The organism is Chryseobacterium sp. GTID13, from assembly GCF_056172655.1.
Map to the genome: position 1 here is coordinate 634,387 of NZ_JAOCMB010000002.1, position 57,671 is coordinate 692,057.

Here is a 57,671-nt window from a genome sequence, read left to right on the forward strand (position 1 = left end):
GATGTGACCATTAAAATCAATAAAGATTATATAATCGGAGCCGGAGGAATCCTTGAAAACCCTGCAGAAGTAAAAGGGTATGATTCCTCAGCTAATATTAAAGTGGATAAAAGTAAAAAAGCAATCTGGAAATGGACTGCTAAAAATATACTGGATTTTGCATGGAGTGCAGACAGGGATTATGTCGTAAAAAGTTTTGATGTTCCGGAAGGCCCGAAAGTATTCTTTGTTTACCAGAATAATGACAAAACAAAAGTTTGGGAAGAAGCCCAGCCTTACGTTACCAAATATTTCCAGATCATGAACAGCCATTTCGGAAAATATGTATATCCGACCTATGCATTCATCCAGGGTGGTGATGGCGGTATGGAATACGGAATGTGTACCATGATCCTCGGTGAAGCCAAAGATATAAAAGGTTTGATGGGTCTAATGGCCCACGAAGGTGCCCACTCCTGGTATCAGCAGATGCTGGCAACCAATGAATCGGTGCGCCCATGGATGGACGAAGGGTTTACCAGCTATGCAGAAGGATATGTAATGTACCAGCTGTTTCCTGAAGAGCTTCCGAATCCTTTTGCCAATACGGTGAACGCTTACAGGAATTTTGTTAAAAAGGAATTGAAGAACCAGCCGTTTGGCTAGGTGACCACCACGATAACGGCACTTCTTATACTTATGCTTCTTATGTAAAAGGAGAATTATACCTTGTACAGCTGGGTTATATTATGGGTGAGCAGAATCTTTCAGAAACCTTGAAACAATATTATGACCAGTGGCATATGAAGCACCCATCGGACAGGGATTTCCTTCACATTGCTCAGAAAGTTTCAGGGATGGATCTGAAATGGTTCCAGAATTACTGGATCAACACTACAAAAACTATTGATTACGGAATCAAAGATGTGAAGTATGAGGCCAAATCTACAACCATCACTCTGGTCAATAAAGGACAGGTTCCGATGCCGATCGATTTCAATGTAATGACAGCAGATAAAAAGATAGTAACTTATCAGATTCCTTTGAATATGACTCACACGTGGAAGGAAAAAGATATCTACGGAGATTTTAAGACGATACCTTACTGGCCATGGACCCAAAAGGAATATACACTTACAATTCCTTACACCAAAGCTCAGCTGTCTGTTTTAGGAATAGATTTCAGCCAGAGAATGGCCGATGTCAATATTGAGGATAATGTTGTGGAAGTAAAATAACACAACCATACGATAAATAATTAATCCCACAGAAAAGCTCTGTGGGATTATTATTGCTATTTATTGGAAGAATTTACTTGCGAAGCAAATTCACTATTCACCATTGATTATTTAATTCCAAACTGCTGCACCATCCAGTGGTTAGGATGATTCTTTACAAGATCATTTCTTAAAACCTCATCTTTTGTGTTGAGGTAGCGGTATACTTTTAAAGGAACAGAGTCGGGATATTCTTTCAGCCCCTGATCTAAAACAGTTCTGGCTTCATCCTTTTTTTCGCTCCGTCCAGGGCTTCTGCTTTATAAACGTAAATAATAGCTGGAACCTTTCCGTAAATTTCGCGGCTTTCATTCTCCAGAAGGGTCATAGCTTCAGTTTGAAACTCTGTATCCGGTGCTTTACCCACCATGGAAGTCCGGCTGATATGCTGCTGATACATCAGGAAAAGCAATAAGATATGGAGATTCTTCGTTTCAGGATTAGATGCCAGTTTCTCTATTCTCTGAATGGTTTCAGGAGTCATTTCATCATTTTCAGCCTGAAGGTTTTTATTGTAAAATTCATCCATGATGTCGTAAACGGCTGTATCGTTCCGGTCAATCTTTGCGTCTTTTTTTATTTTCAGGAACAGTTCTTTTACCTGATTTCCGGTTTGTGCAGAAGTATTCAGGCCAATACAGAAGAGTACTATGAAGATCAATTTTCTCATGGAAACAGGATAAAAATATTTTAGATTTAAAGATAATTAAATGTTTCCAATTTTTTAAATACTGTTCGGTTATTTCCTTGTATAACTCTGAGAAAAGCTAATATTCTTTTGTATAATTTTTTTCTCTTCTATGTATTCGGTTTTGCTTCCATTCCCTGTTTTGAAAAGAGTCTTAATGGTGTTCTTTTGTTTTGGGCTTGTAAAGTCCGGTAGATAGCAGACAAAATGCAGATGAGGTCCGTTTGTCCAGCCTGTATTGCCACTTAATGCAATCACATCACCTTTTTTGATGATGTCTCCGATATTTACCTTAACTCCATTTTGTTTTAAATGATAATATTGGGCAATAGACCCATCAGAATGTAAAATAGAAACATAATTAGCTAAGTTAGCACAATCAATAGTAGGACAGCCTTTGTTATTAGTCTGAACAGCTTCGATCACTTTGCCATCCCTTGCAGCGGTAATTTCAGTTCCTTCAGGCATTACGAAATCTAATGAGTTTTCGTTTTGATGGGAAAAAGTTCCGTTATAACCCTGATAGACCTTAAAAGATTTTCCTTTTTGAAAAGGAAGGTCATATATATAATCCGAATCATAGGTTTTCAAAGTGGCATCTCCAATCAATGTATAATAGTTCGGTATTTTGCCGATTTTCCAACCTTTTTTCTTGTTATCAATTACAAAATAAGCAATTCTGTGCTTTTTGGATTGAGGGGGTATTACCTGAATAAGTTTAAACTTTTCAGGAATTTTCATATTGACAACTTCAGGCTGTTGCGGGAATGAGAGCGAAATGGGATAAATGTCTTCATTATCTACATAATAGGACACTACATCCTTCTTTTGTTCCAAATATATTTTTGCCGGCTTCTGTGCAAAAATCAATGTAAATTGTACAAATAGTATAAGGTTGATCGTTCTTTTCATTCAATGTGATTTTAAATTGATTTTGCAATGATAAAGTTATTTTATAAAAACAACAAAAATATACTTTGAGCTAAATCATATAGATATTGTTTATTTTTAAGGATAAAGCCTTATTTTTACAACTGTTTTTTAACCCAGATTAGCTTAAAAAATAAATGAATTCAATTGTAATCAACGTAGGGAACAGCAATATCAGATTCGGACTTTTTAACGGAGACAACTGTGATATTTCATGGGTCATCAATACAAAACCATACAGAACGGTAGATGAGCTGTATGTGCAGATTCTCATGCTTTACCAGACCTACAAAGTAGAGCCGGAAGATATCAGTAAAGTAATTATAGGATCGGTAGTGCCTCAGCTTACTAAAGTCATCAGTTCAGCGATCAAAAAATCCACGGTATCCAGCCGGTAATTGTAGACAGATCTACACCTTCTGGGGTCCAGGCAAAATCCAAACAGATGGGGACCGATATTTATGCCAATCTGGTTGCGGCGCACAATCTTTACCCAAACAGGAAAAAGATCGTCATCGATTTTGGGACAGCCCTTACAGCAAGCTGTGTAACGGAATCCGGAGAAACATTAGGAGTAATTATCGCTCCCGGAATTGTAACCTCTTTAAATTCACTGATCAGCCAGACAGCCCAGCTTCCTGATATTGAACTGAAAAAACCAAAATCCGTACTGGGTCTGGATACGGTAACCTGCATGCAAAGTGGTATGGTGTATGGATTTCTGGGAATGGTGGAAGGGTTTATAGACCGCATCAACGATGAGGTGAATGATGAATGTTTTGTAGTGGCTACTGGTGGCGTTTCCCATGTTTATAAGCCCCTTACGGAAAAAATTCATGTGATGGACAGGCTGCATACCCTTAAAGGACTTTATTTCTTAGGGAAAGATTTATAAAACTATATCATGAGAGCATTAAAAGAATTTCCGGTAATTGAAACAGAAAGACTGATTCTCTCGCAGCTGCAGGAAGAAGATATTCCTTTTGTAACCGAATATCTGCAGGATAAAGTTTTCTCTGATCTTACCTCCAATATTCCTTACCCTTATACCCGGGAGCATGCCGAATTCTGGCTTGAAATGTCACGGAAATCTTTTGAGGATAATACCGGATATACCTTTGCAGTCCGTGATAAGGAAGGCAGAATTTTAGGCGCTATAGGCCTTCACGACAGGGAAGATGACAAAGCTGAGCTGGGTTACTGGATGGGAAAGCCTTTCTGGAACAAAGGATATGTTACAGAAGCCGCCACAGCACTGATCGGTTTTGGGTTTCAGGAGTTGCAGCTCAATAAAATTTATGCTACCTATTTCCTTCAGAATCCCGCATCCGGAAGAATTATGGAAAAAATAGGGATGGAGCGGGAAGCCCTTTTAAAGCAGCATGTCAAAAAGGGGGAGGAATATTTTGATGTAATGATGTATTCTGTTTTAAAAAAGAAGAAATGATTTAACTATCTCTTACTTTTAAAGAATTCTTTCACGATGGATGAGCACTCGTTTTCCATTACTCCTGTTACCAGTTCGGTTTTCGGATGTAAAGAAAGATGCTTGTTAATAAATCCTCTCTGCTCATCTCTGGCGCCAATCACCACTTTAGAGATTTGTGACCAGGAAAGAGCTCCCGAGCACATTACACAAGGTTCCATGGTTACATAAAGGGTGCAGTTGATGAGGTATTTTCCTCCAAGGAAATTAGCTGCGGAAGTAATAGCCTGCATTTCTGCATGGGCCGTCACATCATTCAAGGTTTCTGTGAGATTATGGGCTCTGGCAATAATCCGGTTATTGGAAACCACTACACATCCGATTGGGACCTCATCTTTTTCCAGGGCGGCTTCTGCTTCCTGGAGTGCCATTTTCATATAGTATTCGTCAGTAAACATTTTAGTCTTCAATAGTTAAAGTTAAAGGAAGTCTCAGGTAATATCTTACGGGATATCCTTTAACAACGGCCGGAGAAAATTTTTCTGAAACTGAATACAGGGCAATCTCTGCCTGCCTGTTGAATGTAAAGTTGTCTCCCTGCGCGTGTACATTACTGATGCTGCCGTCTTTTTCAACAATGAAAACGACATTGGTTTTTACCGTTTTTGCTTCAGTATTAACGCCTCCGGTATAAAAAAGATTGGCAACTTCCTGTCTTAATGTATTGAATCCGCCGGGATAATCTGCAGATTTATCAAAAACGGCCTCTTTTTCAGTATTGCTTTCTGATTTGCCTTTGCTGCTCTTCAAGGACTGCAGGTCTTCAAGGTTTCTCACTTTTAGTAAGGTACCTATCATGGCTACATTTTCAATGCTGTCCATCTTCCTCATGAAGAGCATGAAATCGAGTTTTATACTGGCTTTTTTAAAGGAATCGGGCTCTGCATCAAATTTCTTTTTAAACTCCGTATTCAGCATACTCCTGTGCTGGTTATAGTAAGCCTTAACCTGCCGGAACTCTTCCTTCTGCTGTGAGAAGCAAAACGAAAAAGTGAGACAGAACAGGCTAAAGAATAAAGTTTTCAAAGGGGTATATTTATGTAAATATAATCAAAAAACATCAGCTTTGTATCAATTGATATCAGCTTTCCAAATAGCGGTTCAGAGATTCCTGAAGATGGGTGCGGATATCATCAACTAAACATTTCGGTTCTAAGACGGTCACTTCTTTTCCGTAAGATAGAATTTCCTGCATAAAATCGTAAGTAGGATGGAGGAAGAACTCGAAATAGATTTCTTCCGGTGTTTCTTTGGTTTCTTTCTGAGACTGGTGTAATGGAAAGCTTCTGATGTATTCTCCCTGGTGTCTGCTGCACTTCATAATGATCTTCTGAGGATTTTGCTCTGCAAGATTCATCACTCCAAAAGCATTTTTGAAATGCTCCCTGAAGTTATAATTGTATTTTTCACGGAATTTGCTGTTGCTTACATCCAGATAATTGACCCTATCTAAACCAAATGACTTTAAGGTCTTATCCTTGGTATCTATGGCAATCAGGTACCATCTGTCCTTAGATTCTTTTAAAGCCAGCGGATGCACTTTTCGTGAGGTCATCACTTTATTTTTGTAGTTGTAGTGTTCAAAACTTACGACTCTCTTGTTACGGATGGCAAAGAAAAGATCATAAAAATGTTCTATGCCGGTAGGTTTCCTGCTTTCAAAAAATATAAAATCTGAAAAGTCAGGATGAAGATTCAGTGCGTTGCTTACCTGGAAAGATTCCAGCAGTTTCTGGTTGTATTCATCCACTTCCATGATGGGGCGGCTTTCAATATAATATCGGTTATCTCCCTTTTTCTTGTTGTGAATAGAAAGGTTAAAAAGATCGGAAATCTCGCGGATATCCCTCTGCAAGGTACGAATAGAGTAGCTCTTGATCCCGGCATCCTGGAATTCGAAAGAGTTTAAAAGATAGTCCTCCAGCTGGGAATAGGTAGCCGGAGAACTTTCTAATCTTTTGATAATTAAGGCATACCTTGTCAAATAAAAATCTTTTTTCATTCGTCTGTATTTTTATGCAGCTTTTCACTGCGTTCATGGTAAAATTTTATATGACAAATATATAGGCTTAATGCGACAAAACGTGTCGTGTTTTATTTTTTTCTATTTAATTTTTGTAAGAAAAAACAGTAAGCCGTAGTATTCTACGACTTACTGATTAGTTAAAATGTTCTTTATCAAAAAATGTAATAAACTTTTTGGATGTGCTATTTTTTTTAAGCAACAAATAAACAGAAATACTGCTTATAAGAAGAGCCGGTACAATTGCGTACAGTAAATTAACTTCCAGAGATTCTTCTTTTTGATTTGATCGCAATACTATATTGAAAGGAAAACCTCTATTAAAATATATAAAGTATTTAACGGGAATATATGAGAAAAAAACAGCAATAATATATGAATAAAATGTATTTGATTTTTCAAATGTTTCTATTACTAAAAAAATAACTACAGATAAAATAAAATACATCGGGAATCCATCAATCCACCCCAGAATACCACCCAAAGGGCTTAAAATTATTTTACCTATAAACTCCCAATCTACAGGCCATTCTCTATACCACTGTTCCAGGGATTCTAAAATGAATCCAAAAATTAAATAGTAAGCAATAATATGAAGGGTCCAAATTTTTAAATATAATGTAAATCTGTTTTTTTTCATATTGCTAACTTATACCATTTTAAGTAATTACAAAAGGTTTTATAATTTTTTTGATTTCTGCATTTACAGTTCCGTCAGAATTCAAATTTTGCTTAAAACCACTCCATTTTGGCTTATGTTTATCCAAATAAAGCATCAGTAAAGGGAGGTCGATTCTAAATTGATCGTCTGTTACTTTTGCTTTTGGGGTAAAGTCATCAAACGCAGGAGTAACTTTGTTTAATTTCCAGGATCCGGCTCCCTGCATACTAATTCCATTACTGCTGTCTAAACCATCTTTGTCAGACATCATCTGGAATATCCGTATCGTTTCAGGATTTGTTTTTTTATAGATTGGGGGGCTACAGTTCCTTGCTCGTAAGTAATAAATTCTACATCCCAATTGTATGCATTATCATTTTTTAATGGGGTTTTAGCATACTTTCCATATATGAGTTCATGAAATTTCCCAATTGCATAATCACAAATACCCAGATTTAATTCATTTAAGATAGTTTCAATCCCATTATCAATTACATTAGAACCTCCTTCAAGACCTCCAACATATATGTTACTTGATGCTAAAGCAGCAACGAGTTTTTTCGCTCCTTTGCACCATTTTACTTCATGTTTGTAAACATTTGTAATATACCAGTCAACACAATCATAGAATTTATAAATCTGAGCGAATGGAGCTAGTCTCCCTTTAATTTTATGTTCAATAATGTAAGAATATCCACGTCTCCATTCTTCACTATTATTATCCCGATGTTTAGTAAGCCAGCAACCATCCTGTCCTTTCCAGTTTTTTATATCAATTGCCTGTTCACGCAATGCTAGTTTATAAGTAGAATAATCAGGAAATTCTCCTCCAATGGTATGCTTGGTTTTCATTCCGTTAGTTAAAAAATCTAGCATAAGTTCAGGGAAGTTGATACCTGAATAAGAAATAGGCAGCAGAATCATCAGATTATCGTTGTCTACACTAATATATTGTTTATTATGAATTTTAGAATCAAATATAGGATCATTACTTTTCCAGTTCCTCAACGTAATATTCGAGGCATTATATAAATTCGTTGTTTCTTTAAATATTAAATTGATAACAGGAAAAATTTTTCCTGCGATAAAAACCCTTTCCTTTGGGAAAATATTAATCTGATAATTATTTGTAATTTTTTTCTTGTAAAAATTCGCATTCCTGATTTGGTATAATGTTTTTACGGTATTTAATTCTGTTGGGTTAATAAAGAGTTCATCATCAAAAAAACTTTTGCTTTTTCTATCTTCTCTTTTTTCATCCGCAAAAGATTTCGCGGCATAGACCCCTATTGGTGTATAATTATACATGATTTTTAATTTAATTGGTTAAAAAAATGGCGGTCTTTTACAACCGCCAATTTTGAATTATTTAAAAATTGTGGTCAGTTCCTTAGGTAAAGTTGAGGTGTCTCCCCCATGCTGAAGCTGTGTGTTAGCGAGCTTGAAAGCACTTACATTTTCCAGTTCTCTTGGGTTTTCACAGTTTTTCGGATCATCTTCCTTGAAAATAGGAAGGGCATCTTCTACTTCCAGACCTACAGACTGCGCCTGCAGAATTGTTAAGGTAGTAGGAATTCTTGTGATCCAGTATTTACCCTGAGGTTCACCGGTTGGTTGTCTCAATTCATCTACAATAGACATGTATAAAGGATCTCCGATAACCGGTACTTCACCTCCGTTCCAGATTTTTCCTGTGCTCATGAAGAACTGTACAGCGTCTTCAAAACCGGGCTTCACTGTCACGATTACTCTTGCCATACCGGCCTGAAGGAAGTTTCTGAATAATGGGTCTGTACTTTGTGTAAGGTACATCTCCTGCCATCTTTTTCTGTCTGCCCAGTAGTACGGGTAGAAAGTATAATCCATGATGCTCCATTCGAATGCCTGTTCCATGAATTTTGCCAATGCAGTATATTGTTCAAGGTTTTCACTTAGAATTACTTTAAAGTCGCTCATCTGGCTTCCTGAAGTAAAAGATTGTCCAAGCGTTGTAAGATAATCCTGAAGCAGATAGGCAATACAATTGTGCTTTAGAATTACAGCTTCCATTTCACGGTAGAAGTTGCCCAGTTTATCTTTGTTTGCTTCTTCCTCTGCTTTCGCTTTATCTTCCAGCTCCTTCTGTTTTTCCATAAAGATGGCATAAGCGTCTTCATAAGCTTTAATGATCGCTGTAAAGTTTTCCTGGATCCAGGATTTCATATATGCCTGTGAAAGTGTACAGGTAATCTCAAATGCAATATTTACAGAATCAATATTGAAACATTTGTAAACGAAATCATAAGATCCTGTTACGTTCTGAGGAGTGAAATAAGCGGTAGCATCAATTGAAGTTCCACCATTTGAGAAAGGAACCATTCCTCCGGCAAAGTTGCTGGTGTATAAAGTACTTGTTCCTCTTCTGTCTCTTTCGAAGCCATAGAACATTTTTACACTGCTTGCTTCGTAGTTGACAGGAATATCAATGGTTCTGTGTCTGTATTCTTCGTTACCGTCCACTTTTTCCCATTGTTTACCAAGGATAAGATTGATAGGGGATTTTGCAAGTTCGGTAAGTTTCACATTATAAATGTTTGCCCAATATTCAATCTGGTCTTTGGAAGCTACCTGAGCGCTGGCCATATTCCATGGCTTTTCTGCTTTTCTAGGATCAATAGGAGCGGTCAGCGTATCCGTTCTGGAAACTGCAGTTGCAAGGGTATGAAGTCTTGCCGGTTCCGGGATCATGAATTCAAACATAGTACGCTTACCGTAGTTGTAGATCTGGTTTTTCATTTTCTTATCTACCCATCTGTATACTCCGGTGATGTGCTGAGGATTTTCCTGGCTGGCCTGGCCTCTGTTGTCGAATTCATGAACGTTGGTTTCCGTAAATTCCTTAATGATCTTCTGTACACGTTCTTTATTGATCTTGGTAAGAACACGCTCCATAGCACGTTCGGTGATCTCCTGAGATTTGGTTACAGCCTGTTTTGTACTGTCGTGCTGGGAAGTATTGTTGGCGTAGCTTCCTCCGATCTCAAATTTGTATACTTTAGTGTCATAAGTGAATTTGGTGTTGGCAGTGATGTTCTGTTCTCTTTCCAATTCCTTGGCAACTTCACTCTGCATTTCATTTCTTTCAGTTTTTGTAGTATCTGAAATTTTTTCTGTTTCAACAGATTCTGAAGTAGTGTCTATAACTTCAGAATAATCCCTTGCTACGGAAGACTTATGACGAAGTTCGCTGGCCATTACGTTTTCAATATTGGAGACTTCTCCGGGAACGTAGGCGTGAACACTTTGTTCTACTTTAAGATAATCTGCAATACCTAATCTTTTTACACCGAAATGTTTGGGTATAAATGTTCCGGGTTGAGGATTTTCTCCGCCGGAGCCTGTTTCATCCTTGATATCTTCCACATACAGAATATCAGTATATGCACTGTTCGGTTCTATTCCGGAAAGATCCAGTGAGGCCTCTTTACCGTTATTGAAATAAATTTTAATTTTAACATTACGGATGTATTTGCTGAATTTGCCTACCATTACGGAAGCTAATGTCACTTTGTTATCTACCGGCTCAATATTCGTAAAGCTTTCTTCAAAATTTCCTACGTCTGAAATAATGGAGAGTTTAGCAGAAGCCATACCCCAGGCCGAACTTTCTGCCTGATAGTAGAATGTAAGATAAGCGGCACTACCTGAATAAATACTTCCCTGCGGAGTTGCCTTTAAATAATATGATCTTGGAGTTACCTTGGAGGCATATTGAGTGAAAGAATCTGTTACCGGAACCAAAATTCCTCCTAAACTTGCAAATTTCTGTTCCTGAACCGGAGTCTTCTGGAACAATGCCTGAGCTTTGGCGGAATGTTCTTCTTCAATTTTTTCAAATACTTCAGGATAAGTGTCATATTCATCAGTGATGTATACAATAGCTTCTCCTAATTGTAATTCCTTGTCGGAAATAACTTTAATGCTGCTGAAATCAAAGCCGTCCTCTGGTTTTACGCCATTGCTTGCAGTAAATTTGTCAACGAAGATTTTCAGTGAATCTAATGAAAGCAGTGATGTGAAATCCCCGAAATTGATCTCATTTTTGTAGGTGAAAACAAAAGGTGGGATATTGGGCTCTTCAAGACCTGCATACAGGGCATTGATTTCCGCTTCTGTCATTCCTTCTGTGATCTGGGATTCGATTTCTTTCAAACGCTCTCTGTATCTGTCAAGCTCAGGTCCGTTGGCTGCAAGATATTCCTTGTAGGCTGCATCATAAGCCTTACTTCTGGCTTTCTGATAGATTTTCTGCAATTTTTCAAGCTCAACCTTAAGCGTGTTTAAGCTGTCTTTTTCAAAATTAAGATTGGTCAATTCAAGAATCTTTTCTCCTTCAGCCTTAAGCTGTTCTTTTGCAGGAACGGAAAGAGGTGTACTTGTGGTATTGATTGCATCCTGCCCTCCAACAGCAGATCTAGCCACAGTGAACGGCTGTCCGGTTGGGGTTACTGAAGTTTCACCTTCATATCCGTCTCCGAAAAATTTCATAGGAAGAACTACTCTGGCTTCAAGGGCTTTGGCTTTTAAATCGTCACCGTTGATTTTTGTTAATTCAGGAGTTACAGGAAGATCACATACATATCCGAAATGAAGAGCTTTCAGGATATGAACCAAGGCTTCTTTAACATAGAAGTTTTTCTGTGTTACGGTCTGGTACATCAGGTTATCCCATACCTGTCCCATTTTATCCTGGATAGCACTGCTGTTGTAAAGGTTTTTAGCTGTATTCTCATCAGCAGCGGAGATTGTTTCGTTTTTGGCGATTTTTCTTCCGATTTTAAGGGCTTCAGAAAGAGAGCTTTCTTCAATCTGAAGTTCAGAATCATATCCGGTAGTGGTAAATGACTTTGCGGCACGTTCCAATGCCTGGAATTTTATTAATGCCGTATCGCCGGGGTTTACTGCTGTATCAAATGCGCTTGCCATATCGGCAGGTCTGTGGATAAAACCAAGATTCTGTTTTTTAGTTTCAGTTAATTGGGGGTTTCTTAAGCTTACAAATCTGAAAAGAGTTTGTGATGCGTTGTTTTTGTTGTTTGTTGCCATTTTAATATTTTGTTTTAATGATTGTTATTTTTTTGTGTATTCAAGGGTTAGGGTGAATGAATTAATGACAGAATAATCATAATCCGGTTGATCCAAGAATTCAATTGTAGCCTTATCCCTTTCTACAGTGATGTAGATCTTTGATCGCCATTGGTTGCCTGCAAACGCGGTATCCAGGGCATACCATTCTGTGAACATTTCGTTGGAAATAATAGTTTCAAGGCCTGGGAATTCGGATCTGAGATCAATCTCTCCGGTTCTCGGAATCTGGTCTAAATACAGGGTTTTTTTGTAGACAGGCTTGCCATTGATCCAGGTTCCACCAGTTAATTCTTCATCACGGGTATAAGAATGCTGCTTATCGGCATATCTTTTTTGAATAAAAGAGTTGTCATCATAATTATTGCCATAATAAACCTCACTTGTTATACCTTTTGAACCGGCAAAACTTGATGTGAAATTCAATTCCATTGCCTGAGAAACAATTAAGGAAAAGGTATCTGATGAACCTCCGGTACCAGTAAATCCAAAACCACCATCTTCCAGAGCGAATCTGGAATTATAGGAAGCATTAACGTAATTGATAAAATTAACACTCTCCTTCAGGTGAAGATCTCCAGTAATGAGTTGTCCTGGATTTGTTCCGCCTAATGGAATAAATCCGTTTACATCAACCACTCCGGAAAGCTTATCCCAGCCAGGGACATAAGTATTATTCAAGTTATCAACCCATACATAGTTTTCACCTGTATCAAGTAAATTCCAGACATCACCTACTGTTTGACCCGTGGTAGGTAAGGCTCCAAAATTAGCAACGGAACCCATTACACGGTAAGTCCTGCCCAGTAATGAATTAATTTGGCCCTGATTATAATAATTGTTAAATATCCAGCCGCGCTGCACATAGTCGTTATTACTTGCAGGGGTATATAGTTTTGCTGCCGTTATCCCCGCTGTAGGTGTTATAGTGATATCATCAGCGTTTGAAGCAGGTGTCCCAATCTGTAGAAATCCGGTATTCATTCTCACCCAACGTTCTACGAAATCACCCGTGATTAAAGCTCTGTTTAATTGACCTTGCTGGAAACTTCCAAAACTTCCATCAGCGGTATTCGAATATCCCGTTAATGTTTGGTTACCATGGATAATTAATTTATTCCCGATTGCTCCATCATTTAATCCTGCTCCTGTACCGATCAAAACGTTATTATTGCCTGTAACGCCTGAACCGGCAGAAACCCCAATCATAATATTTCTGTCACCCAGATTTGACTGGTTATTGGCTTTCCAGCCTACCAATGTATTAAGATTACCTGTAATATTGGAATACCCCGCTCCCAAGCCTAAAAAAGTATTCTTGAATCCTGTGGTAGTCCTGTTTCCTGATTCATCGCCAATCATTGTGTTTTGCGAACTCGTCGTTACATTCTCACCTGCTGATGTACCAATAAATACGTTATATCCACCTGTAGTTAATTTAGAACCACTTGATATACCCACTGCTGTGTTCCATAGACCAGTCGTTAACTCAGAGAGTGAATAAGAACCGAGTGCTATATTATTTTCACCTGTAGTTACTTTTGGTAAAGCATTGTAACCAATAGACATATTGTAGTAACCGGTCTGCGATTGATTAATATTCCCAAAATAATGAGAGTAAAGAACCTTATTAAAATTCAACTCTCCGGCCCTGCCTTGATCAGGATTAAAAACGATAGCTTTGGTAGACGAATTACCTCTGTCTATCACAGATTGTAACGTGTCATTTCCGGCAAAAACCGGCTTGTCGCTAAGATCATTATAGCTGCCTGAAATACCTACTTTATGAATTTTCACTTTTTCGACACCTTCCTGAACTAGGGAAACGCTTCCATCAACATTTGTGGCCGGTATAATGCTAAATTCAGAAAGATTGATTGCAAATGAAGATCCGTCACTCTGAGTAATCGTAATGATATTCTGGGAAGCATCATATTCGGCACTCCGAATGCTTATATCATTGGTTACTAATCCGCTTAGATCAACGTTTTTACTTTGTTGAACACCATTTTCTCCGGTATAAAATATGGTCAGAATATTTCCATTCAGTTGTGGATTCTGAATTGAGGTTTGCGTCTCAATTTTATCTTTCCAAAGCTGGGCATTTTGCGGGCTTATATTGGATGCATTGGCATCTGCTTTTTGGGAGAAATCATAATTTAATTTCTCTGAAGGGATTTTCTCATCCTTGTGCCAGTAAGAATCCTGCCACTCCCAGAACTGTTCCTGGTTAGGAATATCTCCGTTCTCAAAAAATTGTTTTAATTCTTGTTTTGTTTTCATTTTATTTAAATTTTGTTTTAGCCTAGCAGATATCCACCGTTTACTTCTACATTGGGATCAAAGGAAGACCGATAATATCCTGTCATTTCACCTAAAGAGACATTTGATAACTGATTACCCATAAAGGCATACGGATTAATGTAATAGACACTGTCCGGAATGTTTATGGAGGTAAGCTTATTGTTCCTGAAAGCATTGGCTTGAATTTCAGTCACACTTCCATGGATTTCTACAGAAGTGAGAAGATTATCTGCAAAAACAGATTCTTTGATCACTTTGACATTTTCCGGAATTCTTACAGAGTCCAGCAGATTATTTTGAAATGCATAAGGCTGAATACTTACTACAGCACCGGGAATTTCTACGGATTTCAACTGGTTATTCTGGAAAGAAGCATAGTCAATATTGGTTACATTATCCGGAATTCTTATGTAATCCAGATGATTATCTGCAAAAACAAGACGGTCAATATTTGTGATATTTCCAGGAATATCTACTGCTGTTAACTGGTTATTCCGGAATGCACTGTCTCTGATACTCGTTACGTTTTCAGGGATGCTTACCCAAGCCAGAAGATTATCTGCAAAAACGGATTCGTTAATAATTGTAACATTGCGAGGAATGGTAACAGATTCCAGTTTATTGTTTTGAAATGCATAGGCTCCAATGTCCGTTATATCGCCGGGTAGATCTACTGAAACCAGCTCATTATTCTGGAATGCATAATCTCCGATACTGGTAACACTTTTAGGAATTCCTATTTCTTTTAGCTTATTGTATTGGAAAGTTTCTCTTTCAATTGCGGTAATTTTCTCAGAAATCTTTGCCGAGGTCAGCTCATTGTTCCGAAAAGCTCCTGCTCCGATACTTATAATATTTTCGGGAATTTCTATTGAGGTTAGCTTATTATCATGGAAAGTCCATGGTTTGATCTCCTTCATGTTTTCGGAGATATTTAATGAACTGATTCTGTTGCTTTGAAAAGCATTATCCCCAATATCTGTAATATTATTTGGAATGGTCAAAGATTTCAATAAGTTATAGGAAAAAGCTCCAGTTCCGACACTTTGAACACTATCAGGAATGAATATTTCCGTTATGGACATATTGTAAGCAAAATTATTTGGGATATGTAAAGTGCCGGACTTTATAAACATCTTTTTTCTAAATAAGATTCTAAAGAGGCTGTGCCTTCATCATTTACATCTGCATAGATATAATTGGGATTCGGCAAACCATCTTCCAAGCCGGCAATCTTATTCATGTCGATTTTTTCATTTTTGTGCCAGTAAGAGTCCTGCCAGCTCCAGAAATGTTCTTGTGTAGGCTTGTCTCCATCTTCGAAGTACAGCCTTAGTTCTTCTTTTGTTTTCATAGGATTGTTATAAATCTACATAGCGTAGGATTGTTGCTGTTTCAGGGATTCCGGCACTACTCAAATCTAGTCCGTCTGGTGCAGATACAGTTTTTAGGGATGGAATATTGAATGCGTTTTGCCCTACTGTTTTTACTGATCTGGGAATAGACAGATCGGTTAAGCTCTTATTTAATGGAAACTGAAATGCGCTGTCTCCAATGGTTTCTACACCATTTTCCAATATCAGTTCCGATATATCGGTAACTCCGCTGTAGAATGCAAAGGATTCAATAACTTTACATGATTCCGGAATTTTTATAGACTTCAGATATTGATTACTAAAGGCATTTGCTCTAATTCTTTCAAGAGACTGAGGAAACTGAATTTTTGTAATACGATTCTGTGCGGTTAAAGAAAATTTAAAACCTCCAATAATCTTAATACCCTCAGGGAATACTATAATATTATCATTGCCGGTAATTTCTTTACTGTCGGTGGGTAAATACGTAAACTCCTGGGAAATGATTAAGCCCAAGGCTTTATTGCTTAGTTTCTCATCCTTATGCCAGTAAGAATCCTGCCATTCCCAGAAGTGTTCCTGTGTAGGATGATCTCCATTTTCGAAGTAGAGCCTTAGCTCTTCTTTTGTTTTCATAATAAAACTGTGATTATGTTTTTTTTGGTTAATAAATAGGTTATAATTTGAAGTGGTTATTTTTTCATAGTTGTTACAGATTTTCAGACATAGTTCTGGCTGTCCGGCATTTCGTGAATGATGGCTTCAAAGGTGTTTTGAATAATTATTGGGAGTTGTCGGGTGTCTTGATTTGGTGTTTCAAAGATAATTCCGGACAGCGTCAGAACTCGTCGTGTTACAATTTATTTAGTATATATTTTCTTCAGAAATTTCGGTTTCGAAATCTTCGCGGAAGAAACTTTCAATGTCATTGAGATAGTTTTCATAGTCCATCTCAGCATTTTCGATATCGCTCCATTCAATGGTATAGAGGTCTTCATCGATAAGTATATCTGGATTGTGGTTTGGTGCTTCCATGGGTTGTGTTTTAAAGTTGAGGTTATATTTTAAACATATTTCTGGCTGTCCAGCATTGATAAATGTTGAATTCAAAGGCTTTTTAAATTTTTATGATTGTTTTTTTGTGTCTTTGTTTATACTCCAAAAGTAGCAGGAGAAGACGACAAAACTTGACGTGTTTTAAAAACTTTTACATTTTTTAAACTATTAGCGATTTAGCTTATATGGGTCCTTTATAAGGTAAAAAGCTTATATTTTGTTTTTAATCAGTTTCTGTACAATCTGATTCAGGATTTCCCGGTTATCATCAATATAACTCAGTCCTGCCTGAATTAGATTTTCAATATTTGATCTCCTTACATTGTCCATACCGGGAGATGCATTTTTAAAGAGGGATTCAAACGGTAATAATTCTTCTGATTTCTCTGCCCTAATGTCTGAAACATCTGGCACAGCTGATAATCTACGGTTTCTGCATTGGCAGACATCAATATATCAATAATCGGGTTTACCCAGCCTATTTTACCTGATTTTTGCAGTTTTCTGAAAGAATACGGTCTGGATTCAATTCCTGTTCCGATAGAAACGATGATCATATCGTTCACACCCGGATGATTCGCTTTCTGATGGTTTTTTAATACCTCTGCAAAAGGAATTTTTCGGGCTTCTGCATAAGCACATAAAGCAGGATTATTGGCAAACATACCTCCGTCGATGAGACTGAAAATCTGTCCATACATGGATTTGATCTGTACAGGGCTGAAATAAGTAGGAGCAGCTGAGGTTGCCCTGCAGATGTCTTTTACGTAAAAGTTATCTGTACTTAAATTGGCTTCCCAGGAATTAAAAATCTTCGCTCTTCTGTTTTCAATGTCATAACTGGTTATTAAACATGGTTTTATAAATTCTTTAAGTTCTAAATTTCCAAAAAAGTCATTCAAATTTTTTTCCAAAGCTTCCTGGGGAATTTTTTCATTAATCAAACCAAACGGATTGATGAGCTTTTCCCAAAAAGAAACCTGAAATATGTCGCCTCCCTTTTCAGCGTATAATTCCAATCCCTTCTGGATAGAATATTTCGCTTTCCGGTGTTCATCGGGACACAGAATAATAGAAGCAATAAGTCCTCCTGTACTGCTTCCTGCAACCAGATCAAAATAATCGCCGAGTTTTGCCCCCGGATTATCATGATACTGAAGCTGCTCTTCTATGTAGCGGAGAATAATGCAGGTGATAATACCCCTTATTCCGCCCCCGTCCAAAGAAAGAATGGTTGTCTTTTTCATGTGATGTTTGTTGGTTTTAAAAGAAAAAACTAACGTCCTGAGACAACTAAAACCAACTTTCTGCCTTTAAGGGCGGATGCTGGTTTTAGTGTTGAGAGCTCAGTTAACTAACATTTTCTTATAAAACAAAGGTAGGCCGGGGAAGCGACAGAACTTGTCGTATTATAATTATTTTCAAATAAAAGGGAATTAAAATAGAATATAATTTTGTTGATCTCTTGGTAATTTGGATAGTGTTCTCCAATTCGTTTTTACCAGTCCTTTTTTAGTCTGGATATTCTTTTTTTCAAAGTGGGGAAGGTCTTTGAAGGTCTTCCAGTTTCCGCCCCAGTCCCAGCCGTGTCGTGCGAAAATTTTTACACATTCGTACCAGTCGGCTACCTGATCATTATCCCAGTCTTTGGCGGTGTCCCAGCTTGCCACCTTTCCGTCGATCATCAGGCAGATATCAACGGCAAGTCCGTAATTATGGATGCTTTGGCCGGCTTTGGCATTGGTCACTTTCTTTCCGGAAGTAATTCTTCCGATGGCATATAATTTCTCCTGCTCCTCGAAAGATCTAAGGCCTTGCGTAATTCTTACTTTGGCTCTTCCCGTAAGGGCTTCATCACATTCTTTGATAATTTGCTTTACTTCATCTCTTACAGAAGGATGCAGCTTGTTTATTCTGTCTGACGTTACTTTATCCATGATTCATTATTTTTATTATGAAACAAAAGTATAGGCTAAGGACGACGAAACTTGACGTGTTTATTAAAAATATGCAATAAAAAAATATATTTTAAAGATAGAAATTTTCAGGCTGTTTTACCCCTTGAAAATGAGCATTGTTTCAAAAAATGAATACATGGAAATAAACAATCATAAGATTTTTATACTCCCGTAAACTTAAGTTCAAATACGATCATAAAAATTAATAAAAGAAAAGCAGATTGACTGTATATTTGTATAAAGCAATTCATGAAAATAAATGAGCTGCCATAAAAAACACAATATTTCATGCATACTATATTACCCTTTTTTCTGGCAATGATTGCCGCTATTGTTCTGCTTAATATGTGGGCAACCAAACTGAAGATCGCCTATCCCATTCTCCTGGTTGTATTCGGGCTGCTGGTAAGTTTTGTACCCGGACTCCCGGTTGTAAAAGTAGATCCGGACCTTATTTTCTTTATATTTTTACCGCCTTTACTGTTTGAAGCCTCCTGGGCAATTTCCTTTAAAGAAATGAAAAGATGGTGGCGGATTATCGGTAGTTTTGCATTTCTGGTTGTATTTTTTACAGCACTTTCCGTGGCTGTAGCAGCCAATTATTTCATTCCCGGATTCACAATAGCGCTTGGGTTTCTGCTCGGGGGAATTGTTTCTCCACCGGATGCGGTAAGTACAGGAGCCATTATGAAATTTGTGAAAATACCTAAAACCACATCAGCAATTTTAGAAGGCGAAAGTTTACTGAATGATGCTTCTTCCCTGATTATTTTCCGTTTTGCACTCATAGCTGTCGGCACCGGTCAGTTTGTATGGCAGGAAGCCTCTCTGAGCTTTTTATGGATGGTAATCGGAGGAGCAGGAATAGGACTGCTGCTGGGATGGATCTTTGTACAGGTACACAAAAGGCTGCCTACAGATGCGTCCTCAGACATTGCATTGACCTTTATAGAACCTTATCTTATGTACTGGATTGCAGAGCAGCTTCACAGCTCCGGTGTGCTTGCCGTAGTGGCGGGAGGTCTGTATATGTCTACAAGACGTCTGGTATTTTTGAATAGTGCAAGCAGAATAAAAGGTTATAGCGTATGGGAAAGCGTTGTATTCATATTAAATGGTATCGTTTTCTTGCTCATCGGTCTTGAGCTTCCTGAAATTGTAGGAGGGCTGCGCTCTGAAGGAATTCCTTTGGGGACGGCTATTCAATACGGTTTGCTGGTGACGGTTATTCTTATTTTAGCCAGAATAATCAGTTCTTATGCTGCTATGCTGGCTACCATGATCTTTCGTCCCAGTGTTGCTCCACGGGCATCTACGGGAAGAAGAACTCTCCTGATGCCTCTTTTCCTTGGCTGGACAGGAATGCGCGGCGTAGTATCACTGGCTGCGGCTTTAGCAATTCCCGTAACTCTTGAAAACGGAACTCCTTTTCCTAACAGGAATCTTATATTATTCATCACATTTGTGGTGATCCTGCTTACTTTATTGGTTCAGGGGCTTACATTGCCTTATTTCATCAATAAAGTCAATGCTTTCCGGGATTTTATGAACGAAGAAGAGGAAGAAAAAACAAGGCAGAAAATAAAACGTGAGCTGAGACAGCACATTTACCACTTCCTGAAAACAAAGCATGAAAACGAATTACAGGGACATGCCGGAATAGAAAGAATGCTGATCCATTGGGAAGAAAAAAACAAAGCGAATGACGAAGGCTGGATGAATGAAAAAAACAAAGTTATTTTTGTTGAAATGCTTGAAAGCCAGAGACAGTATCTTTCAGAGCTTAATAAGGATGTATCCATCAATGAGGAAGTCATCCGCCAGCATTTATATCAGATCGATCTGGAGGAAGAACGTCTGAAAATGATATAGACAGAGAAATTCAGGGCAGGCAAATTACATTGCTAATACGACAAAACATGACGCATTTAAAATAAATTAACTCCATCATATTCAGTGTGTTAAATATGGTGTTAATTTTTAAGCAAAAGAGAATAATTATCTTTAAAATTGATAATTTTGTATAAAATTATCATCCTTCTGTCATGTATGCTTTAGTAGACTGCAATAACTTTTTTGTTTCCTGTGAGAGAACTCTGGATCCGGAGCTTGAAGGGAAACCTGTTGTGGTACTTTCCAATAACGACGGATGTGTGGTGTCCAGAAGTAAAGAAGCTAAAGATCTCGGCATTCCTATGGCAGCCCCTGCCTTCAAATATAAAGAACTTTTCAAGCAGCATGACGTAAAAAGCTTCTCTGCGAAATTTGAGCTCTATAATTATAAAAGCCAGCGTGTGATTGATATTTCAAGATCATATGTTGTGGATTATGAGGTGTATAGCATAGATGAGCTGTTTCTGGATCTTTCAGGCTTTAAATATGTAGACATCCATGATTACTGCCTGAAAATTAAGGATGATATTAAAAAGCAGGAAAATATCCCCGTAAGTATAGGAATTGCTCCTACCAAAACACTCTGCAAAGTGGCCAACAGGATTGTGAAAGAATTTCCCGACCAGTTTGACGGAGTGTATATCCTGAATACTCCTGAAAAAATCGAAAAAGCCTTAAAATGGCTCCATATAGGTGATGTCTGGGGAATAGGACGAAGGCTTGCCGCCAAAATGCACGACAGCGGCGTCTATAAAGCCTGGGATCTCCTTCAGAAGCCTGAAATGTGGGTCAGGAAAATAATGGGAATTCATGGCGTGAGGATGATCAATGAGCTGAAAGGAATCCGCCAGCTGGAATTAGACTCGCCATCTCCCAAAAAATCCATTGCCGTAACCAGAAGCTTCATGGAAATGCTCTCCCGCAAAGAAGAAGTAAGGGAACGGGTGGAAACCTTCGGGATGTACTGTTCCGAAAGGCTCCGCAAGCAGAATACATGCTGCAGGATGGTCACCGTTTTCATTCAGACCAACCGCTTCAGGAAAGACCTGCCTGAATATAAAAATGCAGTCACAAGGATTCTCTCCAATCCTACCAATTCCTCTATTCTGATAGGCAGGGTAGTGAATGAGCTTTTTGAAACCATTTACAAAGAGGGCTTCCAATATAAAAGAGCAGGAGTTATCGTGAATGATTTCGTTCCGGAAAATGAAAGGCTTATCAGTCTTTTTGAAGAAGATTCGCAAAACCAACATCTTCCCGTGATGAAAGCAATGGATGCCATGAACAAAAAATTCGGGAAAGATAAAGTGCGTCTCGGAAGTATGAGCGGAGAAAACACATTCGGACGGGCCCGGCTTTCTCCGGAATACGAAGCTTTCTTAAAAAACAATACCCTTCCTGAAGCTAATTTCAGATTTCATTAGTGTTTAAAATTTTCTGACTAATATGTTTTTTGATTAAAAAAATGCATGTTTTATTGAAACTTGTGGTGGTAAATTATTAAAATTCCGAATTTTGATATTGCTTTTATTCTTTTAAATATTACATTTTCAATCAATTACACTTTGGTTGCCTTTTCATGTATTGTACAGATAATCTCCTTCAATTTATCTTTGCTGAAGAATTTTTACATTCTAAAAACCACAAACTACATGAAAAAAATAAACACATTGATGAAAGGTGTAGTGGCTGGAGGATGTTTTTTGATGAATATTGTTAATGCACAGGTCGGTATTAATACATCAAATCCTCAAGCCCTCCTGCACGCTGATGGAGCCAAAGATAACCCTGTTTCGGGAGCGCCAACCGCTACTCAGGCAGCTAATGATGTTGCATTCACGGTTAATGGCGAAATAGGAGTGGGAACCCTTACCCCCGCTGTAAAAATAGACGCCCGGTCTGCTAATAATTCAGATAATTCTATAGGGATAGGGAAACCACCCAGACCGCACCTGTGGCGGGGTCCGGAGCGATGAGATACAACCCGCTGAATGGCGGAAAAATGCAGTATTCGGACGGAATTGTGTGGCAGGATTTTATTTCTTCACCTACCAAAGCTGTTGTAGTTGCTAATCTTCAGGCCGCTAACTTTGCCGTTAAAATTCCGTATCAGAGTTCTACCGGAATCTCCGGATGGACAGAAATTTCTGATCCTACTGCCAATTTTACACCTGCAACCGGAATCTTCACAGCGCCCAGAACCGGTGTTTATTTAATCTCCTTTACCTATGATTTTGTAAGGATTCCTATTGTTTCAGGCTATTTTTCCGAAGCCAGATATGTTGTGAACGGGAATACTGTCGTTAAAAAGTGCATAAAATCTTTTTCGAATACCTCAAAGCAGGCCCAGGTTGCCGGCTCATGCGTGGCCGGAGTTCAGCTTAATAAAGGAGATACCTTCCAGCCGCACCTTTACCAGTCGGTATACAACGGAAGTTTAAGTTTGCGGACGGATACTACCCCGGCAAGTAATGAGTATGGCTTTGTCAATCTTTCCATAGTAGAACAATAACACACTTGATATGAAAAAAGATTAGCAATTGCTTTAATGCTGGGCGGAAGTCTGTTTATTAAGGCACAAATAGGAATCAATATGTCTGCTCCGGAAGGAATTCTTCATGTGGACGGGCAGAAAAATACTGTTCCGGCATCACCGGCGAGCTACTATGATGATGTGGTGGTGACCTCTTCGGGAAATATGGGAGCCGGAACAAAATCACCAAAAACCAGACTGGATCTACGCTCCGATGAACATCTGAATGCCTTAGGTATTGGCGGAACTTCACAAACGGCATCTGCAGCAAAAGCAGGTGCGATGAGGTATAATTCCGGAACGCAGGATATGAGTTACTCGGATGGATCTTCATGGGTTACATTGGCCCATAAAGCACCCAATGATTTTGTGGATGCAGAAAATTCTTCGTCACAGAGTTTTACAAACGGGACACAGACGGCCCTTACGAACTGGACAAAAAAGACAGATGTTAATGGGAGTTTTAATGCCGGAACGGGAGTTTTTGTTGCCTCCAAAACAGGAATATACATTGTTTCTTTTACATTTTCACTGGCTTCGGGAACTATTGCCAATGATTCACGCTATGAAACACTGATTCAGACGAATTCAGCTTCTTCAGCAACAAATAAGGTGTTCAAATGTGTGGGAAGCTATCCGGGAACCAATTCGCTTTCCAACCGTGTGGCAGGAGGCTGTTCGGGGATTTTTAACCTTAATCAGGGGGATAATATCACGGTAAGCCTGAACCAGGCTTTAGGAACTTCAAAAACGCTGGATACGGATGGTTCACTGACTTCCCTAAGTATTTTCGGATTATAAAAACAGGAATGATGAAAAAAAGATATTTATTAATAATTTTAGCATTGAGCTTTAATTTTACCTTTTCACAGGTGGGAATCAATACCCCAAACCCAAGAGGAATTCTTCATACCGATGGCCAGAAAGATAATCCTTCGTCAGGAACTTCATTTACACCTGCTCAGCAGGGTAATGATGTTTTAATTACCAGTGAAGGAAGGATGGGAGCGGGAACACACAACCCCGCAGTGAAAGTAGATGCCAGGAATTCCGGAAACGGGGCAATTGGCTTTGGAACTTCTACCCTTACAGCAGCGGCTGCGGATGAGGGAGCGGTGCGTTACAATTCCGGAATGGAGTATTCCAATGGCAGTCAGTGGCTTCCTCTCCTTACTGCACAGCCGGCCGTTAGTAAGGTGATTGTTATTGCGGCAAAAACGGACAATACGGTAAAGCTGGTTACACCTTCTGCGGCTACGACCACAGGACTGCAGAACCGGGCAAGTAATTACCTGGTAGGCTGGACGAAAACTTTTGAGAGCAATTCCGGAACCAGTTTCAATGCTTCAACGGGAATTTTCACAGCCCCACGGAATGGGGTGTATGTTGCTACTTTTACCACAGACCTGGCTCCGCTTGCCATTAATTATACAACAGACCCTTTAAACCCAATCCAGATAGAAGCCATCTGGCAGCTTTACGATAATACAACGGGTCTACTTTCCACAAATATTGTAAACACTGTAAAATGTGTCAATACCATGTCTTCAAACAGCAACGGGAATATTGATGCGGGAAGCAACTGTACGGCTTCATTTTATATGACCACGGGACAACGCCTGATGCCTTATATCTGGTTTAATCTGAACGGATTAGCTACGGCAGGTTTTTCACTGAATAATACAGGAGGATATAATAACCTGACTATAGCGGAACAGTAATCAGGAAATTCCTTCAAGTGCTTTGATGAATGCGGAAGGGTGCATTCCCGTAATTTTTTTGAATTCAAGAGAGAAAGCACTGTGGGAGGAATAGCCGGTAATCTCAGCGAGGTGGTTGATCTTGTATTTGCGGAACTGAGGTTCAATCTTTAATTGATCAACTACATAATTGATCCTCAGGTGATTGATGTATTGATTGAAATTGAAATTTTTATGCTTTTTAATAACTGCAGATAAATACTTTGTGTTCACGTTCAGTGCATTAGATAAATTATAACGTGAAATATTTTTTTGTTAAAGTCAAAGTTCTCTTCAAAGGCTTTTAATCCTGCAAGAATATGTTCTTCAGTTTCGGGGGAAATTTTAATGTCGGCTGTAATATTGTTCCCGGAATGATCTTCGGTTTCCTGAAGGTCTTCTTCATAAGCAACAGGGGTAATTCCCTGCTGATAAATCTGGGCAACAGATCTTTTGTGTTTTTTTCTCAGGCTGAACATGTTAAAAATAACTGCTCCCAGGACGATGAGAAGAATGATGCAGGTGATAATCAGACCTTTGGAGAGGCTGTGACTTTTAACCAGCTGCCGGTCGAAGTTTTCTTCCTTGTGGCTGAGGGTTGCATTCACAGCCATTTTCTGGTTGTAGGCAATACTGTCCTTCAGTTCAAGATTCTTCAATTTATATTTCTGAACATTTTGAAGGTCATTCAGTTTGGTATAGGCCTCTTCCAGGTTTTTTGTAATTTCTATTTTCTTTTCGTTAAAGCCATACCGACTGGCAATTTTTAAAGCCTTCTGATAATACAAAACAGCGCTGTCCTGCTTATTCTGCCGGGAAAATGAAAACCCTATATCGTGAAGAATATTGGATTTCAGATAATAATTATCATTCCCAACCAGGGCGAGAGCTTTCACAAAAAAAGACTTAGCTTCATCAAATTTTTTGATTTCCGATAAATTATACCCCAGATTGGTGTAAGCAGAAACCAGGAGTTCGTTCCGTCTCGGAATATTTTTGATCTGCTGAAATTCCCGGACTGCATTTTTAGAGTAAAGTTCTTTCTTCTGGTATTCATTCTGATTCAGAAGTATGAGAAAAGAATTATAAATCATTCCTTTCAGTTCGTGTCCTTCATCAGTGTTTTCATTTTTTATTTCAGACAGGCCTTTATTCAGGCTTTGGGAGGCTTCTTTCAGCAGTCCCAGCTTTGCATACTGTGTTCCCAGCATTCTGTAGGCGAGTGCTTTTCCGGGTGCATAATTGTTCTCAGAAGAAATTTTCAATGCTTTTTCTGCGAAATCAAGAGCTCCTTTTGCGTCTGATCTTAAATATCTGTTGTAGGATTTCAGATAGTAAGCTTTGGCAATATAATTGGGAACATTTTTCTTCTGTGCAGAGTCTATAATAGCATTCAGGACAATTTCAGAGCTGTCCGGATTTTTGGAGGTGAGTGAGCGGGCATATTGATATTGGTTCTCAAAATCAAATTTTTGAGAAAATAGTGCGCCTGAAAAAATAAAGAAGAGAAAGAATATAATTTTTTCTCCATTTGTGTTTATGTTTACTTTTTTTCGTATTTCCAGTTTCTGGATTTTCCTTCGGCTAACCATTCCAAAGATTGTTCCATTCTCTTATTTCTGGTTGTTTCCGTTTTAGCTTCCGTGATCCAGTTAATGTATTCTTTTCTGAAAGAAGGTGAACCTTTTTCAAACACGGCTAAAGCATTTTTATTTTTTTCCAGGGCATCCTGAAAGTAGTCAGGAACTTCAGTTTCCACTTTAGATGGTGCTGCCTTTTTTACTGTAACTCCCATATCTGTAAGCTCCATCGCTTCAGCAATTGCCTTTTTTAACAGGGCTTTGGAGGGTAGATCTTCAATTTTTGTAATCTTTCCCAGGCTGAACATGGAATTTTTTTCAATATCCCTGGTGATCTCATTCATTGTTTTCATTTCTTTTTCCAGCCAGAACCCGAAAGTGCAGTGCTGTTTGAATGAAGCCATCGCACAGAGGATCTTTCCTTTATAGGTAAAATTCGGAAAGCTCCATTTCATAACTTCTTCTGCATCGGGACAGAATTCATGAACGGTTTCCCGGATATATTGCAAAACAGGTTTTGCGAAATCTTGTGATTTCTCGATATAGGCATCTATTTTAGGACTGTATTTTTCCATTGTTTTTACTGAAATAATTGTACGGTTTCGTTGACAAGAAATCTTACCTGATCCGGCCTTCCCCTGTCATTTTTTGGATTATTCTTATAGCTTCCGGTTCTTACGATAACCATATTGTGTTCCGGAACCATGATGATATATTGTCCCTGCAGACCCAGAAAGTAATAATGTTTAATGGGATTGTCATGATTGATCCAGAGGCCCATTCCGTAGATTTCTTCGGATTTTTGAGTAGGCGTTCTCATCTGTTCGATAAAATCCGGATTGAAGATTTGCCTTTCGCCTACTTTTCCGTTATCCAGAAATAACTGTCCCAACCTGGCAAAATCCCTTGCGTTGGAATGGATGCAGCAATAGGTTTTTTCCATTCCGTAATTATCTGTGCTCCATGTGGCATTCTGTTCCATTCCCATCGGAATCCAGAATTTCTCAGATAAATAGCTAGCTAATGTTTGGTTAAGGGCTTTTTTCAAAGCAAATCCGAGAAGCTGTGTAGATCCGCTCTGGTATTCAAATCTGGTGCCGGGCTCTTCTTTAAACCTTCTGGAAAAGGTAGCTTTTACAAGACTTTTTCCATAGTAGGCTTTTGCATTGGGCAGAAAGGGGTTGCTGTAATTTTCATCCCAGTCAAGTCCTGCTTCCATCTGGGCCAAATTTTTCAGAGTGACATTACATCCGAATTCTTTCTCTTTGAATTCAGGATAAAAGTCAGAAAGTTTTTCATCAATATTTTGGATGATTCCCTCTTCCAGAGCTTTTCCCAACAGCATGACGGTAACTGCTTTTGCCATAGAAAAAGAATTGGTGCCGGAAAGCTGGTTATATCCGTCCCAATACTGCTCATGAAGGATTTTTCCGTTTTTTATCACCACAAAAGCAGCTGTTTTGGAATGTTTTAGATTCTCAATCATATGTTCAGGCAATTCCTTATGATTGTATTCGGGATCTTCCGGCCAGAGTACCGGTTCTTTCGTAGCGATGAGGTTTCCCGGAAACAGGTTCCCGTCGTCGATATTAGCGCTTAATTTGCCTTTGAGATAGGTTTTGGAAATTCCGCTGAATAAATAATCGTATCCCAAAAGATAAATTGCAGCTGCCCCTGCGGCTGCTCCGCCTATTACATATTTTAATGCCTTCATATAATCATGAGTATCAGTCTCAAACAAATTTAAAATAATTTTGATAAGAAAATAAGAAAGGAACAGTAAATAAACTATTTTTGCGATTAATGATGAAAATATGGCCAGAAAATTTATTGTATTTATATTTTTCATTTTTTCAGTGACGGCAGCAGCCCAGACCTATAAAATGATCGACACCGCAGACTATCTGCAGAGAAAGGAATTTTTGAAAAGTTTTGCCGGAAATAATGAGATTTTTATTAAAAAATTAAAATCACAGTACTCGGGGAAGACAAGTTCAGAATTGTCCAGGATTTATAAAGAATTCGGAACCGATTTCGAAAAGCAGGTAAAAAATAAAGATTTTATCTTCAAGTCTGAATTTGAAAATGAAATAAAAAGCCTGATCCAGCGCCTCAGAAAAAGCAATCCAAATATTCCCCAGGACCTGAAAATCCTGGTAGCAAGAGATAATACGCCCAACGCTTACTGCCTTGCGGACGGAACTTTTGTAATTAATATGGGATTATATAATTGGCTGAACAGTGAAGACCAGGTTGCAGCAGTCATTACCCACGAATTAGGGCATAAGATTGATGAGCATTCGCTAAAAACATTTTTAAGCATCATTGAACAGAATGAGATGGATAAAATGACTGTTCAAAACCTGAAAGAAACAACGGTAAAACGCAGCCAGAGCCAGAATCAGAAGGCTTTTGACATTCTTAAAAACCGTGCTTATAAAAAAGGAGTGGAAAGAAGAAAACAGGAAATGAAGGCAGACTCACTGGGTTATGTGATTTTTAAAAACAGTGATTTTAAAAAGGGTGAATTTGTTAATGCCCTTCAGCGGCTGCAGGATTTTGACACCATTTCTCCCCGCGAACTGAAGGTGGAAACTTATAAAAAGCTTTTTGACCTTCCAAAGCAGGCTTTCAATGAAAAATGGATGAAAAAGGAGGATTTTTCGCTGTACAATTATAATTTTTATAAAGAAAAGCTGGACAAGGACTCTCTGGCATCGCATCCCGAAATATCCCGCAGAATCGAAAACCTTAAAAAAATCTTTACAGAGCTTAAAAAGACTGAGGAACCGGAAAAAGCTTCTGAAACTTTTACAGCATTGAAGAAAACAGCCCGGATGGAAATTCTTCCCAATTATTTTCATTCCGAAGATTATGGGCTGGGAATCTATGCCTCCATGCAGTTTCTGCAGGATGGTGAAGAGGAAAAATATTATAAGGGCTGGCTGGGTAAATGTTTTGCTAAAATATATGAGGCCCGGAAAAATTATAACCTGAACCGCTATCTGGACAGGATAGAGCCTAAAAACCAAAGTGAGAGTTACCAGCAATTCCTGAACTTCATGTGGAATTTAAGCCTTGACGATATCAAAAATATAGCAGATTTTTACCAGACCGGCTACCCAATAAAAGAATCCTGATGCATCATCAGGATTCTTCTTTTTTCTAGTAGTTTAGTTTTTCTAAACGGATCTTATTGAATTTTTCTTTTTCGTTATACTCACGGAGAAGAATATAGCCTTCTTTTCCAACGTATGGGGTAACGGCATAATTGTCTTTCTCGGAAATAGGGATAATTTCCTGCTTGAACTTTCCGTCAATAACCGTGTTGATGAAAAGGTTCCATTTTTTCTGTCTGGTGACTTCGTCTTTCTGGTAATCGCGGTAGAAGAAAACGACATCTTTCCCGCCGTTGAGGTATTGGGAGAAAAGGTAATCGCTGTTGAACCATTTTGTTTTTTCTTTTTCAAAAACCTGAACATTTTTGATCTTGAAATCTTTATCGGTGTAAATATAAACAAGATCGGTGGTTTTAGGGGCGCTGTATTGGCCTTCCGGTTTGTATTTTTCAGTAAGAATTCCTACGCTTCCGTCATTCATAAAGTACATATCCTTGGTCTGAAGCATGTATCCGTTTTCCACTATGCCACTGGTATTGATTTTTGGAAGAAAAGTTTTAAGATCTGGAACAAAATTGATCCAACGGGTATCTACGGTAAAGTCTGTTTTGTTAACCATCATTCTTGCATATCCAATAGTTTCAAACTTGTCAAGATTTCTACCTAACAGAACAACTTTGTCGTCAAAGGTTTTGTCGTTATCAAGTCTTCCATATGAGTCAATATTATCAAGGGTATTGTCTGTTAAAGTACCTTTAATGGGTTTGTTAGAGGCTTCCTTTCCGGTTTTCATATCAATGACAAGAAGACTGAATGCATTTTGCCCGTCGTTTACTTTTTTCATGATACAGTACATATAGTTCTCATCCCTTTCCAGGATGGATAATGTGGTGAATACTTTTTTATTCCCGTCCGTATTGTATTTGTACCTCCAAAGCTCTTTTTTATTATCATCGAATTTAATGATGCTGTTGCTGTTTATATATTTTCCGTAGTCTTTGTATTCTATGGCAAAATAACCACCTTCCTTTACTTCTCCCACCGCCGAAACATAGTTATAGCCCTTTTCTTTTTTCTCATCACGGTTTTCTTTGCGCTGTGCTTTCCAGTTTTTAGGCTCATTGATTTCTTTGAAAGTGCCATCTTCAAGATAATCATAGTAGACTTTTCTTTTAATAGTATTGGTTTTCGGATCTATTACCATAGAAACGGGAGTGAAGATTTCCCTGTTTTTTACCAGGGAATAATCCATCATCGATGGCTTTAAAATAATTTGTCCTTTAAAATCTACATAACCGAGGTAAGAAGCTGCTGTAATATCTCCTTCAAATTCTTTATTGGCAACCGGATTGAGGTTTTTATCAAGAATTACATATTCGAATTTCTTGGTCTTATCACCGGTTTTTCCGTAAGAATAAAGAGACACATAGCCGTAAAGGTTGTCTTTATCATCAAACAGGGCATTCATTCCCACATGGTCGCCGGCAGCAAGGGTGGTGAGGTCCTGGGTCTGTGAATAGATCATCATTTGTACCAGGCCAAAAACCAGTAAACTTATTTTTTTCATGTTTATAATTTTGCCAAAAATAACAAATTATAGCATATGCAGGTTAAGTTTCATTTTCTTTGAGAAAATTTCAGATAAATTATAAAAATAGATATTGTTTATTTAATGAAATGATGATTTGCTGTCTTTTTAATTACCTTAAAAAAGAAATCTGCGTAATCTGCTAAATCTGCGAGAAATTTTTAATGCTCGCAGATTTAGCAGATTACGCAGATGTTTATGTTTGTAAGTAAGCAATAAAAAAGCCCCGAAACTGGGGCTTTAATCTATATTTTAGAAAGTAAATTTCTGAAATTCGTTTTCTCGTCGATAATCCTTCTCAAATCTGAAACAGAAACTCTTTCCTGCTGCATCGTATCCCTGTCTCTAATGGTTACTGTATGATCCGTTAAAGAATCATGGTCGATGGTAATACAGTAAGGAGTACCGATGGCATCCTGTCTTCTGTAACGTTTCCCGATGGCATCTTTTTCTTCATAGAACAGGTTGAAATCGTATTTCAGGTCGTTGAAGATTTTTTCTGCATATTCAGCTAAACCGTCTTTTTTCATTAACGGAAGGATAGCAGCTTTGATCGGAGCCAATGCAGGAGGTAAAGACAATACTGTTCTTTCTGAACCGTCTTCAAGCGTTTCATCTTTCAGACAGTGAGCAAATATAGAAAGGAATAACCTGTCTAAACCTACAGAAGTTTCCACTACATAAGGAACATAGTTTTCGTTTCTTTCAGGATCGAAGAATTGAAGTTTTCTTCCTGAATATTCTTCATGAGCTTTTAAATCAAAATTAGTTCTGGAGTGAATACCTTCCAGTTCCTTAAACCCGAACGGGAAGTTGAATTCAATATCTGCAGCAGCATTCGCATAGTGAGCTAATTTTTCATGATCATGGAATCTGTAATTTTCATTACCTAATCCAAGCGCTAAATGCCAGTTCAGACGTTTTTGCTTCCAGTTTTCGTAGAATTCAAGTTCAGTTCCCGGAGCCACAAAAAACTGCATTTCCATCTGCTCGAATTCACGCATTCTGAAGATAAACTGTCTGGCAACAATTTCATTTCTGAAGGCTTTACCAATCTGGGCAATACCGAAAGGAAGCTTATGACGTGAAGTTTTCTGAACATTTAAAAAGTTCACGAAGATACCCTGAGCTGTTTCCGGTCTTAAATAAAGATCCATTGCAGAATCTGCGGAAGCACCCAATTTAGTTCCGAACATCAGGTTAAACTGTCTTACCTCCGTCCAGTTTTTAGAACCCGTATCAGGATCAGCAATTTCCAGCTCTTCAATTAAAGCTTTTACATCAGCAAGATCTTCATTTTCAAGGGATTTTGCCAGTCTTGAAAGAATAGCCTCTCTTTTTGCTCTGTATTCAAGAATTTTTGGATTCGTTGCAACAAATTGATCTTTATCGAAGGCATCACCGAATCTTTTCGCCGCCTTTTCAATTTCTTTATTCTCTTTGTCTTCAATTTTAGCACAGTAATCTTCTACCAAAACGTCTGCTCTGAAACGTTTTTTAGAATCTTTATTGTCAATCAATGGATCGTTGAAAGCGTCTACGTGGCCCGATGCCTTCCATGTGGTAGGGTGCATAAGGATCGCCGAATCAATGCCGACAATATTTTCGTTAAGCTGTACCATAGCTTTCCACCAATACTGTTTGATATTGTTTTTTAATTCGGCACCGTTCTGTCCATAATCATAAACAGCGGATAAACCGTCATAGATCTCACTGGAAGGGAAAATAAATCCGTATTCTTTAGCGTGAGAAATCACTTTCTTGAAAACATCTTCTTGCTTTGCCATAATTTTTTTACGTCTGATGTGCAAAAATAGTGAAAAAGCCGGAAGTTGAGGATGGAAGATGGAAGTTTTTATGTACATGGTAATTAGGAGCCGGGAACCTGCTTTCGCTACTCGCTTTTTCTGGATTTGGGTTGCGGCGGCGGAGCCGCTGCAACCCAAATCCAGAAAAGAGCTCAGACATACCGCTCAATCAGGGCTAAATCAATCAGAAATCTCTACTTTTGCTCCATGTTAGAAATTCTTTATCGCGATGAACATCTTATTGCTATCAATAAACCGAGCGGACTACTGGTTCATAAATCTTTTTATTCGGGGAGGCAGATACATATGCCATCCAGGAACTGAGAAAGCAAATAGGGCAAAAAGTTTATCCGGTGCATCGTCTTGACCGAAAAACTTCGGGCGTTTTACTGTTTACTTTAAACAAAGATACTCTTCGGGTTATGAGCGATAGATTTGCGGCAAAAGAAGTTGAAAAGAAGTACTTAGCCATTCTCCGAGGTTGGACGAAAGAAGAAGAAACAATTGATTACGACTTGATTAATGAAAACGAAGTCAAGCAAAATGCAGTCACTTATTATCGTCGTTTGCAGACTTCAGAAATTGATTTACCTTTCTTAAAGCACCAGACTTCCAGGTATTGTTTAGTGGAAGCTATTCCTGAAACGGGACGATTTCATCAGTTAAGAAAACATTTCAAACATATTCTGCACCCGATCTTAGGCTGTCGCAAACATGGTTGTAACAAACAAAATAAATTGTGGCTGGAAACATTTGGCATTAATAAAATGACGCTTCATGCCCATCAATTGATTTTTAATCATCCTGTTTCTAACGAAAGAATTACGGTAAATGCTACTATAGATGAAGAGTTCAAAAGAATAGGAGATATCCTGAATTTTGATTTGAGCTCATATTCTTAATAATCTAAATTGATGTTACAATTATGCGGATTTACATTTATAGATGTTGTATATAAAATGCATTTTGATAAAATATCACAGGTCAACTAAAGATTAATTTTAAATTGAGTATTTTTGTAAAACTTTTTTCAATGTACAAAAGTATCATCAGACCCATTCTCTTCAAATTTGATCCCGAAGAAGTTCATCATTTTACATTTTCAATGCTTAAAAATTTTGGATTTCTTACTAAGCTGTTTTTACCCAAACCTATTGAAGACAAGCGTCTGGAAAGAGAAGTTTTCGGATTGAAATTTAAAAATCCTGTAGGACTCGCCGCAGGTTTCGATAAAAATGCTGTTTTATTTAATGAATTGGGCGACCTGGGCTTCGGATTTGTAGAAATCGGGACGGTAACTCCAAGAGCCCAGGCTGGAAATCCTAAGAAAAGATTATTCCGTTTAATTGAAGATGGTGGAATTATCAACAGGATGGGGTTCAATAACGACGGTTTGGAAGCAGCGATCGGGAAACTGAAATCCAACAAAGGAAAAATAATCATCGGTGGAAACATCGGAAAAAATACCGATACAAAACCGGAAAACTATACCCAGGATTATCTGGACTGTTTTGAAGGTCTTCATCCCCATGTGGATTACTTCGTCCTCAATGTAAGCTGTCCGAACGTAGGAAGCCACGCCAAGCTGGAAGATGTTGAATACCTGCGTGAACTAATTACTGAAGTTAAGAAAATCAACCAGTCAAAAGCTGTACAGAAACCAATATTACTGAAAATCGCTCCGGATTTGAATAATAATCAATTAGATGAAATTATAGAATTGATCGATGAAACAAAAATCGATGGAATTGTAGTTTCTAATACCTCTGTCAACAGAGAAGGTCTGAAAACTTCCCTGAGACTTTAGCAGAGATCGGAAACGGTGGTCTAAGCGGAAAGCCGATCCGTGAAAGAAGTACAAAAATGATAAAATATCTATCTGATAAAAGCAACAGGGCTTTCCCGATTATCGGGGTAGGAGGGATTCATTCTGCAAAAGATGCCATGGAGAAACTGGATGCCGGAGCAGTTCTGGTACAGCTTTACACCGGATTCATCTACGAAGGTCCGGAACTAATCAATGAGATCAATAAAGAGCTTTTAAAAAGAGCCACTAGGCTTCCAAGATAAAACAAAAGAGAGTTGAAAAGCTCTCTTTTTATTTTGTTTTTATTACAGAAGCATTGTTTACATCAACTGTAAGAGTATAAGCAGGAGAAGTGGTGGTTTTGCTGATCTTATACTTTAATATTTTCCGGTCTTTAGATTTTGTCTCAGTTGTGTCGTAGATGTTTTGAAGGCAGCTTTCGGTCAGGAACTCCTCATAGTTCTTATAGTTCCAGTCTTTAGTAAAATACAGAACTCTGTAGCCTTTTTCGCCTTCACTTGCCCCGCACATTCCGCATGCGTTGAAATTAGACATATGTTCAAAATATAAAAGAACTCTGTTTCCTGCGTTGTCGGATTTATAGGATATTAATTCATTACCGCCATATCGGTCTATGAAATCATACGTGTTTATTTTCCTGTTGTCAGGGAGAATCAGGTAATTATTAAACCTGTAAATCATATTATCCAGAGTAAATAATTTGGCAGCATAAGTTTTATCTTTCAAATGGAAATTTCCGGTAATTTCTGTATGCAAATCTTCATTGGTAAAGTCAAAAGCCTCTTTAGGTTTCAACGTTTGTGCGATACTGTCTGTTTTTTCAATCAGCCGGGGAGAAGTAATCTTTTCCTGAAGTATTTTAAAACTTTGCTTTTGTTTGCTTCCGAAATTGTAGAGGTATAGTTTACCATAATCGTAAATTCCGGACAAAGAAATCTTCTTCTGATGCTTGTCATAATAATACCAGCCGTCTACAAAATGCTGGTATTGACTGCAATCTACAATTCCGGTGTAATTTAATTGCATGGTAATCGGTATTCCTGCAATTTCTCCTTTGAAAACCTGCGAGGAATCCGTTACTTCCTTAAGTTCAACTTTCTGACAGAGAAAAAATGTTAAGCTTAAGGAAAATAATAAAGTCAAAATTTTTTTCATGGTTGGTAGTAGTTTTTATTGAGTTTTTCAGAGAAAGAAATGAGCTATCGTGTAAATAATCAGCCCAACCAGCCCACCGACCAAAGTTCCGTTTACCCGGATAAACTGAAGGTCTTTTCCCACTTCCAGTTCCATTTTTTCACTCAATTCCTTACCCTGCCAGTTTCCTACGGTAGAACTGATGAGGTTACCGAACTGATGGGTGTTTTTAAGAATACATTTGTAGGCCGTTACCCTTACCCAATGGTCTATTTTATTCTGAAGGTTTTCATCCGTTTTTAAATTTTGGGAAAACTCATTCAGGTTTTTGCTGAGATAGCTTTTTAAAGAAGACTGGTCATCCTGTAATTCCTTCATCAATGTTTTTTTAATGGAAATCCAGATATCGCTGGAATACTCTTCCAGTTTATCACTTTTCAGGAGACCGTTTTTAATGTTTTTAAATTCTTCGTCCCATTTCGGATCTTCTTTCAGATCTGTAGAAAATTCATGGATTTTCTGGGTAACAAGGTTCCGGATTTCATGCTCCGGATCTTCTTCAATTTCTTTAAAAAAATCAGAAAGCCCGCTGGCAATTTTATCAGCGATCTTATTATCAACGAAAGCCGGAATAAAGGAATAGCTTCCTTTTTGCACACGCTCTTTGATCATTTCATCATTCTCAATAATATAATCTTTAATCTGTCTGGAAAGATTGGTCACCATTCTCTGGTGATCATTTTTTTCCAGAATATAATTGATTCCGTTTCCGACTACCTTATTAAGCTTGATATCATCCGTCATTTCGGACACTTTCTTGCTGATGAACTGGCTTACGGAAGTATCATCAAGTTTATTGAGGATATCCAAAACAATATCCGAAAGGTTTCTGATCAGAATATCCTGGTTTTTCTCTTTACCCAGCCATTCCCCTACAAAATTGGAAATTTTAAGCTTTTGAATGTAGGGACGTATATTTTGCGGAGAAAGAAAATTGCTCACTACAAAACTGCCGAGATTGTCGCCAAGCCTCTGTTTACTGTTTTCAATGAGGTTGGTATGAGGGATAGGAAGGCCCAACGGATGCCGGAACAAGGCAGTTACTGCGAACCAGTCTGCAAGCGCTCCTACCATTGCCGCCTCGGAAAAGGCCCTTACGTAACCCAACCAATGAGAAGGGTTAGATTTTTGAAGTAAGGTAGTGGCAATGAAAATAACAGCCATCAGAATAAATAATCCGGTGGCAAACATTTTATATTTTCTCAGCTGTTTTCTTTTGGCTTCATCATTCATATTCTCAAATTTACTAAATTTGGTTGTGAACTTATGATTTATTCTAACCACGAAAGTCACAAAACTTTATTTAAATACTTTCCTGAAAAACAGTAAGGTCACAGAGATTTTCATAAAAACTTAAGTGAACTTCTGGTGCGTGATGTATTTTAACTTAAAAGAACGTAAGTGTTTAAAAAACTTTTGTGGTTTTATTCTTAAACATATCAAAAATATTTAAAATAATTCTATGGAAAACCAAGCAAAAAACAATCCATACTATTCAAGAACCGATACTACGAAACTTAACATTTCCAATGATGAGTGGAAAAAGATCCTTGCTCCGGACCTGTATGCGATTGCCAGAGAGGCAGCTACGGAAAGAGCATTTACCGGAAAGTATAATGAATTCGATGAAACCGGTGATTATTACTGTGCAGTTTGTGGAAACCATCTTTTCCGTTCCACTTCAAAATTTGCCAGCAGCTGCGGATGGCCAAGCTTTTTCGAAGCGGACAAGGAAGGTGTTTATTATAAAAGAGATACCACCTATGGAATGGAAAGAGTGGAAGTTCTCTGCAAACGCTGTGATTCACATCTTGGACATGTTTTTGACGACGGCCCGAAACCAACAGGATTACGTTATTGTATGAATTCTGTAAGCCTCGAATTTGTTGGCGATTCTGAAAAATAAACGGTCTTTAATTCACGAAATCAGGACGTTAAAGTTTCTTAAATTCAGTTAAACTTTGTAGACTTATAAGGGTCTGGTAATTATGTTTTTATAATTTTGCCTCACTAATTTGGAATTTAATAGTATTGAATGAAAGGAATTTATAGTGTATTGGGCCTGTTATACTTGGTCACGACTTCATTCTATCTTTCGCCCAAAAAGGATGTAAAGAGTGAGAATGTCAACACAACAAAAATTGAAAAAGCAGCAGACACGAAATCTGGGAAGACCGCTTCTACCGCATCTTCATCAGAAGAATTGTACAAATCAATTCAATTTGAACCTGAGCATGAACTGAATTACGAAGTTTTTGCCAAAGCATTAACAGGTTTTGAAAATTTAAAAAAAGCAGGATTACTGAACCCGGAGTCGCATTTATTGACTATCTGCGATTTTTCTATGTCTTCGAATACAAAAAGACTTTGGGTGATTGATACCAATGAGAAAAAGGTACTGTTCAATTCACTGGTAGCACACGGAAAAAATACAGGCGAAGAATTTGCGACGAATTTTTCTAACACGGAAAGTTCGCTGCAGAGCAGCTTAGGATTTTATATCACGGATGCCACTTACCAGGGAGACAACGGATATTCTTTGAAACTGTTGGGGATGGATAAAGGCTTTAATGATGCAGCGTACAGAAGAGCAATCGTAATGCACGGGGCAGATTATGTAAGTGATGATTTTGCAGCAATGCACAAAAGAATCGGAAGAAGCTGGGGATGTCCTGCAATACCTAAGGCATTGACGCAGCCGATCATTAATACGATAAAAGGACGAAACTGTCTTTTCATCTATTATCCGGATCAGAATTATTTGTCTTCTTCAGAGTGGCTGAAGTCATAATGATCTGAAATGGAAGATTCTTCAGAGTTTATTTCTGCTGTCAGGCTGACGAATAATTCCGATGGAACATGTACGTTCGAAAAAGGGAAAATTCCGACCCTAAAGCCAATGAATACAACCACTTTTTGGATAAGCAATACCGTTGAGGAATGGGAAAAAGTAACCCATCCGGCTCCAAGAAGGCAATATGTTGTAACATTAAAAGGCAATATAAGATTCAGGGTAAGTAATGGTTCTACGTTTCTTATTGAACCGGGGATCATTTTGCTTGCTGAAGATACTAAAGGAGAAGGACACAGCTGGGATATAATAGAAGGGGATCAATGGGAAAGGCTTTATATTCCGATCGCTGACCATGCGGAGGATTATTTTATTGCTGATACCAGGTAGGAAATTTATTTCATTACCGGGATCAGTAATAAAATGGAAAAGCAGTCAATTTTGACTGCTTTTTTTATTTGATTTAGCTGAATTTCTTGAAAACCAGAGTGGCATTGTGCCCCCGAATCCGAAAGCATTGCTTAAGGCAAAATTAATATCCTTTTCTTTAGCTTCTCCGAAAACAATATTCACATCTTTAGGAATGTTCTCATCAATACGGTGAAGATTGATGGTAGGTGGAATAATTCCTTTTTCGACAGCTTTAATGGAAAGGATAGCCTCAGCAGCACCTGCGGCACCCAATAAATGCCCCGTCATAGATTTCGTTGCACTAATATCAAGATTTTTGCTTCCTCCGAACAATTTGCTGATTGCATTCAGCTCGATCACATCTCCAATCGGTGTAGAAGTGGCGTGGGGATTAAGATAATCAATGTCTTCTGTATTGGCACCGGCCTCTTTCATGGCTAGCTGCATTGCTTTAATGGCACTTATGCCGTCCGGATGGGGTGCGGTCATATGGTAAGCATCGGCAGTCATAGCAGCTCCGGCCAGTTCCGCATAGATTTTAGCACCTCTTGCTTTTGCGTGTTCGTACTCTTCAAGAACAAGGGCACCTGCACCTTCACCCATTACAAAACCATCTCTTTCTGCATCATAAGGACGGCTTGCGGTTGCAAAATCATCATTCCTAGTCGACATCGCCTTCATTACCGAAAACCCGCCTATAGAAGCAGGTGTGATAGCCGCTTCAGAACCTCCACTGATAATCACTTTGGCTTTGCCCAGACGGATATAGTTGAAGGCATCCATCAAAGCTGTATTTCCTGTTGCACATGCTGAAATGGTGGTATAATTAATCCCCTGCAGGCCGAATTTCATAGAAATCATTCCCGAAGCCATATTGGCAATAAATTTAGGAACGAAGAAAGGGTTGAATCTAGGGGTTCCGTCTCCGTCTGCAAAATTCATGACTTCTCCTTCAAAGGTTACCATTCCGCCCTGTCCGGTTCCCCAGATTACTCCTGTATCAAAAGGATCCATTTTTTCCAGTTCAAGTCCGGAATCCTGAATAGCTTCGGTGGAAGCGTACATAGCATATTGCGAAAATAAGTCGCTTCTTTTTATTTCATTGTGGGTCAGGTGAACTTTCGGATCAAAGTTTTTTACTTCACAGGCAAAGTGCACTTTAAATTTCTCTGAATCAAAATGAGTAATTAAACCCGCTCCGCTGACACCGTTAATACTGTTTTGCCAAAAATCTTCGACATTGTTCCCCAAAGGCGTTACTGCGCCCAGTCCTGTAATGACAACTCTTTTCATATCTAGTTATTAATTTTGAATAGATTGGAGGTTCCCCTGGCAATCAGTCTTGTTTTGTCTGCATTCCATATTTCGCATTGTGCATTCACAAATTGCCGGCCTCTTTTTATAATTTTCGTTTCGGCTACAATATTATCATTTTCTTTTGCAGTTGAAAAATAATCGATCACATTATTGATGGTTGTTATGAAAGAATTTTCATTCAGAGAGAACATGGTGGCTCCGATAATATCATCAACAATGGCTGCTGTTACCCCGCCATGTAGGTTTCCGATAGGATTAAGCCATTCAGATCTTACTTTATATTGAAACTCCAGGTGTCCTTCTTCTGCGGAAAGAACGATGGGATTGAGCCACTTCATAAACGGTGATGGCGACTGATCGAATTCCTTTCCGATGAATTGCTGCAGTTGTGCTAATCTGTCCATATTATTTGTTTATTTTTCTAAAATCATAGTAACGCCCTGTCCCCGTGCGGCACAGATCGAGATAAAGCCTTTCCCGCTTCCTTTTTCGTGGAGAAGTTTGGCCAGAGTTCCGATAATTCTTCCGCCTGTTGCTGCAAAAGGGTGAGCAACGGCCAGGCTTCCGCCTTTTACATTCAGTTTATTTCTGTCAATTTTGCCCAATGCTTTTTCGAGACCGAATTTTTTAGCCAGATCATCGTTTTCCCAGATCTTGATAGTAGCCAGAACCTGTGCCGCAAAGGCTTCATGAATTTCATAATAATCAAAATCCTCCAGCTTCATTCCAGCTTTTTTAAGCATTCTGTCGGCAGCAAAAACCGGGGCAAGAAGAAGGTTTTGTTTATTTTCAACATATTCTATCCCTGCTACTTCTGAAAATGTAATGTAAGCTAAAACAGGAAGATTATTGGCTTTGGCCCATTCTTCACTGGCCAGCAGAACGGCAGATGCCCCATCTGTAAAAGGAGTTGAGTTTCCGGCAGTCAGGGTTCCGTTTTCCTTATCAAAAGCAGGTTTCAATTGGGACAGCTTTTCAAGACTGGTATCTCTCCGTAGATTATTATCTTTATCTAGGCCGAAAGCGGGGATGATCATATCGTCGAAAAATCCCTCATCATAAGCCTGAGCCATGTTTTTGTGACTTCTGAAAGCCAGCTCATCCTGCTCCTCACGGGAAATCTGATAGTATTTTGCTGTGATTTCTGTATGACCACCCATTACCAGGCCTGTTTTCGGTTCCTGCCCTTTATAGGGAACAGGCATCCAGTCCTTTAGTTTTGGGCTTAAGAGCTGTTTTAGTTTTCCAAATACTGATTTTTCCTTGTTGGCTTTTAATAATGCTTTTCTCAATCTCGGCGCTGATTCGAACGGAATATTGCTCATGGCTTCAACTCCGCAGGCGATTCCGCTTTCGATCTGTCCTAAAGCAATCTTATTTCCAATGTACACTGCTGCTTCAATTCCTGTGTCGCAGGCCTGCTGAAGATCACATGCAGGTGTTCCCGGATCAAGTGCAGTATTCATTACGGTTTCCCGGATGAGGTTGCTTTCTGAGATGTGCTTGATAACGGCTCCTCCAGCTACTTCACCAAGAAGTTTTCCCTGTAAATGGTACTTGGAGATCAGCCCGTTAAGGGTTGCTTCCAGAAGTTCCTGGTTATCCAGGTCTGCATAAGCGGTATTGATTCTGGCGAAAGGAATTCTGCTGTATCCTACGATGGCCACTTTTTTTGTTTCCATAATGAAAATTTTATGATGGAAGTATTTTTAGTTCTTTGTCGATCATAAATGCTATTTTGTTTAGGGCGGTGTTTAAATACCTTTCATCTCCTGTTGTTTTGGAGAGGAGTATTCCGCCTTCTATAAGCATAATGAAGAGCGATCCGTATTCATCAGCATGAATATCCGGATGTATTTCTCCGTTTTCCTGCCCAACAATAATGACGGCTGTTATTTTTTGAATCCAGCTTTCAAAAGACAGGGTTACCTGTTTTTTCAGGTCAGGAAAAGTATCATCAGCTTCTGTGGCTGCATTCATCAAGGGACAGCCCCCGCCTTCGAATACTACTTTCCAGTTTTTCCGGTAAAAACTGACAATTGCATGTAGTTTATCTATAATAGTCACAAATTCATCGCCGAAAGATCTCGTCATGTTTTTTGCCTGCAGTGCAGCATTATACTTATAAACCTCGAGGGCAACTTCGTCTTTATTTTCAAAATTTCCGTAGATGCTTCCCTTCGTGAGACCCGTAGCTTCCGAAATGTCAGATAAAGACGTAGACATATAGCCTTTGGTATTAAACAAAGAGGCTGTTTTTTCAATAATGAACTGTCTGGTTTTCTCTGCTTTTGACATTGAAGTATTTTAATTCAATACAAATATACAAAAAATATACCGATCGGTATATTTTATTTTGAAATTGCTCGCCTTGCCTTAATAGGTATATTGTTGAAAAGGTTCTTCCACAAAAGGAACAAGAGTTTTAAAACGCTTAATTTGAAATAAAGTTTAAAATCATTCTGTTAAGAAGATCACTTAAGTTTATGAAAATCTCTGATTGTTTTTAATTGGAGGATTTCTAATTAAATCTGTGAAATTCGCGTAATCTGCGGGGAAAAATAAAACCATTAAGAAAATTTAAGCAGTGAAAAATAGTTAAGAATCCGCCAGCGGATGTAAGATGTTTATGCCCTAAAATATCATTTGATATTCTACTTAACTTTCCGTGATCCTTAAAAAACTTAATGGTTTAGGTAAACTCTGATAGAATTAAGCTAAAGTAGCGTTCAAAGTAATTTCAAAATTAAAAGCGGCACTTACCGGGCAACCTTCTTCAGCTATTTTTGCATATTTCTGGAATTCTTCTTCAGAAAGTCCCGGAACTTTTGCAGTAAGAGTCAGCTCGGATTTGGTGATTTTTCCGATGCTTGGATCAAGGGTGATCACAGAAGTTGTTTTTAATTCTTCTGGAGTGAAACCGGCCTGTGAAAGCTCGGCACTAAGCTTCATCGTAAAGCATCCTGCGTGTGCTGCTGCGAGCAATTCTTCAGGATTTGTTCCCACACCGTCTGCGAAACGGCTGTTGAAAGAATACTGAGTTTCGTTTAAAGTTGTACTTTGAGTAGTTAAATGTCCTTTACCTTCTTTGATGTTACCGTTCCAAACGGCTGTTGCGTTACGTCTCATAATGTTTGGTTTTTTTATTATTTAATATGTTGATTTTGATGATACAAAGATATGTCGGTTCTTTGCCTGATTCAATAGATAAAAAGGATTAAATATTGTACTTTTTTCCCGAATGATAATTTTTTTGAAATTGGCAGGGGTATTTCCTGTTTTATTGGTGAAAAGACGGTTGAAGTAGGCCGGATCTTCATAGCCTAGATCATAGGCGATTTCTTTAACGGGTTTATCTGTATAAAAAGAAGTCTCTTGGCTTCCAGTAGGATCCTGTTGATGATCAGCTGATTTGGGGAGTCCAGGTTCAGGCTTTTAAATTTATGGGTTAATGTTTTGGGAGCCAGATGAAGAAGTTCGGCATAATCTGACACATTGTGTTTTTGCCTGAAATGAATTTCCAGATACCTGCTGAAATCTCTGAACACCTCCAGCTCACTGCCGGGAATTTTTACAGTATTATTGTTGAGGTGCTGCTTTTTCCAGTTTCTGGTGGCACGGATGATGATCTGCTTTACATACGTCCTGATCATTTCCTCGGCAGAAGAATCTTTCCATTCCAGCTCATCCTTTATATTTCCGAATAAGTTTTTAATTTCGGATGTTTCCTTATCAGTAAGTTCTACGAAAGGAATTTCAAATACGTTGTGAAAAAGAAGCCCGTCGCAGGCTACCTCTTTATCATGAATCTGAATGCAGTAAAAATCCCGGTTGTAGTACAGCAGCATGGAGTCTTCTTTTCCATTTTCTATTTTCAGGTGCTGGCTGGTAAGAAAAAATAAGGAAGGTACAGAAACTTTATAATGATTAAAATCTACAGTAAGTTCATAGCCCGCGGGGATGAAGAGGATTTTAATATCATATCTGAATTTATTCCCATTGATGGTTTCCAGATTTTCTTCGGAGAAAATTTCAATTCCGAGTTTTTTGTAGTGGTCTTCAAAAATAAGTTGCTCCTGCATACTTTTACTTTAGTCTAAATATACAAAAGAATAATTTATCATTAATAAGTAACCGTCTTCCCAAAAGTTCGGCTATATTACCTGTCAGAAATTTTTTAAAACAGATATTCCCTTTTTTTCATCTTTTTTAATGAAAAAATAAAAAAAATCTAAAAATTATATATTAGTTGTTGGGTTTTTTATCAAATTTGTAAAAAATACTGTATTGAATTATAACTTTAATTTCTTCAAAAATTAGATGAGCAAGCTAGAAAATATTTTGAGAGAAATAACGCCATTATCTCCCGAGGACAGTTTTCTTGTGTTTGACCGGATCAAGGCATCTTTTGATTTTCCTTATCACTATCATCCGGAGATTGAAATCAATTTTATCAGCAAAGGAAAGGGTTACCGCAGAATGATTGGCGATCATACCGGTGAAATCGGCGACATTGAACTGGTTTTGGTAGGGCCTAATCTTCCGCATTGCTGGGCCAATTACAGATGCAAAAACCGGAAGACCCATGAAATTACGGTTCAGTTCAATCAGGACTTTTTTAATCAGTCTATGATGGATAAAAATATTCTGAAACCTATCAGTAATCTGATGAAAGAGTCTATCCGGGGAATATTGTTTTCCCAGGAAACGGCAGAAAAGCTTAAAGATTCTTTTTTCAACCTGTCCAAAATGAACAGTTTCGAATCTTTTATCGAGATCATGAAGATTCTCAACGAGCTGGCTGTTGCAGAGGACAAGACACTTTTATCTTCCTACAGTATAGAGCTGGAAACCTTTGCGGATAATGATAAAATGAAGATTGTTCATGATTTTGTCCATAAAAACTTTGAAAGCAAAATAACCCTTCATGATGCTGCATCCCTTATTAATATGAGCAGTGTGACTTTCAACAGGTTCATCAAAAAAAGAACGGGTAAGACTTTTGTGAATTACTTAAATGAGATCAGGATCAGTTACGCTGCACGCTGGCTGATGGAAAAAAACCTCACCGTTTTTGAAACTGCCTTTGAGGCCGGCTTCAATAATATAGCCAACTTTAATAAAGTTTTCAAATCGATCAAAAAAACAACTCCTACTGAATTTAAAGAACTTTTTAAAGGGGTGAAAAAAATAGAGTAATATGTTTATTGAAATAGGCATTTTTTGTAATAAGATCCGGGTAGTTATATCCGGATTTTTTTATGTTATCCAATGTATTTTAATCAAAATATGCAAAAAAAGCATTATATGACACGTGATAAAATATACAAGAAATTTACACTATTTCATTGATAATCAGTTGATAAATGCGGTGTTTTTAAAGCATGTGAAAAAATAATATCGTTTTATGATAAAATAGCATTATATCTGGCTGTCAACAAAATTTAGATTTGCTAATATGAATTAAATCTTAACAAAACTTTAATTATTTGATGCAAATGTTGCTGAAAAATGAAGATAAATATCATTTTGAAATGTATACAATATTTAAAGCGATGTAATTGATTCTCAAATAAATCTTAATAAAACTAACCTTATGAGAAAAACTGTTATACCGGTTTTATTAGCTATTTCTTTATCTGCCTACGCACAGGAAACAAAAACGGCAGATACTGCTAAAACAACCAAAATAGAAGAGGTGGTTGTTACTTCTTTGGGGATAAAAAGGCAGGTACGGTCCTTAACGTACTCCAGCCAGCAGATAGGAGGGGATGAGCTTACAGAAGTAAAAACACCCAACCTTTTGAATTCAATCAACGGAAAAGTTTCCAATGTACAGATTAATAAGACCAATGGTGGTGTAGGAGGATCCGTGAGGGTGGTGATGAGAGGAGATAAATCTACAAGAAACAGCCAGCCGTTGTATGTAATTGATGGAATTCCCATCATTAACAACACAAAGGGACCCAATGTAGACTTTTTTGCTTCCATGCCGGATACCGGAGATGTTTTAAGTACAATCAATCCTGAAGACATTGAAAGCATCAATTTCCTTAAAGGTGCTTCAGCTGCGGCATTATACGGTGCTGCGGGAGGTAACGGTGCCGTTTTGATTGTAACGAAAAAAGGAAAAGCGGGTAGAAGTAAATTATCTTATACAACAAGTTTAACTCTTGATCAGGCGTATAGCCTTCCTGAATTGCAACATAGCTATCTTCAGACTATTCCTTACGACCGAGCAGCAGGACAAACGGGTTCTCAGCAGAGCTGGGGCGCGAAAGGAGCCTCAAAAGATTATCTGAAAGACTTTTTACAGACCGGAACTACATGGGTCAACAATCTGTCATTCCAGTCAGGAAATGAAAAATCCAATAACTTTTTCTCTATAGGAAATACGACAAACAAAGGAATTATTCCTACATCAGTATTTGATCAGTATAATATTAATTTCAGGAATTCAAGTAAATTCCTTGATGATAAGCTGACGCTTGATGCCAACTTCATGGGATCTTTACAAAACAGCAAAAACAGGCTGACTCCGGGTTCCTATTACTCCCCGCTTGTAAATCTGTATTGGCTGCCGAGAGGTGTTGATTTCGATCAGTTCAGCGGATCAAACTATGCATATCAAAATAATAACAGACTGCTTCCTGCCCAGAATTGGTGGGCAATAAAACCAGACGGAAGCTTTAGCGTGGAATCTCAAAACCCGTATTGGATTCTTTACAAAAACCCTGTAACGACAAAGAATAAAAACCTTTACAGTGCAGCGACATTGAGCTATCAGATCAATCCTTGGTTGTCGGCAAGGGTAAGAGGGAATTACAACTATACCACCTCAGACAGCCAGCGTAATGTGGCCGTTTATTCATTACCTGTTTTGTTGGGAGGAAATGATAATGGTAAGATTTACAAAGATGTGATTGAAAGTACATCTACTTACGGAGATGCATTATTAATCGGAAGCCCGAAAATTACCGATGATATTTCTTTGGATTTTACGGTGGGTGGAAGTATAAATACACAAAGATATGAGTCAAGCAGCTTAGAGAATAACCTTTTGGTAATTCCTAACCTGTTTGAATTGAATAATTTACAATGGCCGGGCCAAAATGGAAATGGAGTGAGCTATGTAATTTACAGAACAAAAAAACAGACCCAGTCCGTCTTCGCCAGTGCCAACTTAGGATATAAAAAATTCTTATATCTGGATCTTACCTTCAGAAATGACTGGGATTCAACACTGTCAGGAACAGGCAGAGTTTCTTTTGATTATGAATCGATTGGTTTCAATGCCATCTTATCAGAAATCTTTAATATTTCAGAATCCATCAATTTCTGGAAAGTGAGAGCTTCTTATGCAGAAGTTGGAAACGGACTGTATTCCAACCTGACAGCTCCTAATATTTACCGTTACCAGGTAAATGCTGGGACTATGATTACGCCTAATTCATCACCCGTTACCAACCCGGAATTTTCTGAACTTTTTGCGAAACCGGAACTTAACAAAACTTTTGAGGCAGGAACAGAACTTAAACTTTTAAATAACCGTTTAAGCTTTGACTTCACGTATTACAATTCCGTAGTGTCCAACCAGCTTTTGCAGGCAGTGGAAATATCTTCCAACTTAGGATTTGGAACCGGAAGATTTGATGTTAATGCCGGAAAAATTCAGAATGTAGGATTTGAATCCAGCTTATCCTATAAAGTATTTGCGGGAAGCAAATTTGACTGGACAACTACAATAAATGCTTCCGCCAATAAAAATACCATTAAAGAACTTTTCCCATCCAGATTACAGATTCCTGCAGACAAAACCTTTGTGCTTACAGGTGGAGGATACAACAGGTTAAAAGTAGGAGGGTCCTTCGGTGATATTTACGGATCAGTATTCAAAAGAGACGGTCAGGGAAGAATCATTGTAGATGCAGACGGAGTTCCGTTAAGAGATGAGAACCAGGTTCAGTATCTTGGAAATCCTAATCCTAAGTTTATCCTTGGGTTTAATAACTCTTTCAATATCGGAAAATTAGGAATCAGTTTCCTTATTGACGGAAAATTTGGTGGAAAAGTATTAGGCTACACCCAGGCTAAAAATGATCAGTATGGAGTAAGCAAGGCTACTGCGGATGCCCGTGATAACGGAGGTGTATCCATTCCAAATGCAGTTTACGAAAACGGGACTCCTTATACAGGATTGACTGATGCTGAAAAATACTATTCTAAAGTATCAGGGTCTATTGATGAACCATACATGTATAAAGCAACAGCCGTACGTTTGAGACAGGCTTCAATTTCCTATACATTTGGCGTAAATTCAAAATATATGGAAAATGCAACGATAAGTTTAATCGGAAGCAACCTGTTTTTCTTTTATAAAGATGCTCCGTTTGATCCCGAGCAAGTATCAGGAGTTAATCCTGGGGGTGTAGGTATCGATATGTTCGGAATGCCGATTACCAGATCAGTTGGTCTGTCATTAAAAGCTAACTTCTAATTCTAACAAAATGAAAATATCTCATATTAAAATAATATCAGTCAGTGCATGTATGCTGTTTTCTGCATTAAGCTGCACAGGCGAATTTGATAAATATAACCAGGAGTACATTGGAGGTCCTGAAAATTTTAATGCCGATTTCACCCAGATTGTAAATCCCCTGAAATTGATGCAGAGAAACCAGCAAAGCTCTACCAACTGGATTTACCAGCTGCAGACCAACCTTAACGCGGACATGTACAGCGGGTTATTCAGTACAGCTACACCCTATAACGGAGGGAGAAATAATACCACTTATTTCATTATGGACGGGTGGAACGAAAGAATTATGATGACACAGCTGGAAGACGTTTTTGACAAATCAAAGACCATCAACAATGTGATCAAAGAAAACTATCCGGGTATCAATTTTAAAGCATCTCTTGCTGTTGCAAGAATCCTTAAAGTAATTTCTGCAAGTAAAGTCTCGGATGCACACGGACCTATCATTTACAGTAAGTTTGAAACCCCTAACCCTTCAACGGGAATTACCGATTTCGATTCACAGCAGGAAGCTTATAACAATTTTATTGCAGACCTTACCTCGGCCATTTCAGATCTGAAACAGACTCCGGGTGTAGAAGATAAGGCGGTTATCACTAAATCGGATCTTATATATGGCGGTAATCTGGCCAACTGGGCAAAACTTGCCAATTCCTTAAAATTAAGATTTGCAATGAGAATGAGTTATGCCGATCCTGCCAAATCAAGATTGTATGCAGAACAGGCTTTAGCATCTCCTGCAGGGTTTATTGATGACAATTCTGCCAATGCACTGATTAACTACGGGGGAGCTTCTCCTCTCAGCGATATTATTTATTCTTGGGGCGACTGTAAAATCGGGGCACCATTAATGGCATTTATGAACGGATTTAATGATCCGAGAAGATCTGCTTATGCCAAACCTGCCACCGATCCTAGTGTAGCCGGACAATATATAGGAATAAGACAGGGAGTTGATATGGGAGGAAGCAAAGATAGATACGGAGACTTTTCCCAGCCTATTGCTGCATCTGCCAATGGAGACTACTTTTCCAATAGCAATGGTAAAAATAAGGTGTTTACTGCTGCAGAAATCTGGTTTCTGAAAGCAGAAGCTGCGATCAGAGGCTATGCCGGGGCAGGAGATGCAGGAACAAACTACAACAAAGGCATTGAAATGTCATTTGCAGAATGGGGAAAAAGTGCATCTTATGCAACTTATGTGGCAGATGCCGTTTCTAAGGAAGCTCCTTACATTGATCCTAAAAATGCTTCAAACAGTATTCTGGCAGGAAGCCCAATGCTGAGTACTATTACCATCAAATGGAATGAAGGTGATTCTTTTGAAAGAAAATTAGAAAGAATTATGACTCAAAAATGGATCGCTATTTATCCTGACGGCTCAGAGGCGTGGGCGGAGCAGAGAAGAACCGGGTATCCTGTTATTTTCAAAAATGTTCTTAACGACAGCCAGGGAACCATCAGCACCGATGCTATGATCAGAAGAGTTCCTATCCCGACCAAATACAGAAACAATACTTTGAACTATGCCCAGGCGCTGCAATATCTTGGAGGTCCTGATACAGGTGGAACCAAGTTGTGGTGGGACAAAAAGTAATAATTTTGGCAGATCAATTATAAAGATAAAGAGGCCGTCTCAAAAGTTAGATTTAATTTTGGTTTTTTCATTCCGGTAGAAGAAATTTCTTATACACGTTAGTTTAGGTTCTTCAATTTTAGTTTCGTTTCAATTCGGAATGATGCTTTTGAGAGGCTCTCTTTTTCTTTAATATTTAGTTTAAACATGGGAAGCAACAATTCTGAAACTCAGTCGGTGAAACCGATATTCTGGATATCAACATTATATTTTGCAATGGGAATTCCCTTTGTAACCATTAATGCGGTCTCCGGGATCATGTATAAGGATATGGGGATTTCAGACTCCAGGATTACATTCTGGACAGCCCTCATTATGTTTTCCTGGACATTGAAACCTCTTTGGAGTCCTTTCCTGGAAATCTATAAAACCAAGAAGTTTTTTGTTGTAGTCACCCAGTTTGCCATAGGAATTCTGTTTGCGTTAATTGCTTTAAGCTTGCCAATGCAGGATTTCTTCAGGTATAGCATTGCCCTTTTTGCAGTCGTTGCATTTTGTGGTGCTACACACGATATAGCTGCAGACGGGACATATATCAATTTTCTGACGAATAAGGAGCAGGCAAAATATATTGGATGGCAGGGTGCTTTCTACAACCTGGCAAAAATCATCAGCAGTGGGGTTCTCGTCTATTTCGCAGGAGTTCTGGAAAAAACAAAAGGAGTTACCAATGCATGGATGATCATTATGGGAATTTATGGTCTTCTGTTTCTTCTTCTGGCTATATATCATTATGCTGTTTTGCCTAAAGAAAATAAAAAGGATGAGCAAAGGGAAGCGAGAAAAACAAGGAACATCCGTAAAGAGCTGCTGGAGGTAATCACTTCTTTCTTCAGAAAAAAGAATATCCTGTGGGCCGTACTCTTCATTATTCTCTATCGTTTTGCAGAAGGGTTTGCCATAAAGATTGCCCCTTTATTTTTCAAAGCGCCGAGAACATCAGGAGGCCTTGGACTATCTACATCGGATATCGGGCTTATTTATGGGACTTATGGTTCAGCGGCATTTATTTTAGGATCCGTGCTGGCCGGCTATTTCATTGCGGCAAGAGGACTGAAAAGATCATTAATCTGGTTGTGTTCGGCTTTTAATATTCCATTTGTAGTATATGCCTTGCTGGCTCATTTTCAGCCGTCAGAGCTGCTTCCGGTAGGTATTGCAGTTGTAGTGGAATATTTTGGCTACGGATTCGGGTTTGTAGGTTTGATGCTGTACATCATGCAGCAAATTGCACCCGGCGAGCACAAAACTGCCCATTATGCCTTTGCTACCGGTATTATGAACCTTGGGGTGATGATTCCCGGGATGTTCAGCGGGATGATCAGCGATTGGGTAGGCTACAAAATGTTTTTTATCTGGGTCCTGATTGCTACCATACCGGCATTTGTCGTAACGCTGCTTGTTCCGTTCTCATATCCTGAACAACCAAAAGAACACTAAATCATTTATCAAATACATTAAATAAAAAGTTAAAATACTTTATGACATTTCAACCAGCAAAGATCCCTTGGCAGGATCGTCCGGAAGACAGCCATGATATTATGTGGCGTTACTCTGCAAACCCGATCATCAACAGATATGCGATCCCCACCTCCAACAGCATTTTCAATAGTGCAGTGGTTCCTTTTGAGGACGGGTTCGCGGGAGTTTTCCGTTGCGACAACAAAGCGGTGCAGATGAATATTTTTGCAGGTTTCAGCAAGGATGGGATCAATTGGGAAATCAATCACGATCCTATCGACATGAAAGCCGGAAATACCGAAATGATAGAATCCGATTATAAATACGATCCCCGTGTTGCCTTTATAGAAGACCGCTACTGGATCACATGGTGCAACGGATATCACGGGCCAACGATAGGAATCGCCTATACTTTTGATTTTAAAGAATTTTTTCAGTGCGAAAATGCATTCCTGCCCTTCAACAGGAACGGAGTTCTTTTCCCGGAGAAAATAAACGGTAAATATGCAATGCTGAGCAGACCGAGTGATAATGGTCATACCCCTTTCGGAGATATCTATATTAGCTACAGCCCGGATATGAAATACTGGGGTGAGCACAGATGTGTAATGAAAGTGGCTCCGTTTGAAGACAGCGCATGGCAGTGTACCAAAATCGGGGCTGGACCTGTTCCTATCAAAACAGAAGAAGGGTGGCTGCTTTTCTATCATGGCGTGATCAATACCTGCAGAGGTTTCCGTTATTCTATGGGAGCTTCGCTGCTGGATCTTGAAGACCCGTCAAAAGTATTGTACAGAACAAAACCTTACTTACTGGCTCCGGCTGAATTGTATGAGCTTACAGGAGACATCCCGAATGTGGTGTTCCCGTGTGCGGCACTTTCAGAAGGGGATAAAGTAACCGTGTATTATGGCGCGGCGGATACCGTTGTAGCTATTGCGTTTGGATATATTTCAGAAATCATTGATTTTATGAAGAAGAATTCGCTTTAAACTGATTAAAAACCGGTGAAGTATGCCCGTCAACTTTATTTTTCCGCTTGTTGAAATCATTGTTGAGGTTTTTATATTGTTGAATAAACTCCTATCTTGAAGAATTTTTAAGATTTCCGTATTATGATTATGAAAAAAGAACTGCTTATATTTTTATTAATAACTCTGGTTTCCCATACCGGAAATGCCCAGCAACGGAAAGATGATGTTCTTTCCTGGGTAGATCCATTTATAGGAACCGGCGGACATGGCCATACCTTCCCGGGAGCTACCACTCCTTTTGGAATGATCCAGCTCAGCCCGGACCAGAATACCAAAAGTGGCGACTGGGATTGGTGTTCAGGATATCATTACAGCAGTAAAACCATTATGGGATTCAGTCATAATCATCTCAGCGGAACTGGTTGGGCAGATCTTGGGGATATTCTGGTGATGCCAACCGTGGGAAATATAAAAATGGTTCCGGGTACGGAAGACAAACCGGAAAGCGGCTATCGGTCGACATTCACTCATGATAAAGAAACGGCTTCACCGGGATACTATTCAGTCATGCTGGACAGCTACGGAATTAAAGCCGAACTGACCGCTTCCCCAAGGGTAGGATTTCACAAATATACCTTCCCGAAAAGTGAAGAAGCAAATATTATCATAGATCCTACCAATAAAATTTTCGGAAATATTTACCATACGCTGGTAAGCATCGAAGGAAACAATAAGATTAAAGGGTACTGCTACAGCAACGGCTGGGGAGGAAAAAGATTTGCCTATTTTGTGATGGAATTTTCAAAACCATTCAAATCTTATGGTACCTATTCTGAAGGAAAGATAAAAGAAAACGAAAAGATAGCGCTTGCCAAAGACGCCAAAGCTTTCGTAAGATTTTCTACCCAGGAAAATGAAAGCATAGAAGTTAAAGTATCTCTGTCTCCGGTAAGCACGGAAGGGGCACAGCAAAACTTTGATGCTGAAGCAAAAAACGTAGACTTTGCAAAAGCTAAAGAAACTGCCCAGAAAACCTGGAGAGACCTGATCAGCAGGTTTCAGGTGACAGGAGGTACAGATGACCAGAGAAAAATCTTCTATACAGGAGTGTATCACACTTTCATAGCGCCTAATCTTTATATGGATACCAACGGAGATTATGTTGCTGCACAGGAAAACATGAACACGAAATGGTTTACCAATTACAGTACTTATTCCTATTGGGACGGCTTCAGGGCAACACACCCTTTGCTGACCATTATGGATCAGAAACATACGAAAGAATTTGCCAATTCCCTGATCAGCAGGTATACAGACCGCAAAGATCATATGCCGATCTGGGAGCTGTGCGGATATGATAATTTCTGTATGCTCGGATATCACAGTGTGTCCGTAATCTGGGATGCTATTTCCAAAGGAGTACCGGGAATAGATCAGGAAAAAGCCTTTGCAGCGATGAAAGATGCTTCCTTAACAGATAAAATGAGCAGCAGCGATGGGGGCGGAGGCCTTAATGATTATATCAAACTAGGCTATACACCATCCGAAAACGGAGCTTCAGTTTCTGCAACCCTGGAATATGCCTACGATGACTGGTGCATTCAGCAGCTTGCCGAGAAACTGGGTAAAAAGAAGAAGCAGAGGTGTATAAAAAACGTTCCATGAACTTCCTGAATACCTTCAACAAAGAAAACAGCCATTTCTGGCCAAGACAGAAGAACGGTGAATTCCTTGGTGATTTTAAGTTAAACGATTGGAAAAAACTGCAGCCACACTGGGTTTCCGGAAATATCTGGGCATACGATTTCTTTGTTCCTCATCAGATCGATGAGATGATGAACCTGTACGGCGGAAAAAAAGGCTTTGAAGAAAAACTGGATAAAACCTTTACTGAAGCTTTAAAAATGGAAGGTGAGCAGCATGTTGATATTTCAGGCTTTATTGGCTCTTTGGGATTTGGTGATGAACCGGGACATCATGTTCCTTACCTGTATAATTATGCAGGAAGTCCTTACAAAACCCAGAAAATGGTAAAATTTATCCGCGACAATATGTATGCTGCGAAACCGGACGGAATTGTCAACAATGAAGACTGCGGCCAGATGTCTGCATGGTATATTTTCTCATCATTAGGATTTTATCCTGTAACTCCGGGGAAACCTGTCTATGCCATTGGAGCACCACAGTTTCCTAAAGCATCTTTAAAGCTGGAAAACGGAAAAACATTTACGGTAATTGCGGATAAAATTTCCGATAAAAATATTTACGTTCAGAAAATGTTCCTGAATGGGAAAGAATTCAAAAGCTGGGAAATCAGCCATAGCGATATCATGAACGGAGGTGAGCTGAAATTTGTGATGGGAAGCAAGCCCGTAAAATAATCAATAAAAAATTAAAGAAATAAAAAGTATAATGGAAAGGAGAAATTTTATAAAGACAAGTGCGCTGGCAGGAGCGGGATTACTCTTTACTCAGAATGTTTTTGCGAAAACATTGGGTACAGAAGATTTCCCTGTTGTCCGTGTTCCTAAAGATAAAAGACATTTTACCAGTGAAGCGGTAGAAAATGCAATTGCAGCTTTTAAAAAGAAAGTGAAAAATAAAGAACTTGTCTGGCTCTTCGAAAACTGTTTCCCCAATACATTAGATACTACCGTTTTTTATAAAGAAACGAACGGAATCCCGGATACCTACGTGATTACCGGAGATATTGATGCCATGTGGCTTCGCGACAGCTCCGCACAGGTTTTCCCTTATCTGCAGTTCTCAAAAAAGACGAAAAATTACATAAACTCATCTCAGGAGTTATCCATAAACAAACAGAATTCATTCTGAAAGATCCATATGCCAACGCTTTTTATAACGATGAAAACAAAATAAGCAAATGGAAAGAGTACGATCATACCGATATGAAGCCGGGCATCCACGAAAGAAAGTGGGAAATAGATTCACTTTGCTATCCGATCCGTCTTGCTTACCATTTCTGGAAAACGACTGGGGATACAAAACCATTTGACAATAACTGGCTGCAGGGAATTAAACTTACCTTACAGACTTTTAAAGAACAGCAGAGAAAAACAGGTTTAGGACCTTACCAATTTGAGCGTACAACAGCCTGGGCTACAGATGGGATTCCAATGGGCGGTTACGGTTATCCGACAAATCCGGTTGGCCTCATCAATTCCATGTTCCGTCCAAGTGATGATGCAACCATCTATGCTTTCCTGATTCCATCCAATTTATTTGCTGTAGTAAGCTTACGCCAGGCAGCGGAAATGGTTTCAAAGATCAAAAATGAGCAGAAACTGGCTCAGCAGCTGAACAGTCTTGCTGATGAGGTAGATGCTGCCATCAAGAAATATGGAATTTATGATCATCCTGAATACGGAAAAATATATGCTTTTGAAACCAACGGATTCGGAAGCTACAACCTGATGGATGATGCCAACTGCCCGAGCCTGTTGGGATTACCTTATCTAGATGCGGTAAAAGCAGACGACCCCGTTTACCTGAACACCAGAAAATATGTCTGGTCAAAAGACAACCCGTTCTTCTTCAAAGGAAAGCTGGCAGAAGGGATTGGCGGACCACACATTGGCCTTGACATGATCTGGCCAATGAGTATCATCATGAAAGCGCTTACCTCCAACGACAAGAAGGAGATCAAATGGTGCATAGAAACTTTACAGAAAACTCATGGCGGAACAGGATTTATGCATGAATCCTTCCACAAGGACAACGATAAGAAATTTACCAGAGAATGGTTTGCCTGGGCCAATACATTGTTTGGAGAACTGTTATGGAAAACCTTTAACGAGAATCAGGATCTGCTGACCTAGAATTTTGACTGTATAACACCAAAGACAAAACGTAGTGGAAAAGAGCAAAACTTTTACGCCCGTAGAGCAATCATTTCTAAATGATGTTCCACGCAACAATAAGGTGAATGTTCCCTATATCGTTGTAGATAATTTTCCGAATTTAGGGATGCTTACGGCATTGCGTTTCCTGGAATGGGTTCATGAAAACCCGGAAGGAGTAATCAGTCTTCCTACAGGCAAAACTCCGGAATATTTTATTTTCTGGACCCGGCACATCCTTGAAAACTGGGAAAATGAAAACATTGCTGAGCTAAGGAAGAAGCACGGTCTGTTATTTCAGGATAAACCGTCTTTGGCTGATCTCCGTTTTGTTCAGATTGATGAATTCTATCCGATACAGTCATCGCAGGCGAATAGTTTTTACCATTATGTCAACAAATATTATATCGAAGGCTTTGGGCTAAAGCGGGAAAATGCATTGCTTATTAATTCCAATGAAATCCCTTTATCGGAAGGAAAAAGCTTTGAAGAAATTTTCCCTGAAAGTAAAGTAAACCTCGAACTGAGATACAGGGAAGCCAGAAGTCCTTTGGAACAA

At 38.7% G+C, this 57,671-nt stretch carries 48 protein-coding genes and 6 pseudogenes (2 of these 54 only partly in view); 23 read left to right on the forward strand and 31 right to left on the reverse strand.

The features are described 5' to 3' along the window. A pseudogene (locus N4G44_RS03190) lies at positions 1-1,217 on the forward strand (M1 family metallopeptidase); it begins 621 nt to the left of the window's first position. Positions 1,218-1,464: 247 nt separating this feature from the next. Here N4G44_RS03190 and N4G44_RS03195 read toward each other — a convergent pair. Together N4G44_RS03195 and N4G44_RS03200 are read right to left on the reverse strand one after the other, a co-directional pair. After that, entirely contained in the window at positions 1,465-1,926 is a 462-nt protein-coding gene (locus N4G44_RS03195) for a hypothetical protein (protein ID WP_474924587.1), read from the reverse strand. 69 nt (positions 1,927-1,995) lie between these two features. Then, entirely contained in the window at positions 1,996-2,856 is an 861-nt protein-coding gene (locus N4G44_RS03200; RefSeq protein WP_474924588.1) for a M23 family metallopeptidase, read from the reverse strand. A gap of 155 nt (positions 2,857-3,011) precedes the next feature. On the opposite strand from N4G44_RS03200, the pseudogene N4G44_RS03205 reads away from it, so the two are divergent. Beyond that, positions 3,012-3,769 (forward strand): annotated as a pseudogene (locus tag N4G44_RS03205) (type III pantothenate kinase). A 9-nt stretch (positions 3,770-3,778) separates the two neighbouring features. Then, on the forward strand, positions 3,779-4,321 hold the full coding sequence (locus N4G44_RS03210; RefSeq protein WP_474924589.1) for a GNAT family N-acetyltransferase: 543 nt from the start codon (positions 3,779-3,781) through the stop codon (positions 4,319-4,321). 5 nt (positions 4,322-4,326) lie between these two features. Here N4G44_RS03210 and N4G44_RS03215 read toward each other — a convergent pair whose 3' ends face one another. The 14 genes from N4G44_RS03215 to N4G44_RS03280 form a co-directional block, all read right to left on the reverse strand. After that, complete coding sequence (locus tag N4G44_RS03215; protein ID WP_048501355.1) at positions 4,327-4,758, reverse strand: nucleoside deaminase; 432 nt, start codon at positions 4,756-4,758, stop codon at positions 4,327-4,329. Between the two features lies 1 nt (position 4,759). Beyond that, entirely contained in the window at positions 4,760-5,386 is a 627-nt protein-coding gene (locus tag N4G44_RS03220) for an energy transducer TonB (RefSeq protein WP_474924590.1), read from the reverse strand. Positions 5,387-5,441: 55 nt separating this feature from the next. Continuing rightward, positions 5,442-6,362 (reverse strand): helix-turn-helix transcriptional regulator, encoded by a 921-nt coding sequence (locus N4G44_RS03225; RefSeq protein ID WP_040993314.1) that lies wholly within the window; start codon positions 6,360-6,362, stop codon positions 5,442-5,444. A gap of 157 nt (positions 6,363-6,519) precedes the next feature. Beyond that, the gene (locus N4G44_RS03230) at positions 6,520-7,023 is read right to left on the reverse strand and encodes a hypothetical protein (protein WP_474924591.1); all 504 of its coding nucleotides are present in this window, start codon (positions 7,021-7,023) and stop codon (positions 6,520-6,522) included. 19 nt (positions 7,024-7,042) lie between these two features. Next, the gene (locus N4G44_RS03235) at positions 7,043-7,315 is read right to left on the reverse strand and encodes a hypothetical protein (RefSeq protein ID WP_474924592.1); all 273 of its coding nucleotides are present in this window, start codon (positions 7,313-7,315) and stop codon (positions 7,043-7,045) included. Next, the gene (locus tag N4G44_RS03240; RefSeq protein WP_474924593.1) at positions 7,312-8,352 is read right to left on the reverse strand and encodes a hypothetical protein; all 1,041 of its coding nucleotides are present in this window, start codon (positions 8,350-8,352) and stop codon (positions 7,312-7,314) included. The genes N4G44_RS03235 and N4G44_RS03240 overlap by 4 nt, the downstream gene beginning before the upstream one ends. Before the next feature lie 57 nt (positions 8,353-8,409). Beyond that, entirely contained in the window at positions 8,410-12,129 is a 3,720-nt protein-coding gene (locus tag N4G44_RS03245; protein WP_474924594.1) for a hypothetical protein, read from the reverse strand. 24 nt (positions 12,130-12,153) lie between these two features. Beyond that, positions 12,154-14,451, reverse strand: a complete 2,298-nt coding sequence (locus tag N4G44_RS03250) for a hypothetical protein (RefSeq protein ID WP_474924595.1) — start codon at positions 14,449-14,451, stop codon at positions 12,154-12,156. A gap of 17 nt (positions 14,452-14,468) precedes the next feature. After that, positions 14,469-15,608, reverse strand: coding sequence for a leucine-rich repeat domain-containing protein (locus tag N4G44_RS03255; RefSeq protein ID WP_474924596.1), 1,140 nt, complete (start codon positions 15,606-15,608; stop codon positions 14,469-14,471). Further along, entirely contained in the window at positions 15,599-15,826 is a 228-nt protein-coding gene (locus N4G44_RS03260) for a hypothetical protein (RefSeq protein WP_474924597.1), read from the reverse strand. The genes N4G44_RS03255 and N4G44_RS03260 overlap by 10 nt, the downstream gene beginning before the upstream one ends. A gap of 7 nt (positions 15,827-15,833) precedes the next feature. After that, the gene (locus tag N4G44_RS03265) at positions 15,834-16,463 is read right to left on the reverse strand and encodes a leucine-rich repeat domain-containing protein (RefSeq protein WP_474924598.1); all 630 of its coding nucleotides are present in this window, start codon (positions 16,461-16,463) and stop codon (positions 15,834-15,836) included. A 228-nt stretch (positions 16,464-16,691) separates the two neighbouring features. After that, the gene (locus N4G44_RS03270; protein WP_474924599.1) at positions 16,692-16,862 is read right to left on the reverse strand and encodes a hypothetical protein; all 171 of its coding nucleotides are present in this window, start codon (positions 16,860-16,862) and stop codon (positions 16,692-16,694) included. Between the two features lie 338 nt (positions 16,863-17,200). Continuing rightward, entirely contained in the window at positions 17,201-18,130 is a 930-nt protein-coding gene (locus tag N4G44_RS03275; protein WP_474924600.1) for a patatin-like phospholipase family protein, read from the reverse strand. A gap of 189 nt (positions 18,131-18,319) precedes the next feature. Then, on the reverse strand, positions 18,320-18,820 hold the full coding sequence (locus N4G44_RS03280) for a M15 family metallopeptidase (protein WP_474924601.1): 501 nt from the start codon (positions 18,818-18,820) through the stop codon (positions 18,320-18,322). 309 nt (positions 18,821-19,129) lie between these two features. Between N4G44_RS03280 and N4G44_RS03285 the strand changes: the two genes are divergently transcribed. The 6 genes from N4G44_RS03285 (at position 19,130) to N4G44_RS03310 (ending at position 24,988) form a co-directional block, all read left to right on the forward strand. Then, positions 19,130-20,713, forward strand: coding sequence for a Na+/H+ antiporter (locus tag N4G44_RS03285; protein WP_474924602.1), 1,584 nt, complete (start codon positions 19,130-19,132; stop codon positions 20,711-20,713). Positions 20,714-20,886: 173 nt separating this feature from the next. Continuing rightward, on the forward strand, positions 20,887-22,158 hold the full coding sequence (locus N4G44_RS03290) for a Y-family DNA polymerase (RefSeq protein WP_474924603.1): 1,272 nt from the start codon (positions 20,887-20,889) through the stop codon (positions 22,156-22,158). Between the two features lie 228 nt (positions 22,159-22,386). After that, entirely contained in the window at positions 22,387-22,710 is a 324-nt protein-coding gene (locus N4G44_RS03295) for a hypothetical protein (protein WP_474924604.1), read from the forward strand. Continuing rightward, positions 22,689-23,246 (forward strand): complement C1q domain-containing protein, encoded by a 558-nt coding sequence (locus N4G44_RS03300; RefSeq protein WP_474924605.1) that lies wholly within the window; start codon positions 22,689-22,691, stop codon positions 23,244-23,246. The genes N4G44_RS03295 and N4G44_RS03300 overlap by 22 nt, the downstream gene beginning before the upstream one ends. A 36-nt stretch (positions 23,247-23,282) precedes the next feature. Further along, positions 23,283-24,068 (forward strand): hypothetical protein, encoded by a 786-nt coding sequence (locus N4G44_RS03305; protein WP_474924606.1) that lies wholly within the window; start codon positions 23,283-23,285, stop codon positions 24,066-24,068. An 8-nt stretch (positions 24,069-24,076) separates the two neighbouring features. Then, the gene (locus N4G44_RS03310; protein WP_474924607.1) at positions 24,077-24,988 is read left to right on the forward strand and encodes a hypothetical protein; all 912 of its coding nucleotides are present in this window, start codon (positions 24,077-24,079) and stop codon (positions 24,986-24,988) included. Here the strand turns inward: N4G44_RS03310 and N4G44_RS03315 are convergent, their stop codons facing one another. Genes N4G44_RS03315 through N4G44_RS03330 form a run of 4 tightly spaced genes read right to left on the reverse strand, consistent with a single transcriptional unit; the run spans position 24,989 to position 28,327 of the window. Continuing rightward, on the reverse strand, positions 24,989-25,240 hold the full coding sequence (locus N4G44_RS03315; protein WP_474924608.1) for a helix-turn-helix domain-containing protein: 252 nt from the start codon (positions 25,238-25,240) through the stop codon (positions 24,989-24,991). Between the two features lie 2 nt (positions 25,241-25,242). Next, complete coding sequence (locus tag N4G44_RS03320; protein ID WP_474924609.1) at positions 25,243-26,598, reverse strand: tetratricopeptide repeat protein; 1,356 nt, start codon at positions 26,596-26,598, stop codon at positions 25,243-25,245. Continuing rightward, positions 26,550-27,161 carry a YdeI/OmpD-associated family protein gene (locus N4G44_RS03325; RefSeq protein ID WP_474924610.1) on the reverse strand — a complete coding sequence of 204 codons (612 nt, stop codon included), beginning with the start codon at positions 27,159-27,161 and terminating at the stop codon, positions 26,550-26,552. Before N4G44_RS03325 ends, N4G44_RS03320 begins: the two co-directional genes overlap by 49 nt. A 5-nt stretch (positions 27,162-27,166) precedes the next feature. Next, positions 27,167-28,327 carry a serine hydrolase domain-containing protein gene (locus N4G44_RS03330; RefSeq protein WP_474924611.1) on the reverse strand — a complete coding sequence of 387 codons (1,161 nt, stop codon included), beginning with the start codon at positions 28,325-28,327 and terminating at the stop codon, positions 27,167-27,169. A 73-nt stretch (positions 28,328-28,400) separates the two neighbouring features. Here N4G44_RS03330 and N4G44_RS03335 point away from each other — a divergent pair, with 73 nt between their 5' ends. Further along, positions 28,401-29,726 carry a M48 family metalloprotease gene (locus tag N4G44_RS03335; protein WP_474924612.1) on the forward strand — a complete coding sequence of 442 codons (1,326 nt, stop codon included), beginning with the start codon at positions 28,401-28,403 and terminating at the stop codon, positions 29,724-29,726. Positions 29,727-29,751: 25 nt separating this feature from the next. Here the strand turns inward: N4G44_RS03335 and N4G44_RS03340 are convergent, their stop codons facing one another. Both N4G44_RS03340 and N4G44_RS03345 read right to left on the reverse strand, forming a co-directional pair. Beyond that, a complete protein-coding gene (locus N4G44_RS03340; protein ID WP_474924613.1) occupies positions 29,752-31,272 on the reverse strand; it encodes a hypothetical protein in 1,521 nt (506 codons plus the stop codon). A gap of 266 nt (positions 31,273-31,538) precedes the next feature. Beyond that, positions 31,539-33,080, reverse strand: coding sequence for a glycine--tRNA ligase (locus tag N4G44_RS03345; RefSeq protein ID WP_474924614.1), 1,542 nt, complete (start codon positions 33,078-33,080; stop codon positions 31,539-31,541). Between the two features lie 374 nt (positions 33,081-33,454). Between N4G44_RS03345 and N4G44_RS03350 the strand changes: the two genes are divergently transcribed. Both N4G44_RS03350 and N4G44_RS03355 read left to right on the forward strand, forming a co-directional pair. Then, a complete protein-coding gene (locus N4G44_RS03350) occupies positions 33,455-34,003 on the forward strand; it encodes a pseudouridine synthase (RefSeq protein WP_474924615.1) in 549 nt (182 codons plus the stop codon). 131 nt (positions 34,004-34,134) lie between these two features. Further along, positions 34,135-35,171 (forward strand): annotated as a pseudogene (locus N4G44_RS03355) (quinone-dependent dihydroorotate dehydrogenase). A 28-nt stretch (positions 35,172-35,199) separates the two neighbouring features. On the opposite strand, the gene N4G44_RS03360 reads toward N4G44_RS03355, so the two are convergent. Next, the gene (locus N4G44_RS03360) at positions 35,200-36,084 is read right to left on the reverse strand and encodes a hypothetical protein (protein WP_474924616.1); all 885 of its coding nucleotides are present in this window, start codon (positions 36,082-36,084) and stop codon (positions 35,200-35,202) included. Between the two features lie 27 nt (positions 36,085-36,111). Next, positions 36,112-37,356, reverse strand: coding sequence for a DUF445 domain-containing protein (locus N4G44_RS03365; RefSeq protein WP_474924617.1), 1,245 nt, complete (start codon positions 37,354-37,356; stop codon positions 36,112-36,114). A 229-nt stretch (positions 37,357-37,585) separates the two neighbouring features. On the opposite strand from N4G44_RS03365, the gene msrB reads away from it, so the two are divergent. The 3 genes from msrB to N4G44_RS03380 all read left to right on the forward strand — a co-directional run bounded on the left by msrB (position 37,586) and on the right by N4G44_RS03380 (position 39,304). Then, positions 37,586-38,029, forward strand: coding sequence for a peptide-methionine (R)-S-oxide reductase MsrB (msrB, locus tag N4G44_RS03370; protein ID WP_474924618.1), 444 nt, complete (start codon positions 37,586-37,588; stop codon positions 38,027-38,029). 129 nt (positions 38,030-38,158) lie between these two features. Then, positions 38,159-38,914 (forward strand): murein L,D-transpeptidase catalytic domain family protein, encoded by a 756-nt coding sequence (locus tag N4G44_RS03375; RefSeq protein ID WP_474924619.1) that lies wholly within the window; start codon positions 38,159-38,161, stop codon positions 38,912-38,914. Positions 38,915-38,923: 9 nt separating this feature from the next. Beyond that, entirely contained in the window at positions 38,924-39,304 is a 381-nt protein-coding gene (locus N4G44_RS03380) for a cupin domain-containing protein (protein ID WP_474924620.1), read from the forward strand. Positions 39,305-39,377: 73 nt separating this feature from the next. On the opposite strand, the pseudogene fabF reads toward N4G44_RS03380, so the two are convergent. The 7 genes and pseudogenes from fabF to N4G44_RS03415 form a co-directional block, all read right to left on the reverse strand. Beyond that, positions 39,378-40,618, reverse strand: a pseudogene (gene fabF, locus N4G44_RS03385) (beta-ketoacyl-ACP synthase II). 2 nt (positions 40,619-40,620) lie between these two features. Continuing rightward, the gene (locus N4G44_RS03390; RefSeq protein WP_474924621.1) at positions 40,621-41,046 is read right to left on the reverse strand and encodes a PaaI family thioesterase; all 426 of its coding nucleotides are present in this window, start codon (positions 41,044-41,046) and stop codon (positions 40,621-40,623) included. Positions 41,047-41,055: 9 nt separating this feature from the next. Next, on the reverse strand, positions 41,056-42,324 hold the full coding sequence (locus tag N4G44_RS03395) for an acetyl-CoA C-acetyltransferase (protein ID WP_474924622.1): 1,269 nt from the start codon (positions 42,322-42,324) through the stop codon (positions 41,056-41,058). Between the two features lie 10 nt (positions 42,325-42,334). Beyond that, a complete protein-coding gene (locus N4G44_RS03400; protein ID WP_474924623.1) occupies positions 42,335-42,940 on the reverse strand; it encodes a TetR/AcrR family transcriptional regulator in 606 nt (201 codons plus the stop codon). A 414-nt stretch (positions 42,941-43,354) separates the two neighbouring features. Beyond that, positions 43,355-43,771 carry an OsmC family protein gene (locus N4G44_RS03405; RefSeq protein ID WP_040993352.1) on the reverse strand — a complete coding sequence of 139 codons (417 nt, stop codon included), beginning with the start codon at positions 43,769-43,771 and terminating at the stop codon, positions 43,355-43,357. Between the two features lie 21 nt (positions 43,772-43,792). Then, positions 43,793-43,981, reverse strand: coding sequence for a helix-turn-helix domain-containing protein (locus N4G44_RS03410; protein ID WP_474925043.1), 189 nt, complete (start codon positions 43,979-43,981; stop codon positions 43,793-43,795). Next, positions 43,966-44,724 (reverse strand): helix-turn-helix domain-containing protein, encoded by a 759-nt coding sequence (locus N4G44_RS03415; RefSeq protein ID WP_474924624.1) that lies wholly within the window; start codon positions 44,722-44,724, stop codon positions 43,966-43,968. The genes N4G44_RS03410 and N4G44_RS03415 overlap by 16 nt, the downstream gene beginning before the upstream one ends. A 238-nt stretch (positions 44,725-44,962) precedes the next feature. On the opposite strand from N4G44_RS03415, the gene N4G44_RS03420 reads away from it, so the two are divergent. The 8 genes and pseudogenes from N4G44_RS03420 to N4G44_RS03455 form a co-directional block, all read left to right on the forward strand. Next, positions 44,963-45,841, forward strand: coding sequence for an AraC family transcriptional regulator (locus N4G44_RS03420; protein ID WP_040993354.1), 879 nt, complete (start codon positions 44,963-44,965; stop codon positions 45,839-45,841). Positions 45,842-46,238: 397 nt separating this feature from the next. Next, positions 46,239-49,139, forward strand: coding sequence for a SusC/RagA family TonB-linked outer membrane protein (locus N4G44_RS03425; protein ID WP_474924625.1), 2,901 nt, complete (start codon positions 46,239-46,241; stop codon positions 49,137-49,139). Positions 49,140-49,149: 10 nt separating this feature from the next. Then, positions 49,150-50,778 (forward strand): SusD/RagB family nutrient-binding outer membrane lipoprotein, encoded by a 1,629-nt coding sequence (locus tag N4G44_RS03430; protein ID WP_474924626.1) that lies wholly within the window; start codon positions 49,150-49,152, stop codon positions 50,776-50,778. 186 nt (positions 50,779-50,964) lie between these two features. Next, entirely contained in the window at positions 50,965-52,257 is a 1,293-nt protein-coding gene (locus N4G44_RS03435; protein WP_474924627.1) for an MFS transporter, read from the forward strand. A gap of 41 nt (positions 52,258-52,298) precedes the next feature. Next, on the forward strand, positions 52,299-53,270 hold the full coding sequence (locus N4G44_RS03440; protein WP_048501321.1) for a glycoside hydrolase family 130 protein: 972 nt from the start codon (positions 52,299-52,301) through the stop codon (positions 53,268-53,270). Positions 53,271-53,399: 129 nt separating this feature from the next. Then, positions 53,400-55,633 (forward strand): annotated as a pseudogene (locus N4G44_RS03445) (GH92 family glycosyl hydrolase). A 31-nt stretch (positions 55,634-55,664) separates the two neighbouring features. After that, a pseudogene (locus tag N4G44_RS03450) lies at positions 55,665-57,091 on the forward strand (glycoside hydrolase family 125 protein). A 34-nt stretch (positions 57,092-57,125) separates the two neighbouring features. Continuing rightward, positions 57,126-57,671, forward strand: partial view of a hypothetical protein gene (locus tag N4G44_RS03455; protein ID WP_474924628.1) — the 5' portion only. 90 nt of this gene lie beyond the right edge of the window; the window shows 546 of its 636 coding nt (coding positions 1-546); it begins with the start codon at positions 57,126-57,128; its stop codon lies off the right edge, out of view.

Bases quoted from the DNA above. Each gene is read 5' to 3' on its own strand.
- N4G44_RS03320 (WP_474924609.1), bottom strand. From the start codon at position 26,598: ATGGTTAGCCGAAGGAAAATCCAGAAACTGGAAATACGAAAAAAAGTA.
- N4G44_RS03440 (WP_048501321.1), top strand. From the start codon at position 52,299: ATGACATTTCAACCAGCAAAGATCCCTTGGCAGGATCGTCCGGAAGAC.
- N4G44_RS03240 (WP_474924593.1), bottom strand. From the start codon at position 8,352: ATGTATAATTATACACCAATAGGGGTCTATGCCGCGAAATCTTTTGCG.
- N4G44_RS03375 (WP_474924619.1), top strand. From the start codon at position 38,159: ATGAAAGGAATTTATAGTGTATTGGGCCTGTTATACTTGGTCACGACT.
- N4G44_RS03430 (WP_474924626.1), top strand. From the start codon at position 49,150: ATGAAAATATCTCATATTAAAATAATATCAGTCAGTGCATGTATGCTG.
- N4G44_RS03245 (WP_474924594.1), bottom strand. From the start codon at position 12,129: ATGGCAACAAACAACAAAAACAACGCATCACAAACTCTTTTCAGATTT.
- N4G44_RS03400 (WP_474924623.1), bottom strand. From the start codon at position 42,940: ATGTCAAAAGCAGAGAAAACCAGACAGTTCATTATTGAAAAAACAGCC.
- msrB (WP_474924618.1), top strand. From the start codon at position 37,586: ATGGAAAACCAAGCAAAAAACAATCCATACTATTCAAGAACCGATACT.
- N4G44_RS03195 (WP_474924587.1), bottom strand. From the start codon at position 1,926: ATGAGAAAATTGATCTTCATAGTACTCTTCTGTATTGGCCTGAATACT.
- N4G44_RS03435 (WP_474924627.1), top strand. From the start codon at position 50,965: ATGGGAAGCAACAATTCTGAAACTCAGTCGGTGAAACCGATATTCTGG.
- N4G44_RS03260 (WP_474924597.1), bottom strand. From the start codon at position 15,826: ATGAAAACAAAAGAAGAACTAAGGCTGTACTTCGAAGATGGAGACAAG.
- N4G44_RS03325 (WP_474924610.1), bottom strand. From the start codon at position 27,161: ATGGAAAAATACAGTCCTAAAATAGATGCCTATATCGAGAAATCACAA.
- N4G44_RS03425 (WP_474924625.1), top strand. From the start codon at position 46,239: ATGAGAAAAACTGTTATACCGGTTTTATTAGCTATTTCTTTATCTGCC.
- N4G44_RS03310 (WP_474924607.1), top strand. From the start codon at position 24,077: ATGATGAAAAAAAGATATTTATTAATAATTTTAGCATTGAGCTTTAAT.
- N4G44_RS03230 (WP_474924591.1), bottom strand. From the start codon at position 7,023: ATGAAAAAAAACAGATTTACATTATATTTAAAAATTTGGACCCTTCAT.
- N4G44_RS03380 (WP_474924620.1), top strand. From the start codon at position 38,924: ATGGAAGATTCTTCAGAGTTTATTTCTGCTGTCAGGCTGACGAATAAT.
- N4G44_RS03365 (WP_474924617.1), bottom strand. From the start codon at position 37,356: ATGAATGATGAAGCCAAAAGAAAACAGCTGAGAAAATATAAAATGTTT.
- N4G44_RS03395 (WP_474924622.1), bottom strand. From the start codon at position 42,324: ATGGAAACAAAAAAAGTGGCCATCGTAGGATACAGCAGAATTCCTTTC.
- N4G44_RS03255 (WP_474924596.1), bottom strand. From the start codon at position 15,608: ATGTTTATAAAGTCCGGCACTTTACATATCCCAAATAATTTTGCTTAC.
- N4G44_RS03305 (WP_474924606.1), top strand. From the start codon at position 23,283: ATGCTGGGCGGAAGTCTGTTTATTAAGGCACAAATAGGAATCAATATG.
- N4G44_RS03270 (WP_474924599.1), bottom strand. From the start codon at position 16,862: ATGGAAGCACCAAACCACAATCCAGATATACTTATCGATGAAGACCTC.
- N4G44_RS03340 (WP_474924613.1), bottom strand. From the start codon at position 31,272: ATGAAAAAAATAAGTTTACTGGTTTTTGGCCTGGTACAAATGATGATC.
- N4G44_RS03415 (WP_474924624.1), bottom strand. From the start codon at position 44,724: ATGCAGGAGCAACTTATTTTTGAAGACCACTACAAAAAACTCGGAATT.
- N4G44_RS03225 (WP_040993314.1), bottom strand. From the start codon at position 6,362: ATGAAAAAAGATTTTTATTTGACAAGGTATGCCTTAATTATCAAAAGA.
- N4G44_RS03420 (WP_040993354.1), top strand. From the start codon at position 44,963: ATGAGCAAGCTAGAAAATATTTTGAGAGAAATAACGCCATTATCTCCC.
- N4G44_RS03390 (WP_474924621.1), bottom strand. From the start codon at position 41,046: ATGGACAGATTAGCACAACTGCAGCAATTCATCGGAAAGGAATTCGAT.
- N4G44_RS03345 (WP_474924614.1), bottom strand. From the start codon at position 33,080: ATGGCAAAGCAAGAAGATGTTTTCAAGAAAGTGATTTCTCACGCTAAA.
- N4G44_RS03200 (WP_474924588.1), bottom strand. From the start codon at position 2,856: ATGAAAAGAACGATCAACCTTATACTATTTGTACAATTTACATTGATT.
- N4G44_RS03290 (WP_474924603.1), top strand. From the start codon at position 20,887: ATGTATGCTTTAGTAGACTGCAATAACTTTTTTGTTTCCTGTGAGAGA.
- N4G44_RS03335 (WP_474924612.1), top strand. From the start codon at position 28,401: ATGGCCAGAAAATTTATTGTATTTATATTTTTCATTTTTTCAGTGACG.
- N4G44_RS03280 (WP_474924601.1), bottom strand. From the start codon at position 18,820: ATGGATAAAGTAACGTCAGACAGAATAAACAAGCTGCATCCTTCTGTA.
- N4G44_RS03295 (WP_474924604.1), top strand. From the start codon at position 22,387: ATGAAAAAAATAAACACATTGATGAAAGGTGTAGTGGCTGGAGGATGT.
- N4G44_RS03250 (WP_474924595.1), bottom strand. From the start codon at position 14,451: ATGAAAACAAAACAAGAATTAAAACAATTTTTTGAGAACGGAGATATT.
- N4G44_RS03235 (WP_474924592.1), bottom strand. From the start codon at position 7,315: ATGATGTCTGACAAAGATGGTTTAGACAGCAGTAATGGAATTAGTATG.
- N4G44_RS03360 (WP_474924616.1), bottom strand. From the start codon at position 36,084: ATGAAAAAAATTTTGACTTTATTATTTTCCTTAAGCTTAACATTTTTT.
- N4G44_RS03265 (WP_474924598.1), bottom strand. From the start codon at position 16,463: ATGAAAACAAAAGAAGAGCTAAGGCTCTACTTCGAAAATGGAGATCAT.
- N4G44_RS03285 (WP_474924602.1), top strand. From the start codon at position 19,130: ATGCATACTATATTACCCTTTTTTCTGGCAATGATTGCCGCTATTGTT.
- N4G44_RS03275 (WP_474924600.1), bottom strand. From the start codon at position 18,130: ATGAAAAAGACAACCATTCTTTCTTTGGACGGGGGCGGAATAAGGGGT.
- N4G44_RS03215 (WP_048501355.1), bottom strand. From the start codon at position 4,758: ATGTTTACTGACGAATACTATATGAAAATGGCACTCCAGGAAGCAGAA.
- N4G44_RS03405 (WP_040993352.1), bottom strand. From the start codon at position 43,771: ATGAGACGTAACGCAACAGCCGTTTGGAACGGTAACATCAAAGAAGGT.
- N4G44_RS03210 (WP_474924589.1), top strand. From the start codon at position 3,779: ATGAGAGCATTAAAAGAATTTCCGGTAATTGAAACAGAAAGACTGATT.